A 57,671-nucleotide genomic window follows, 5' to 3' on the forward strand; every position below is an offset into this window, starting at 1 on the left:
GTACCGGTGGCGCACCCGTCGTCGCGTCGATCGCGCGCAAGCTCGGTGCGCTCACGGTCGGCGTCGTGACGCGGCCGTTCTCGTTCGAGGGCAAGCGGCGCAGCAATCAGGCCGAGAACGGCATCCAGACGTTGCGGGAGAGCTGCGACACCCTGATCGTCATTCCCAACGATCGGCTGCTGCAGATGGGCGATGCCGCCGTATCGCTGATGGACGCGTTCCGCAGTGCCGACGAGGTGCTGCTCAACGGTGTTCAGGGCATCACCGATCTGATCACCACGCCCGGCTTGATCAATGTCGACTTCGCCGACGTCAAGGGCGTGATGAGCGGGGCCGGTACGGCGCTGATGGGCATCGGCTCGGCACGCGGCGACGGCCGGGCGCTCAAGGCCGCCGAGATCGCGATCAACTCACCGCTGCTGGAAGCGTCGATGGAGGGCGCGCAGGGCGTGCTGCTGTCGGTGGCCGGCGGCAGTGACCTCGGTCTGTTCGAGATCAACGAGGCCGCCTCGCTGGTGCAGGACGCCGCCCACCCCGAGGCCAACATCATCTTCGGCACCGTGATCGACGACTCGCTCGGCGACGAGGTGCGCGTGACGGTCATCGCCGCCGGTTTCGACAGCGCAGGCCCCAGCCGCAAGCCGGTGGTGAGCCCCAGCGCGGCCCAGACCCAGCCGATCGCCTCGGCGCGGGCCGGCAAGGTGACCACATCGCTGTTCGAGCCGACGGATGCGGCGAGCGTCCCGGCGCATACCAACGGTGCCACGGTCAGCGTCGGTGGCGACGGCGACGGCGGGATCTCCGACGACGATGTCGACGTGCCGCCGTTCATGCGGCACTGAACCGGACCCCGCGGCGGGTTCGGATACTGGGATCGTGAGTGTGCGTATTCGGCGGGTGACCACCACCCGCGCCGGCGGGGTATCGGCACCGCCCTTCGATTCGTTCAACCTCGGCGATCACGTCGGCGACAATCCGGCGGCCGTGGCCCAGAACCGGCGGCGGTTGGCCGCCGCCGTCGGCGCCGATGCGCTGGTGTGGATGAATCAGGTGCACAGCGATCATGTCGTCACCGTGGACGGCCCGCGTGACAGCGCGGTCGATAATGCCGACGCATTGGTGACGACCACGCCGCGTTTGGCATTGGTCGTCGTGACCGCCGATTGTGTGCCGGTATTAATGGGGGACGCCCGGGCCGGCGTGGTCGCGGCCGTGCACGCCGGACGTGTCGGGGCCCAGAAGGGCATCGTGGCGCGGACCCTGGAGGCGATGCTGGCCGCGGGCGCGCACACCGGGGACATCTCGGTGCTGCTCGGCCCCGCGGTGAGCGGTGCCAATTACGAGGTGCCCGAACAGATGGCGGCGGAGGTCGAGGCGGTGCTGCCGGGCTCGCGCACCACCACCGGCCGGGGCACGCCTGGCTTGGACCTCAGAGCCGGAATAGCCCGGCAATTAACGTCTTTGGGTGTGTCCGCGATCGACGTTGACCCGCGCTGCACGGTCGCCGACCGGGCCCTGTTCAGTCATCGCCGGGACGCGCCGACCGGGCGGCTGGCCAGTGTGGTGTGGATGGAGCCGGCCCGGTGACCGAAACCTGCAACCCGTTCCGAACGAGCCTGGAGTGACCTGAGATNGGCATCGACGTGAATGACTCCGGCCTGATCGATGAGATCTGTGGGTCAGCGAACTCCGCCGAGGCGCTGGAGTTCGTCGGCTTGATGGGAATTCCGCCGCTGGAATCGGATCCGGACGACGCTTTCGCGCGGTTGGCCGCCGAGCGCGACCGGGTGCAACGCGACTACCAGCACCGGCTCGGACTGTCGGCCGGAATGTCGGGAGATCTCGAAAGTGCGGTCAAACACGGATCGACGTGTGTGCGTGTCGGTACCGCGCTCATGGGGCAACGCCCGCTAACGTCACCCGAAGTAGTCACTCCAGTCACATCTTCATCACAGACACCACCACCCCCACCGTCCGCAGAAGGGTCGCCGCGATGAGCACACTGCATAAGGTCAAGGCCTACTTCGGCATGGCGCCGATGGAGGACTACGACGACGAGTACTACGAGGACGACGACCGCGGTGCTGCTCGTAGCTACGCCCGTCGCCCGCGTGACGAGCGATTCGAAGAGGACAGCTACGGCTACGACGGCCCCGAGTACGACGAGGGCCCGGCCTACCGCGGTGGCTACCCGGGTGGTTTCGCCGACGAGCAGCGGTTCGACGCCCGGATGCGCGGGCCCCGCGAATTCGACCGTCCGGCACCACGTCTCGGTGCGCTGGCCGGGTCGACCCGGGGCTCGCTGGCAATGGACCCGCGCCGGATGGCCGAACTCTTCGAGGCGGGCAGCCCGCTGTCGAAGATCACCACGCTGCGGCCCAAGGACTACAGCGAGGCCCGCACCATCGGCGAGCGGTTCCGGGACGGCACCCCGGTGATCATGGACCTGGTCTCGATGGACAACGCCGACGCCAAGCGGCTGGTCGACTTCGCCGCCGGCCTGGCGTTCGCGCTGCGCGGTTCGTTCGACAAGGTGGCCACCAAGGTGTTCCTGCTGTCGCCGGCCGACGTCGACGTGAGCGCCGAGCAGCGGCGCCGGATCGCCGAGGCCGGCTTCTACTCGTACCAGTAGTCCCGCGCCGGCCGCGGGCCCGCGCCGCCGCCGTCCGTACCCGATCGGCCAGTTAGGGCCCGGGTAGGCTGGCGGCGTCGCACTATCGGTTGACCACGTCGTCTGTGTGAGATGTGGCCGGCCTACGGCGACCTGTATCCAATGTCACACATCCCCGTTGTAGTGAGGTCGGCTCAGTTGTCGCTGTTCTTCGAAATTCTTGGTTTCGCGCTGTTCATCTTCTGGCTGCTGCTCATCGCGCGAGTGGTCGTCGAGTTCATCCGGTCCTTCAGCCGGGACTGGCATCCCAAGGGACTGACCGTCGTGGTGCTCGAGCTCATCATGACCGTGACCGACCCGCCGGTGAAGCTGCTGCGGCGGCTCATTCCCCAGCTCACGATAGGCGCGGTCCGGTTCGACCTGTCGATCATGGTGCTGCTGCTCGCGGCGTTCATCGGCATGCAGTTGGCGTTCAACGCCGCGATGTAGCGGGGCCGGTCGAGCCGGTGCGGCGGGGGGGGTCTCGGCGTTTTTCGGGCGGGGCCCAAAAGCGGAAAAAGATTTAAATTTTTTTTTTTAAAAAAGCCTCCCCTGCACCCGCCCGGGCTGGTGGGGCAGGGGGGAGTCCNGACGCCATGGTCAGCGATGCCCGTAAGACCGCCGAGACCACGGTCTCGGAAGCCCGGCAGCGTGCCGACGCCATGCTGGCCGATGCGCAGACCCGTTCGGAGACCCAGCTGCGTCAGGCCCAGGAGAAGGCCGACGCCCTGCAGGCCGATGCCGAGCGCAAGCACTCCGAGATCATGGGCACGATCAACCAGCAGCGCACGGTCCTGGAGGGCCGCCTGGAGCAGCTGCGTACGTTCGAGCGTGAGTACCGGACCCGACTGAAGACCTACCTGGAATCTCAGCTGGAAGAACTGGGCCAGCGTGGCTCGGCCGCTCCGGTGGACTCCAGCGCCAACAACGACTCGGCGGGTGGGTTCAGCCAGTTCAACCGCGGCAACAACTAACCGGCCAAGTCGGAATTAGTCGTCAGTCGTGAATCGGCCCGGTTTCGGGGCCACCACACTTAGGGTTGAACGATGTTGATCATTGCGCTCGTGCTTGCCGTCATCGGCCTCGCCGCGCTGGTGACCGCCGTGGTGACCAGCAATGAGTTGATCGCGTGGGTCTGTATCGGAGCCAGTGTGATCGGCGTGCTGCTGCTGATCGTGGACGCCGTGCGTGAGCGGTCACGCGGTACCGCCACCGGTGACGAGGCCGACGAGGCCGCCACCGGGGACGAGGCCCCCACCGAGGCGACCGAGGCGATCGATCAGCCCGTGGACTACCCGGAAGAGTTGGTCGCCGAGCCGGAGTCGGATGTCACCGTCGAGCCCGACGCGGCCGACCACGACGTCGAGCTCGACGATTCGACCGAGAAGTACAAGAACTAACCCTCGTCCGGTTCGGTGGTGGGCTGCACCAGCAGGCGGCGCACCTCGTCGTCACTGACCTGGTGGAAGTCCGCGAAGGCCTGTCCCACCGCCTCGAATTGAGGGGGAGTGCTGGCGCACACCACCTCGTCGGCCTCGTCGCTGAGTTCGTTGCCCAGGGTCGGCGGCCCGACCGGTACCGCCACCACGACCCGCCGGGCCGCCCGCACGGCCCGGACCGCGGCCAGCATGCTGGCCCCGGTGGCGATGCCGTCGTCGACCAGGATCACCGTCTTGCCCGCGAGTTCGGGAGCCGGACGATCTCCGCGATAGGCCTGCTCCCGGCGCGCGACCTCGGCGGTCTCACGCTTGATCGTCTCGGCGATCGTGTCGTCGTCGATGCCCAACTGCTTGACCAGGCCGTCGTTGATCACCAGTCCACCGCCTGAGGCGACCGCACCCATGGCGAGTTCCTGCCACTGCGGCACGCCCAGTTTCCGGACCACGAAGACGTCCAGCGGTGCGTGCAGCGCGGATGCCACTTCCCAGGCGATCGGTACCCCGCCGCGGGCCAGGCCCAGGACGAGCAGATCGGGTTGGCCTCGGTAGGACATCAGCTGCCGGGCCAGGACCTGGCCCGCCTCGCGGCGGTCCTGATAGATGCGTTCTGAGCTGGCTCGCAGACTCCAGGCATTCATGGCCGCTGTGACCGGCGCTGCAGGGAAACCGCCGGTTGATGTCAGCCTACGTCGATGGCACGGCCCGGACCACCCCGCGCAGGAACCCGTCGACCAGCGTGCGGAGTCGGGCCGCGGCGTCGTCGGCGAGTTCCGTTGTTTGCCTGCGCAATTCGTCGTGGCTGCGGCCGATCTCGGCAACCGAACCGTCGCGGTCCTGAGCCAACCAGATCTCCAGCAGGTCGGCGTCGAGTTCGGGGTGCAGCTGCAGGGCCAGGGCCGTACCCAGGACGAACGCCTGAGAGGCGTTCGCGGTACGGGCGATCTCGGTGGCACCGGGTGGCAGCGTCCACCGGTCGTAATGCCACTGGAACCACGGGCCGCCGGGAACCAACCGCTCGTCGTGTGTCGTCACCTCGTACCAGCCGATCTCGGGTGCGGGCGACCGGCTGACCGACCCGCCGAAGGCCTGCGCGATGAGCTGGCCGCCGAAGCACACACCCAACACGCCGACCCCGGCCTCGACGGCCCGGCGCACCATGTCCATCTCGGCTCCCACCCAGCTGTCGCGCAGGGTTTCGTCGTAGACCGGCCAGCGGGCGCCCAGCGGCACGATCACGTCGTAGTCGGTCGGATCGGGGAAGTCCACCACCGCGCCGGCCGGATCGTCCTCCCGCTCGGGCGGGACGACGTCGAGCGTGTCGATGTCGAAGCCGCATTCGGCGAACACGTCGCCAAGCATGGCCTCGGTGGCCGTGTGGTCATTACGCAGGAACAGCACCCTCGAACTCATGACGACATTATTTCGGCGCCGGATCACGGCCCGCATTTCAGGTCCAGTTTCTAGACCTTCATCTCGCCCGGTAGCGTCGTTCCGGTCGGCCGGTGCCGTACTGCAGCCGCAATTCCAGGGTTCCGGTGCTCAGATAGTGCTCCAGATAGCGCCGTGCGCTGACCCGCGAAATCCCTACCACCTTGGCGCACTCGGTCGCGGACACCTCGCCGGCGGCGCGCACCGCCTCCATGACCAGGCGACCGGTTTCGGCGCCGAGTCCCTTGGGCAGGACCGTGGCCGTGCCGCGGAACAACGCGTCGATCGTCGATTGGTCCGCGCCTCCGGCGGCCGCCAGGGCGTCGGCACGGGCGGCGAAGGCCACCAGTTTGGCCTGGAGTTGCTCGAAGTCGAACGGCTTGACCAGATAGTCGGCCGCGCCGCCGGCCAGTGCGCCCCGGACCGTGTCGAGTTCACGGGCCGCGGTGACCATGATGACGCCGACGTTGTCACCTGCGGAGCGCAGCCTCCGGAGCACTTCCAGCCCGGTCATGTCCGGCAGGTAGACATCCAGCAGGATCAGGTCCGGCCGTAGCTCGGCAGCGGCCGCCAGCGCATCGGTTCCGTTGCGCGCCACCGAAACCGGGCGAAAGCCGGCGACACGCTCGACGAATCGGCGATGAATCTCGGCCACCATGAAGTCGTCGTCGACCACCAGGACGTCACGCATGGGCAGGCAGCCTCACCACGAACAGGGCCCCGCCGCCGGGAGCGTCGGTGACCTCGACTTCGCCCCCGTGCTGGGCGGTCACCAGGCGCACCAGGGCCAGCCCGATGCCTCGGCCGCCGGGCACCGTGGCCTTGGAGGTGACACCGCGGGAGAAGATGGTCTCCCGCAGTTGCACCGGCACTCCGGGGCCGGAGTCCGATACCGCCAGCAGTAATCCGGCCGAATCGTCGATCCGCACCCGTACCCGGGCGCCTGCCGAGCCGACCGAGACGTCGACGGCGTTGTCGATCAGATTGCCCAGCAACGTGATCACGTCGGTGGCCAGCGCCGCATCCAGGGCGCCGAGATGGCTGTCGTCGGTCAGTTCGAGGGTGACGCCGCTCTCGGCGGCCAGTGAGGTCTTCGCGATCAGCAGGGCAGCCACCGCCGGATCGGAAACACGTTGGGTGACAGCCTCATTGATCTCGGCGCGACGTCGGGTCAGGGTCCCCACCAGGTCGCGTACCGCATCGAACTCGCCCAGCTGCGCCAGCCCGGAGATGGTGTGCAACTGGTTGGCGAACTCGTGGGTCTGGGCCCGCAGGGTGTCGGTGACACTGCGGTGTGAGGACAGTTGGGCCTGCAGTGCGGCGAGCTCGGTGCTGTCGCGCATGGTGGTCACCGTACCGATGCGCCGGCCCTGGCTGCGGGCGGCGCGTCGATTGAGCGCGAGCACGCGGGTCCTGGTGGTGATCACCACGTCGGACTCGTCGGCCTGAATTCCCCCTCCCGACAACAGGAATCTCTCGACGGCGGGCTCCAGACCGACCTCGTCGGCGCGATGTCCCACGGCCTCGGCGCTGATGCCGAGGAGATCGGAGGCGCTGTCGTTGATCACGGTGATGATGCCGTCGTTGTTGACCGCCACCACGCCCTCACGGATGCTGTGCAACAACGCTTCCCGGTGATCGGCCAGGCTGGCGATCTCGGCGAGGTCGAGGCCGCGGGTGTGGCGGTTGATCCGCCGCGACAGCAGCCACGATGCGAGCATGCCGAGTGTGGCGCCCAACCCGAGGTAGATCAGCAGCCGCTCGCCGGCGCCGCCCACCAACTCCCATACCGACGGATAGCGCTCGCTGACTGAGACGACGGCCAGCACCGTGCCGTCGGTGGCCAGGATGGGAACCTGCCCGACCAGGTGATGTGTGCCGTCGATGTCGGTGTCGCCGGACCAGGCGCGCCCGTCGTCGGCGCGGCTGGCGCCCAGGTCCAGCCGTTGTCCGATGCGGGCGGGATCCGACGACACCCGCACCATGCCCGCCGGATCGGTGATGTCGGCCAGGTCCGCGCCCGACAGTGCCACGGCGCGATCGACCTCTGGTGCGAGCACCTGTGCGGCGAACGGGTCGGCGTAGCGGTCGCGGACGATCGGGGTGGAGGCCACGTTCTCGGCGACGGCGATCATCCGCTGCCCGCGCACATCGCGGAACTCCCTGGTGGACTGCGCCACCGACACCGCGGCCACCGCGATCAGCACGACCGCGACCACCAGCAGTTGGAACACCAGGAAGCGCCCGGCCAGGCTGCCGTTGCGCAACAGTCGCGTTCGTGTCCGCGGCGAACGCGCCACGAGTGAACTCCCGGCCGATGAACTCAACGAACAAAACTTCCTTTGCGTCCGAATTGGTGACCTGCGTCACGTCTTGGGTCCAGTATTGCTGACCATGAGGTTTCGACGATTGTGCGCCGGGCTGATGGTGGCCGTGGTCGCACTGATGATGGTGACCGCGTGCGGGGTGACCCGGGGCGATGAGTCCCGCGGTCTGCACCGGCTGCGCATGATGGTGCCGAACAGCCCGGGCGGCGGCTACGACCTGACGGCGCGCACGGCGGTGAAGATCATGGAAGACACCGACATCACCGGGCGCGTCGAGGTGTTCAACGTCATCGGCGCCGGTGGCACCGTGGCGATGGCGCGGTTGATGAACGAAAAAGGCAACGACGACCTCATGATGATGATGGGGCTCGGCGTGGTGGGTGCGGTGTACACCAACGGCTCAACGGCCCGGGCATCCGATGCCACCGCCCTGGCCAAGATGGTGGAGGAGCAGGAAGGCATTCTGGTACCGGGGGATTCGCCGTACCGCACCATCGGCGATCTGGTGACGGCGTGGAAGGCCGATCCGGCGAAGGTCACCATCGGGGGCGGATCCTCACCCGGCGGGCCGGATCACCTCTTCCCGATGGAGACCGCGCGCGCCGTCGGGCTGGACCCGCGCAAGGTCAACTACATCACCTACGACGGCGGCGGCGATCTGCTGACGGCCCTGCTGGGCAAGAAGATCGCGGCAGGCACCACCGGACTCGGTGAGTTCGTCGACCAGATCGAGGCCGGGCAGGTCCGGGTGCTCGCGGTGTCGGGCAAGGAGCGGGTCGAGGGGATCGACGCGCCGACGCTGACCGAGGCCGGTATCGACCTGACCTTCACCAACTGGCGCGGAATTCTTGCGCCTCCGGGTATTTCGGGCGAGGCGAAGGACGCGATGGTGAAGGCCCTGACCGAGTTGCACGGCACCCAGCAGTGGCGCGACGCGCTGGTCAAGAACGGCTGGAGTGACGCGTTCAGCACCGGGGCGGAGTTCGAGCAGTTCCTGCGTGACCAGGACAACCGCGTCTCGGAGACGCTGAACGAATTGGGGTTGTTGTGAAGGTCGACAAGGCTCAGTATCTGGTCTGCGTGGTGCTGGTGGCCGTCGGTGGCTTCCTGATCTTCGACGCGCTCACCCTGACCGGGACGTTCGCCAAGGTGGATCCGGTGGGGCCCCGTGCCTTTCCGCTGTGGATCGGGATCATCCTGGTCGCACTCGCGGTCATCCTGGCGGTCGCGATCCCGCGCGGTTCGGTCGGGGAGGCCGATGCGGGTGAGGACGTCGATCCGAACTCGCCGGGGGACTGGCGCACGGTCGGACTGCTGGTCGGCCTGTTCGTGTTGGTGATCCTTCTGGTCAAGCCGCTGGGCTGGGCCATCACCGGGGCACTGCTGTTCGCCGGGGCGGCAACGATTCTCGGCAACCGGCACTACATCCGAAATGTCGCGATCGGGGCGGTGCTCTCGGTCGCCAGCTTCTATGCGTTCTACTCCGGGCTCGGAATCCCGCTGCCCGCAGGCATTCTGGACGGGATTCTGTAGATGGAAAACTTCGACTGGCTGCTTCAGGGATTCGCCGAGGCGGCGACCCCGATGAATCTGCTGTATGCCGTGATCGGTGTACTGCTCGGCACCGCGGTGGGCGTGCTGCCGGGCATCGGACCGGCGATGACGGTGGCGCTGCTGCTACCGGTGACCTACAACGTCAGCCCGAGTGCGGCCTTCATCATGTTCGCCGGGATCTTCTACGGCGGGATGTACGGCGGTTCGACCACCTCGATTCTGCTGAACACCCCGGGCGAATCCTCGTCGGTGATCACCGCGATCGAGGGCAACAAGATGGCCAAGGCCGGCCGGGCGGCCCAGGCGCTGGCCACGGCGGCCATCGGCTCGTTCGTCGCGGGGGCGATCGGCACCGCACTACTGGCCGCCTTCGCGCCGGCGATCTCGCGGTTCGCGGTGACCCTCGGTGCACCGTCCTACCTGGCCATCATGCTGTTCGCCCTGGTGGCGGTCACCGCGGTGCTCGGCTCGTCGAAGCTGCGGGGTGCGATCTCGCTGTTCCTCGGGCTGGCCATCGGCGTGGTCGGCATCGACTTCATGACCGGCCAGCCGCGTGCCACCTTTGGGCTGCCTCAGCTGTCCGACGGTATCGACATCGTGGTGATCGCGGTGGCGATCTTCGCGCTCGGCGAGGCGCTCTGGGTGGCCGCACATCTGCGGCGGCGGCCCGCCGATGTGATCCCGGTGGGCCGGCCGTGGATGAGCCGTCAGGATTTCTCCCGGTCCTGGAAGCCGTGGCTACGCGGTACCGCCTACGGATTCCCGTTCGGCGCACTACCGGCCGGCGGCGCCGAACTGCCGACGTTCCTGTCGTACATCACCGAGAAGCGGCTCTCCAAACATCCCGAGGAGTTCGGCAAGGGTGCGATCGAAGGTGTCGCGGGGCCGGAGGCGGCCAACAACGCATCGGCGGCGGGCACCCTGGTGCCGATGCTGTCGCTCGGCCTGCCCACCAACGCCACCGCGGCGGTGATGCTGACAGCGTTCGTGTCCTACGGAATTCAGCCCGGCCCAACTCTTTTCGAGAAAGAGCCGCTGCTGATCTGGACGCTGATCGCCAGCCTGTTCATCGGCAACTTCCTGCTGCTGGTGCTCAACCTGCCGCTGGCGCCGCTGTGGGCCAAGCTGCTGCGCACGCCGAGGCCCTACCTCTACGCCGGCATCCTGTTCTTCGCCACCCTCGGGGCGCTCGCCGTCAACGTCCAGCCGCTGGATCTGGCGCTGCTGCTGGTGTTCGGGTTGCTCGGTTTGATGATGCGCCGCTTCGGATTACCGGTGCTGCCGTTGATCATCGGGGTGATCCTCGGGCCGCGCATCGAACGCCAACTTCGCCAGAGCCTGCAACTCGGCGGCGGTGACTGGACGAGCCTGTTCACCGAGCCCGTCGCGATCGTCACGTACGTGCTCATGGCGATCCTGTTGTTGATGCCGTTGATCCTCAAACTGATGCACCGTAGCGAGGAGACCTTGCTGATCGTCGAGGACGATGCGGACCAGCGGGAGAAGGCGGCCCAATCGTGACCCACCAGCGCCTGCGCGAGGAGAATCGATGATTGTCATCGGATACACCGCGGACGCCTTCGGCGCCGCCGCCATCGAACACGGCATCGCCGAGGCCAAGCTTCGCGGCACCGGCCTGCTGGTGATCAACTCGACGTCGGGTGAGGCCTACGTCGATGCCCGCTTCGCCCGTGCCGGGCAGATCCACGATGTCGAGGAACGGCTGCGGGAGTGCGGGGTCCCGTTCGAATTGCGCCAGCCGGTCGGCGTCGACGCGGCCACCGAACTGCTCGACGCGATGGACGGCGCCGACGCCGAGTTGCTGGTGATCGGTATCCGGCACCGCAGCCCGGTGGGCAAGCTGTTGCTGGGCAGCGTGTCGCAGCAACTACTGCTGGAATGCCCCAAACCGGTGCTGGCGGTCAAGCCAGAGCATCCCTGAACAGGTTCTGAACAGGGGTTATCGTCCTCACTGCGGTGTCCGCGCCCCTGTGAGGACGAGTTTTCGTGGCGATAACGCGGCCGGAAAGATCCGACAACACCCTCACCACACGATGTGGGCATGGCGGATGGCGCGACCGCGGGCGTAGGCCCGGGCACGACACAGCGGACGGCGTGTTCGTACTGTGGCGTCGGCTGCGGCATCGAGGTCACCACCAGCGACGATGACGGTCGCACGGTCATCGCCCGGGTCAGTGGCGACAAGCTGCATCCCACCAATTTCGGCCGGCTGTGCACCAAGGGCGCCATGCATGCGGAGATGATGGCCGCCGACGACGATCGGCTCAGGTCGGCTTTGCTGCGGCCGACCCGGGACGACGAGCTGCTGCCGATCCCGGTCGACGACGCGGTGGCCGAGGCGGGGCGCCGGTTGCGAGCCATCATCGACGAGCACGGGCCGGATGCCGTCGCCCTCTACGTGTCCGGCCAGATGACGCTGGAGGCCCAGTACCTGGCCACCAAGCTGGCCAAGGGCTTCCTGCGCACCGTGCACATCGAATCGAACTCACGGTTGTGCATGGCCAGCGCCGGTACCGGGTTCAAGCAGTCACTCGGCGCCGACGGTCCGCCCGGTTCCTACACCGACTTCGATCGGGCCGACCTGTTCTTCGTCACCGGCGCGAACATGGCCGACTGTCATCCGATCCTGTTCCTGCGGATGGCCGACCGGCTCAAGGCGGGCGCCAAACTGATCGTGGTGGATCCGCGGCGTACCGCAACCGCCGAACGCGCCGACCTGTTCTTGCAGATCAGACCGGGGACAGATCTGGCGCTGCTCAACGGCCTGCTGCACCTGCTCGTGCTGACGGGCGACATCGATCAGCAGTTCATCGCCGAACACACCACGGGGTGGGAGGCGATGCCGGAATTTCTGGCCGATTACCCGCCGGACCGCGTCGCCGAGATCACGGGTATCGCCGAAGCCGACATCCGGACCGCGGCCGCGATGATTGCCGAGGCCGGGGAATGGATGAGCTGCTGGACGATGGGGCTCAACCAGAGCACGCACGGGACGTGGAACACCAACGCGATCTGCAATCTCCATCTGGCCACCGGCGCGATCTGCCGTCCGGGTAGTGGTCCGATGTCGTTGACCGGTCAGCCCAATGCCATGGGCGGGCGCGAAATGGGTTACATGGGGCCGGGTCTGCCCGGCCAGCGGACCGTGCTCGCCGCCGAGGAGCGGGCCTTCGTGGAGACCCAGTGGGGCCTGGCTCCGGGCACCATCCGCTCCGAGGTGGGCCCGGGGACCATCGGCATGTTCGAGCAGATGGCCGCGGGCGATATCAAAGCCTGCTGGATCATCTGCACCAATCCGGTTGCGAGCGTGGCCAACCGCAAGACGGTGATCAACGGACTGGAAGCCGCCGAGCTGGTGATCGTGCAGGACGCGTACCGCGAAACGGCCACCAATCACTATGCCGACATCCTGCTCCCTGCCGCGCTGTGGGCGGAATCCGAAGGCGTCATGGTCAATTCGGAGCGCAACCTGACGCTGCTGTCGCCCTCGGTCGCTCCGCTGGGCCAGGCCAGGCCGGACTGGCAACTGATCTGCGATGTCGCCGCCCAGCTCGGTTACGCCGAGCATTTCGGCTACTCATCGGCGGAGGAGATCTTCGCCGAGATCCGCCGCTTCGCCAACCCGAAGACCGGCTACGACCTGCGCGGCGCGAGTTACCCGCGGCTGCGGCAGACACCGTTGCAGTGGCCGGTTCCGCCGGCCGATGCGCCCGGCGGTGAGGACGACCGTCATCCCATCCGGTATCTCAACGACGGCGTGAGCCAGGAGGAGTTCGTCGACGCCGACGGACACCGCCCTCGGCTGGCCTTCCCGACACCGTCGCGGCGCGCGGCGTTCCACCCCCGGCCGCACATGGATGCTGCCGAACTACCGGATGACGACTATCCCATGGTGCTCAATACCGGTCGGCTGCAACATCAATGGCACACCCTGACCAAGACCGGCAAGGTAGACCGGCTCAACAAGCTCAACCCGGCCCCGTTCGTCGAGATTCATCCGGTGGACGCGCTGGAGCTCGACATCGTCGAAGGCCAGCCGGTCGAGCTCACGTCGCGGCGCGGTCGCGCGGTGCTGCCCGCCGCGCTGTCGGATCGGGTGCGGCCCGGCACCTGTTTCGCACCGTTTCACTGGAACGACGAACACGGCGAGTACCTCACCGTCAACGCGGTGACCAACGATGCCGTCGACCCGGATTCGCTGCAGCCGGAGTTCAAGGTGTGCGCGGTGAGTCTGCGCCCCGCGCGTTCGGTCGACGGTGCGCCCGCGGTGCGTCCGCTGGCGGCTGACATCGGCCTGGCCGCGGTACGCAAGCCGACCATGAACCAGGACGAGAAAACCTATCTGGCCGGCTTTTTCACCGGCCTGCCGGAGTATCCCGTCGGGGTACCGGTGTTGCCGGACACGGCGCCGGTCAGCGCCACGGTGCGGCTGTGGGTCAACGGCGTGCTGGCCGGGCAGTACTCGCGAACCGGTGATCTCGACCGGTCGGCGCCCGGCGGCCCACTGGTCCTGTGGGCCTCCCAGACCGGCACGGCCGAGGAATTCGCGGCCGGGGTGGCCGGCCGCATCGCCGGGGCCTCACTGGTCAACATGGACGACGTCGCACCCGACGATCTCGCGGCCGCGCGGGACGTCCTGCTGGTCACCAGCACGTTCGGCGATGGTGGCCCACCGGACAACGGCACCGAGTTCTGGAACCGGCTGCAGGCATCCGATGCCCCGCAGCTGCACGGGATTCGGTATGCGGTGCTGGGTATCGGCGACCGGTCCTACGACAACTTCTGCGGGCACGCCAAATCCCTCGACCGCCGGCTGACGGATCTGGGGGCCACCAAGCTGCTCGACCGGGCCGAGTGTGAGGCCCATGACGATGAGCCGTTGCGGCGCTGGGCCGATGCGGTCGCCGAGGCCCTCACCGGCGCCGTGGCCACCCCCGCCGTCATCGGTGGCGGCATTCGCACCGTTCTGCCCACCGAGCCCGACGAATTCACCAGGGCCAAACCGATTCTGGCCACGTTGACCCGCAACGACGTGCTGACCAACCCGGGTTCGGTCAAGGAGGTGCGCCGCTTCGGATTCGACGTCTCCGATTACGACGTCAGCTACGGCGTCGGTGACTCGCTCGGCGTCTACGCCAGCAACGACCCGGCGGTGGTGGACGTCTGGCTGGCGGCCACCGCGCTGGACCCGGACCATGTGATCGAGGTCGACGGCGTCGAACAGTCGCTGCGTGACGCGCTCATCTCGTCCTACGACATCTGCCGCGTGACCCCGGATCTGTTGCGGTTCGTCGCGGAGTCGTGCCCGGACCGCTCGGCGGCCAAGATCCTGCGCAGTTCCGGTGAGCGGCGTAGCAATTGGCTGCGTCACCGTAACGGCCTCGACATCGTGACGGAGTTCGCGGTGCGCGCCGAACCCGAGCAGTGGCAGGAGGTCCTGGTCCGGCTCACCCCACGCCAGTACTCGATCTCGTCGAGCCCGCTGGTCAGTCCGCACGAGATCGAGCTGACGGTGTCGGTGGTGCGCTACCGCGGGGCCGGCGGGGCGGCGCGGGCCGGTGTGTGCTCGACATTCCTCGCCGACCGGGCGGCCGCCGCACCGGTCTTCCTGCAGCGCTCACCGCACTTCCGCCCGCCCGAGGAAGCGGACGTCCCGATGATCATGGTCGGCCCGGGCACCGGCGTCGCCCCGTTCCGGGGATTTCTCCAGGAGCGCCGGGCGCTCGGCCACGGCGGCCGGAACTGGCTGTTCTTCGGCGATCAGCACCGGAACCAGAACTTCTACTATCGCGACGAGTTTGAGCAGATGGCTGCCGATGGGTTCTTGAGCCGGCTGGACCTGGCGTTCTCGCGCGATCAGGCCGAGCGGGTGTACGTGCAGCACAAGATGATCGATCACGGCGCAGACATGTGGCGCTGGCTGCAGGACGGCGCACATTTCTACGTCTGTGGCGACGCCGCCCGGATGGCCAAGGACGTCGACGCCGCGCTGAGCACGATCCTGCGCACCCACGGCCGCATGTCCGACGACGAGGCGCACGATTACAAGCGGGAACTGGTGGCCGCGAAGCGGTACGTGCGTGACGTCTACTGAGTCAGATCGCTCCAGACGATCTTGGCGAGCTCGTCACGGTCGGCCACGCCGAGCTTGATGCAGGCCCGGTAGATGTGGCCCTCGACGGTGCGGACGGAGACCGTCAGGCGTTCGGCGATCTCCCGGTTGGACAACCCCTGGGCGACCAATCCGGCCACCTCGCGCTCGCGCGCGGTCACCGGCAGCGGGCGGGCCGCCGATCGGATCGCNCGGCCGGGTTGCCCACCCCGGCATACGCGCGGGCCAGCAGTAACCGGCCGGGCAACTGCCAGGGCAGCGAGCTCTCGGCGTTGAGAGCGGCCAGCGCCTGCTCGATCGCGGCGATGGCATCGCGGAACCGGCCGGTGTGGGTGGCGGCAACGCCCTCCATGATCTTGGCGATGGCCCAGCCGGCGAACTGGCCGGCCGAGGAGAACTCGGCGTACTCGGTGGCCCGCTGCTGGGCCAGCTCGAACCGGCCCGTGTAGGCCAGCGCCAGCACCTCGCCGTAGAACACCATGATCCGGACCATGCCGTCGGTGGTCTTGCGCTGGGCACGGCACCGCGAGGCGATCGGCAGGAAATCGTCGCCCCGGCCCACCAGCGGCATCGACAGGCCCGCGGCGAACGCGGCGAAGTCCACGGCCTGCCGCGGGGCCTCGGGGGCGGCCAGGACCCGCTCGGCGATCTCGAGCCCCTCGGGAATCTTGTTCTGGTGCACGGCCATTCCCCCACCGGTCGCGTCGACGATCAGCTTGAGGGNTGGCGGCGGTGATCAGCAGTTCGATATCGGTGCCCTGGTCGCTCTCGATCGCCAACTCGGCCAACTTGATTCGGCTGGCCGGCGAGTCGAGGTTGCGTTCGTGCAGGATCTTGGCGATGCGGCCCCGCAGCTTGCGGGCCGAGGCGGTGCCGACGCGGCGGCGCACCACCTCGCCGAACAACGGATGGCTGAAGCGGGCGTTGATCTGGCCGTCGTCGGCGACGACCCGGATCAGGCCGCGCATCTCGGCGGCGTCGACGGCGTCCTCCCCGGCCAGTTCGGCGAGCGCGTCGATGTCCAGCGGCTCGCACAGCGCGAGCAGTTTCAGCGCGTGCAGTACCTCCTCGCCGGCATGCGCCAGGCGTTCGTCGAGCAGTTCGACCAGCCCGGACGGGATGACGGTGGGCCCGCGGAACTGCCACACCCCGTTCACCTCGGTCAAGGTCCCGGCGTCCACGGCGCCTTCGACCATGTTGCGCAGGAACAGCGGGTTGCCGCCGGAGGTCTCCCACATCACATCGGCGCTGAGGCCTTCCAGCGTTCCGCCCAGCACGGACTCGATGAGCGTGATGCTCTGCTGTTTGGTGAACGGGCTGAGCTCGAAGCGCTGGAGGTAACCGTCCTTCCACAGCGACGTCACGGCGTCGGGGACCGGTTCACCGCTGCGCACGGTGGCCACCACGTGGCCGGAACGCTCGACGGCGATCTGGTGCAGCAGGGTCGCCGACAACTGGTCCAGCAGGTGCGCGTCGTCGATGCCGACGATGGTGTCGCCGTCGGCCACAAGCGATTCCCGTGCCGAACCGATGAGGGCGATCGGGTCACGCGACCCTGACGAGGACACCCAGTGCGCGAAGGCACCCAGTGGGATACTGCGCGACGATTCGGTGCACGCCGTCCAGTGCACCTTGCGGCTCAACGACGCGGTGACGGTGCGGGCCAGGGTGGTCTTGCCGACGCCCGCGGCCCCGACGAGGACCACGCCGCAGCTTTCCGTCCCGCTGAGGGCGGACCGAATGGCCTCGTGCTCGGCGGGCCGGTCCAGAAGCTGCCAGTGACCAGGCATGAATCCTGAGTCTAGGGCGCGCGGCCCCGGTACGCTGCCGAACAAGGGGTCCACGGCGCGATCGGTGTCGGCGGTAGCGGCGAATGTTCTTCCCATTGCAAGCATTTCCCGTTCGCTGGTCAGTCCGGAAGCTCGGAGATGTCCGACGGCTCATGCCGGTCGATGTTGTTCTTCTCGTGCCGGAAGTCGCTCGATGCCTCGTATACCTTGAGTTTCATCCGGTTGATGGACCCCAGCGGCCGGTGTGCTTCCAGGCCGCGCCACGAGTTGAAGGACAGCACGTCGTCGCCGTACGCGCGGCGCAGTGCGCTGTACGGATTCTGCTTGGGGTAGACCACCTTGGCCACCGGCAGGTACGGGGACGGCTTCCACGGTTTCGTGGCGTCCTCGATCGGCATCTTCTCCTCGTCGAGGCACAGTTGAACGCTGAATGTGTATTCTGCGGAATGTTTTTCGAAGAACGCCATGATCAGGTCGCGGTGCTCGTCCTGTCCTGGATTGCGCGGGAGCGTCTGATCGGCAAGCGCTTTCACCTCCGGCGAGGTGGGCTCGTATTTGAACCGGGCCACGTAGTCGCCGTAGCGGATCGGGGCGGAGGAGAAGAACGTCTCGCCCAGGATCGGGCGGTTGGGGGCGACGAACACCGCCAGATTCTCCGGTAACCGCAGGCCGATCTTCGTGAGCGCGCCGAGCAGTTCGCTGCCTGCCCACAGCGCGCCGTCGGACAGCCGGGCCAGCAGGGTGGCGCTCAACATCCCCAGCCTGCGGTATGCGTGAGCGTCGGCGAACAGGAACTCCTCATGGGTCACCAGGACGAAGTCCTGCGTCACGTTCGGGGCGTCGTCCATGGCCCGCTCACCGTGCACACCGATGGCCTTGATCCCGAGTCCGCGCACGCCACGGTTCTTGTCGCTGCGCAGCAACCCCGAGGTGGTGGAGATGCGGGCGATCACCGGGTAGCTGCGGGCTTCGGCGAACATCCCCTGGGCGAGCACCTTCGGCAGATCCGGGTTGACGATCAGCTCGCCACGCAGGACGGCATGGCTCTTGGCGTGGGCGTCACGCAGCCCGTGCTTGAACTTCTTGTAGGCCCGCTCGTTGTTCTTGCGCAGCGCCTTGACGATCTTCTCGATGTCTTCGGCCTCACCGGGTTTGGGCCGCTCAAGATCGTCACGGTAGGGCACCGGGGTGAGGTGCTCGACGACGCGACGTACCTCGGCTTCGGTGATTGTCTCGGTCATGCGGGGCCGGCCTTTCTGATTCAGCGGGATGCTGCGACGTTCCAGGGGGCGAACGGGTTGGCCACGCCGGCCAGGGCGGGGGCGAGGCCGGGGAAGTGACGCAACAGCACCGAGCGCATGTCGTTGTCCCGGACCCAGCGCATCCCGGCGCCGGTGTAGGTCTCGGCACGGAAGTCCGCGGTGAAGAAGCGGTCGCTTTCCAGCCGCCGGGTCGCCATCAGGATGAACACCCGGAATGCGGTGTCACTGAAGCCGAATCCGGGCGGTTTGGGTTCGGCGTACAGGCCGATCATCAGATCGACCAGGTCCACGTCGTCGTAGATCTCGCGCAGTTCTGCCGCCAGGGTGGTCTCACCGGTCAGTTCTTCGAATGTCCTGGCCGGCTTGAGCCGGAACAACGTCCGGAATTCGTTGTAGCGCGGCACACCGCGCTCCCTCGACCGGATCAGGTCGACGGTGGCGAGGTCCACCGGGGTGCCGTCGACCCGCTGCATGTGCTGCAGGTGCCGGGGGAAGTTGTGCAGCGACAACGCTCCGGGGTGGGCCCGCCCGAAGGAGTAGAACAGGTCGGCCATCGGGTTCTCGGCCAGCCGGGCACGTACGTTGCGCACCGACAGGTCGGGTAGCTCGTGCCGGGCGGTGACGCGGTCGTCGTCGAGCGAGCGGAAGGTGAACTCGTCCGGAATCAGCGGGTGCATCCGGTACACCGCGACGAACTCCTCGGTCAGCGAGTACGGCACTCCGTGGTGGGTGGTCGGCGATCCGGGAATGCCGTGCAGCAGCGGACTGCTGCTGAACCGGCCGAACCGGCGCCCGAGCCGCTCGCCGAGGAGCCCGAACCAGTTCGCCCGCATGGCTGCCACCGTCGTCGGGTGCGCGATGATGGCCGGGGTCCAGTCCACGGTGTGGATCTTGGCCATCAAGGCCGAGTTGACCAGGCGTGCCTTGTCGTAGAGCTGCTGGTCCGTGAGGTGCGGGTAAACCTGTGCCAGGTGGTCGCAGATCGCGTTGTGCTCACGCATGAACAGCGAGTGCAGCAGGGCCAGGCCGACCCAGAAGTTCCCCGCCGTGCCGGTCAGATCCACGGTCGCCTCGACGTCCGAGGGTGGCAGCCCGGACTCGTCGATGCGCAACTTGCCCCGGTCGGGTGCCCGCAGGGCGCAGGCGAATTCCGGTGTGGTCCCGTAGATCTGGGAGGCGTCCCACCAGTGCGACTCCTGCGTGGTGAAGGTGGGCGGCCCCGCCGTGCCCGGATTCGGATCCGGTGGGGTGCGCTCGACTCGCATCGGACGCTGCGGCCACGGGTCATCGTCGAGCAACGGCACCACCCACGGCTGGGTGGCGACCGTGCCGTGGGCGAACCAGTCGTGCACCTCGAACTGGATCCACGCCGCGGCCAGGAGATTCAGTGTGGTGGCGGGCTGGAAGACGTCGCGGGTCAGCAGCGAGCGGCTGATCAGCCGGGGGTTCGGATCGAGCAGACGTTGCGCGGATTCCGGGTACGAGTACTCGGGCGGGACGTTTCGGCCGAACCGGCATCCCACGGCGCCCATTCGTGGATCCGAGAGGTCGTTGTAGGACCCGTCGCGAGTGCGCGCGACCAGATACTCGCCCACGGCGGCGGTGCCGCCCATCGATGTGGCGGCGGTGCCGCCTATCGATGTGCCGACGGGCCCGCTGAGCGGGGCCGGGGCCGGTTCGGCGGCATACAGATTCGACGTCCGCAGCTGATGGCGCAGACCGATCAGGACGGCCAGACCGATGGTCTTCGGCAGCCGTGTCCAGCCCACCGACTGGTCGATCCACTGGGCGAGCCGGGCCGCGGCGGCGGCGACTGCGGACCGCAGCGCCGACCAGGCCGCGGTGACGGTCGCCGGAGCCTGCCGCGCCATGGTCACCGTCCTGGATCGGGTGTGCATTTGACACACATGACGATTGTTGGGCACGCCGGGGGAAAAGGCATGAGTAGTGCGCTACTCGATCCCGCACCGCCGGCCGGGCGCCCCGCGTGGAACGCGCCGCGCCGCGCCGGGTACCGCGGTGCGCGATACGTCCCGAACACAGGTAGCCCGCCACTCGTGTGCCCGGACGGCCGTGCGCCCTACGTTCGCCGGTAACACCGAACACGTCCGAAACCGAAGGAGGGCGACGATGTCATTCATCCCGTGCACGATCAAAGGGCTGCCTGCCGAGAAGGTCGTCGCCTCTGCGGAGGCGGCTGTCGAGGTGAATCCGGCGAATGCGCCGAACCTCACCGGGCTGGCGGCCGACGACATGCCGTCCCGTGAGCACCTGGCGGTCATGACCAACAAGCGCTGGAACGCCGGTGGGGTCCGGCTCACCGTCGGCTTCCTGGACAGCCCACCGGCCGACCTGCGGCGGCGCATCTTGGCGCACATGAACGCCTGGGGCGCGTGGGCGAATATCAGGTTCACCGCCTCCAACGTCGATCCCCAGGTACGGATCGCGCGAGTCGCCGGCGACGGCTACTGGTCGTACCTCGGAACCGACATCCTGCTGGCTGCCGCCGATGAGCAGACCATGAACCTCGAGGGCTTCACGATGAACACCTCCGAGGCGGAGTTCCGGCGCGTGGTCAGGCACGAGACGGGGCACACCCTCGGGTTCCCGCATGAGCACCGGCGCAAGGCGATCGTCGACCGGATCGACCGGGAGAAGGCCATCACGTTGTTCATGGCCACCCAGGGCTGGACACGTGAGGAGGTGATCGAACAGGTCCTCACGCCGTTCGACGTCTCCGCTCTCACCGCGAGCAACGAGACCGACGAGAACTCGATCATGTGTTACGACCTGCCCGGATCGATCATGACCGACGGAATCGCGGTGCCGGGCGGATCCGACATCGACAATCTGGACGCCCAGTTCGCGGCCAGTCTGTATCCCGGACCGGTGTCCCCGAGTTCGGTGTGGCCGAACGGCAAGCTGTACTTCTTCAAGGGGTCCCAGTACGCGCGGTTCGACGACGCGGCGGGCAAGACGGACCCGGGCTATCCGTTGCCGATCGCCGGGTTCTGGGCGGGCTTCCCGCCGGACTTCGCCGACGGCATCGATGCGGATCTGCTGTGGACCAACGGCAAGGCCTACTTTTTCAAGGGCAGCCAGTACGTGCGGTTCGACCTGCCGAAAGACACGGTCGATCCCGGCTATCCGATGGAGATCTCGGCGAGTTGGCCGGGAGTGTGGCCGGACGGCTTCGATGCGGCCGTGGTGTGGCCGAACAGCAAGGCCTATTTCTTCAAGGGATCGGAGTATCTGCGGTACGACATCGCCACCGATCAGGTCGATGCCGGCTATCCCAAGCCGATCAAGGACAACTGGGCGCCCAACCTGCCGACCGAATATGAAAGCGGCATAGACCATGTCGCGATCAGGAACAACGGTAAGGCCTATTTCTTCAAGGGCGCGCAGTACATCCGCTATGACATCGCCACCTCGCGGGTGGACGCCGGATATCCGAAACGGGTGTCGGGCAACTGGCCCGGGCTGTGGGCCGACGGCGTCGGCCGGCCCGACTGAGAGTGCTACCCCGATGACGTCGGCGCCGGATGCTGCCGCGGTGCGACCGCGGTACACCACCAGGGATCTGCTGCTCGATCCGGTCGGGCTCAACCGCAGGTTGCGTGAGCTCGACTGCATTGCCGAGTTGGTCCGGCGCCAACCGAAAACCCTTGCCGCCGTGTCTGACCGGTCCCGAGGCGGTATCCACAACCACTATGTCGACGGGATGCCACGGCTCGTGCCGATGGTGGTGGCGTGGGCGCGAGGAGCGCACCTGGCCGATGTCGACGGAAACGAGTACATCGATCTCGACAACGGACGTGGAGCGAACTTTCTCGGGCATGCCCCCGCGGTGGTGACCGACGCACTGCGGACCGCACTCGACGACGGCCTGTCGTTCGCCGCCGGCCACGAGACCGAAACCGCGTTGATGAGCGTGCTGCTCAGCGCGGTGCCATGGGCCGGCGGCGGTTTCTTCGGCAACTCCGGCACCGAAGCGACGATGCACGCGCTGAAGCTGGCCCGCGCCTACACCGGACGCCCCCTGGTCGCCGTGTTCGAGCAGTCGTATCACGGCCACCACAACGATGTTCTGGTGTCGATGCCGGGGGTCCCGCCGTCGTCGACGATCGTGCTGCCGTATGACCGCGGTGCCTTCGAGGTGATCGCGGCACGGGCCGGCGAACTCGCCTGCGTCATCGTCGAGCCGATCCGGTCGAGCTGGCCATTGCTGGACCGTGACTTCCTGTCCGGCTTACGGGACGTGACGGCACAACACGGTGTGCTGTTGGTGTTCGACGAGGTACTGACCGGCTTTCGGTTCCGGTTCGGCGGCACGGTCGACTCCGATGGTCCCACACCCGATCTGGCCACCTTCGGCAAGATCATCGGTGGCGGCCTGCCCATCGGGGCCACGGTGGGCCGCTCCGAGGTCATCGAAATGGGTGTCACCACAGGAGAACACCTTCGGGATATGCAAACCCGGACCCGGATCCTCGGGACCTTCTGCGGCCACGTCCTGTCCTGCACGGCCGGCCTCGCGCAGTTGACCTACCTGCGGGATCACCAGGACTCGGTGTATGCGACCACCCGGGCGGCGGCCGATCGTTTCGCGGACCACCTCCGGCGTCTGCGCGATGAGGCGGGGTTCCCGATCGCGGTCCGCCGCTACGAAACACTGGTGCGCCCGATATTCGGCACGATGGGCACCGAGCAGTTCGCCGACCTCGTGCATCCGCAGCGGTACCCGGTGGCCGAATACCTGTGGACGTACTACCTGCGTGCGGCCGGTGTGCATCTGCCCGAGTTCCTGTACCCGCTCTTCACCGCCGCGCACGACGGCGAGGTGATGGATGCTGTCTGCGACGCGGTTACCCGATCCGTGGAGGGGTTGCGGCGGGACGGATTGCTCTGACCTGACCGGTCACAGGAGACCGTGCCCGCGCAACGCCGCGAGGTGACCGCGTACCAGGTCCGGTGTCACATGCGGGATTTCCCGCGCATCTCCGGCGGCCTGCAGGGCCGCATGGAAGCACTGTGACGGAAACGCCGAGCCGGCAACCGCTTCGGCGGGCTCGGCGAAGGCAGCCATGAGCGGTAGCAGGCAATGCTGACGCTGCCGGGCCGGCAGATTCCGCATGGCGGTCTCGAACCGCGCGGCCCAGTCCGGGTGCGAGGCGATCCGCGACATCGAATAGCCCTCGCCGGCCAGCCAGTCCACCACCGTGTCGAGCGAGATGGCGTCGTCGTGGTCGTTGACGACATTGTAGGAGGCGAATCCGTCACCCGATTCGGCACCCGCGGCCAGTGTCGTGATGGTCGCGGCCACGAAATCGACCGGCAGCGCGTCATAGTGCGGACGGCCGGTCGGCTTCCGGTAGAACGACTGCGGGGCGATGCCGGTGACCACCAGGCTGAACAGCATCCGCGTGAACACATCGCCCACGTTGGCATGGTCACTGAATCGAGTGGGCGACAATATCATTCCCGGACGGTATACCTGGACCGGCAACCCGCACAGGTCGTACGCCTGGCGCAGCAGCACCTCGCCGGCCCACTTGCTGATCGCGTAACCGTTGCCGGGGTTGGTTCCGGGGATGCGGGCCGGGCAGCCCGTGCGGACATCGGTGTCCTCGGGAAGTGGCCGGCCGTCGTCGGTGGTGCCGGCCGCCGCGGTGGACACGAAGGCGAATCGCTTCAGCGTGCCGGTGATCGCCAGCCGGATCAGTTCCGCGGTGCCTGCGACATTGGGGCCGAACAACTCTGGGTAGCGAGCCAGGTGGTTGACCTGGGCACCCGCGTGCACGATCAGGTCCACGCTGCCGGCCAGGCCCGACCAGGTGTCAGCATCCAGACCCAGGTGTTCCTCGGCGAGGTCGCCTGCGAGCACCGTCAAGGCGGAGGCCGCCGGCCCGCCGAGTTCGATTCCGACCCGGCGCCGCGCCTCGGTGTCGTCGGCGCCGCGGACCAGGCAGATCAGTCTTCCTCCGGTGGGCGCCAGGCGTCGCAGCCACTCGCCGCAGAGCGCCTGTCCGAGAAAGCCATTGGCTCCGGTCAGCAGAACGGTTGCCGGTGCGCCGCGGTGACGGGACGGCGCGGCGGCGCGGGCGAGGTCGTCGTGGGGGATGAACCGGTCGAGCGTCAGGTCGTGGGCGAACACCTGGCCGGTGCGGTGGCCGTGGACGGTCGCGGCGCACGGCCGCCGATGGGCGCGACGGCTCGTCTCGATGTGGTGGGCAACGCCGGCCAGGTTGCGGGCGGGGTCGAGCACGACGGCGGTGGACACCATGACACCGAAGAGGTCGGACAGCAGCGTGGTGAGGGTCAGGGCGGTCAGGGAGTCGACTCCGATAGCGCTCAACACGGTGTCACCGTCGAGTCCGGGGACACCGAGCGTTGCGGTTGCCGCGCGGCACACGGTATCCCGCGCCGAAGCGGTCGCCGCCTCCCGCCGGAGTGCGGCGAGCTCGAAGACCCGGCGGTCGGCGATATCGACGTACATGCGTTCGAGTTCGTCACGGTAATGGGCGGTCAGCGCCGCCCGGGCCAACTTGGCGGTCGTCGTGAGCAGACCGTTGCCGACACTGAACGGCCGGCTGTCGATCACGATGTCACGTGGCACCTCGTAGGGGCGTAACCCGTTGGCGCGGGCAATCTGTCGCAGCGATTCGAGGATCACCGCCTTGGTGGGTTGGGGGTGGGCGGTCGTCGGCTCGGGGATCACCACCGCCAGGACGAAATCACGCTCACCGCTGCCGTACACGAAGATCTGCCGGACACACGGGCTGGCGACGAACATCGACTCGAGGTGTGAGAGGGCGACGAATTCCCCTTGGGACAGCTTGATCACGTTGTTGCGACGGTCCACGTACCGGAGGTGATCCGGTGCGACCTCGGCCATGATGTCGCCGGTGTGGTAGTAGCCCTCGTCATCGAATGCCGCATCGGTGGCGTCGGGGCGGCCGAAGTAACCGGGGCTGAGAATCTCGGATTTCACCAGCAGTTCGCCGCGGGGGTGCGGCCGGTCGGTGCCGAAGTATCCCAGTTCGGGCACGTCGACGAGCTTGTAGTCGATCACCGGCGGCCGGACCACCCGGCCGTCGTTGAGTACATTGCCGGTTTCGGTGGTGCCGTAGCCGATGGCGACGTGGATGCCCAGACACGATTCGATGAACGCGGCCAGTTCCGGTGCCAGCGGGGCGCTACCGGAGGCCGCCAGCAGCAGCCGCCCGCCGAGCACCTCCTCCCGCAGCTCGGTCATCACCCGGCCGCGTACCGCTTCCGGATCAGCACCGGGTGTCAGCCGCCGGTGGTATTCGCGTTGGTACCACCCGAACAGTAGCTCGGACACCCGGGGGATCAGCGGGAGCACCGTGGGGCGCACCGACGCGAGATCGTCGAACAGGGTCGCCAGGTCCGGTGCGGTGGCGAAGTAGGCGGTGCCGCCACTGGCGAGCGTGGTCAACACCAGCGACTTGCCGCCGTAGTGGCTCATCGGCATGTAGTTGTACGAGATCATCGGTACGCCAACGGGGTTGCGCCAGGTGTTGGCCACCATGCGTTCGGTGTACATTGCCGCCCGGGGGTGTCCGGTGCTGCCGGACGTATACGACAGGCCGACGAGTCGGTCCGGCGCGGGGGCGCCCCGGAGTGCGAGCGGCAGCCGGTGGCCGCGCCGCACGNGTGCCGACAGGGTGAAGGGCGCGGGATCGGCCGGATCGGGGCCGAACAGTCCGAACCGTGAGAACCGGGCGATCTTGGTGACGCCCTCGTCGTCGAACTTCTGGTCCGGGCCCGGCGTCGTCCGCAACTGGTGCAGGTTGCGCCGGTCCACCACCCCCTGCACGGGAAGAAAGGGCCGGTTCGGTGGTCGCTGCACGTAGTGGATCACCCGGGGCGGCAACTGCTCGGTGGCCGGCTTGATCAGGGCGGTGGGGGCGTCCCGGACGATCGGTGCTTGCTGCATGCTGAGCGAGACTTCACGGATTCTGGCAGATTCGGTCATGGTGACTCCGTCGGTCGGAGGTGGTCAACGGGAGTGCGGCGCATCGGCGAATGCGTCCGCCGATGCGCCGCAACAGGTTCAGAGCAGCCCGCCCAGGATTCCGATTCCGGTGGTGGCGACTTGCTCCCACGGGAAGTCGAATGAGGCTCCGACGCCCGCCTGGTTGGTGAATGCCGCGGCCCCGGCCGGTGTGCGATCGATCGGCGAAGCCTGGGGCGGCAACATTTCATTTGCTGTACTCATGGATCTCTCCTTGTGTGTTGGTGTGTACTGACTGAAAGCTGATCTGATGTGTTGATCCTCGATTCGCTCCTTTCAGGGCAGAATGCGTTCAGTACTTGATTCCCTTCGATGCGTAACACATCGAACGGGCCAGTCCGGGAAGGTCTCCGCAACTGACGGAGGCCTGAACCGAACCTGTTCCGATGCCGCCACGGGCGTCGTCGTCCAGGCGTGCGATACCGGGGGTCTGTGGCGGCAGCGTCGCTGCCGAGACCTGGCGCTGATTGCTTGTCATGTTTGCTAGCCTCCTGAGATCAGGTACTGATGGATGGGTGCCAGCTGGACCGGCCACGGGTCGCTGACATCGACGGTGGCCTGATAGACCACCCGGGCGCGGCGCTCGTTCTCCGGTGAGAAGAACGTGATCTTGACATCCCAGCAGTCGCAGTCGAGGCGCCCGAACGGGCTCTTGACCGCGGTGATGTTCTCCAGCGAGTAAAGGCTGGTGACGTCGCCGTCCACCAACTCGCCGGCCAGCAGGCCCTTGGCCATGAGGTCGGAGAAGATGAACGCGTTGGTGGCCGTGTAGTTGATCGCCCGATCGGCCGATGACTGGCCGAGGTTGCGCAGCTCGTAGTAGACCTTGTCCAGCATCTGCCGCAGTTTCAGCTCGGTGCGCGATTCGGCCTTGGCGCGTTCGATCCCGAGCTGGTTGGTCAGCTTGTCGAAGTCGATGGCCCCCAACACGGCCCGGACGAGGTTGTTCTCGTTCCAGGTGTAGAGGCCACGGCGTTGCACGACGATCACCGGGAGGCGTTGCCCGGCGAACGTCGTCACGGTGCGGTTGGTGAGGACACCGGGCAGTGACACCCGGGATACGAACTCGTCGTCCTCGGCAGGCAGTACCTGACACCGCAACGCGTACCGCAGCATCTTGTAGACGGCCTCGTGGTAGGTGACCTCCGCCTCGATGGCATAGATCGGGGTGAGGTTCAGGTTCATCGTCCAGATGAGTTTGGTGGATTCCCAGGGGTGTTCGTCGAGGTAATTGGCGAGCTGGACCGCGTCGTACGGATTGGGTTCGGACACGATCGGCGTCTCGTCGTTGCTCTCGGCCATCGGCATGAGCTGCCGGAAACCGTCCCGGCGGGCTTCGGTGCCGAAGTCGAATCCGATGTTGCCGAGGGCGAACACGTTTGAGACCGGCAGTGGATGGGCCGCCTGCGGCGGAGTCGGCGCCTCGTGCACCGCGGCCGCGGTGTCCTGTGAGGCCACGGTGCCGCACGAACACGGCGCGCCACCGCATGACGGCGCCACCCCGGTCGATACGGGAACGATGTCGGGTGGCGCCGGCGGGGGTGCGGTGTTGGTCGATAATGTGTCGCTGCCGGAACTGGCGACGTGGGGAATCGGTGTTGCAGCCATCTCGGTCACTTTGTCTCCTTGGGTGATCAGCGCATGTGCGCCACGAACGTTGAGAATTCCCGCCAGGCAGCGGGGGTCCGAATCCTGAGGGCAGGCCAGCGCGCTGGCGATCACCGCCCGTCGCACCTCGGCGATGTCGATGCCCGCGCCACTACGGCGCTGCGCGGTGATGAGCAGCGCCGCCAGGGCGCTGACGATGGGGGTGGCGAAGCTCGAGCCGGTCAGGTCGGCCATCGCGGCACCGGGTAGGGCACCCGGAATCGCCTCGCCGGGAGCCAGGACGCCGTTGAGCGCGTACCGGCCGCCGAAGTTGCTCGACGGCAAGGCAACTCCGTTGCGCCCCAGGGCGCCGACGGCCAGCACGGTGGGCAGTGCCGCCGGCACGTGGAGGCAGTCGCACCCGTCATTGCCCGCCGCGGCGACGATCAGCACGCCGTTGCGCTCGCAGGTCTCCACGGTGCGGGCCAACAGCGGGTCCGGTTGTCCGAGTTCTACGAGCTCGCCTCCGCTGATGTTGATCACATTCGCGCCACCGAGCATGGCGCGTTCGATCGCTCGGGCCAGGTCGAGTTGGGACAGGTGTCCGCTGCTGTCCTCGAAGATCGGGACCACCAGGCCTCGGCACCCGGCGGCCAGGCCGAGCGCGCCGGAGGCCGGCTGTCCGAACACGATGCTGGCCACGTGGGTGCCGTGGCCGGACATGGCACCGGTGCCCGCCTCGTCGAGGATGAGGGAATCCGTTCGGGTGAGGCGGGCGTCGGCGAAGCAGGGGTGGCCGAGATCGACCGGGCCGTCGAGGATAGCCACGCATACGTCTGGATCTGGAATCACGGTGTCTCTCAACGACTTCAATTCATCGAGAATGAAGTCGGTGTCGGCCGCCCGCATGGTCTGCGGTGGCCGGAGATCCTGCACCTGATTCATACCGCAATGGTGCGGCGGAAGTGGGGGACCGCACCATTGGCCGCCAGATCGATTTTCGCGGTGCCCCTTTCGGGGGTGTCTGTTGTACCGGCCGGGCAACCCGGCCTATATCCATCGGCCGATTTCTGCTCGCCGGCATTGACACGGCGATGGCGCCGACGTAGCACGAATGGCATGGCAGCTAAGAAGAGCAAGCGAAGCATCGAGCAGATGCGTCAGGATCTGTTCGCCGTCAAGCAGCGTCAGGACGGTCTGCGGGCCGAGCACCGCAGGCTCATCGGAGAGCTCGATCTCACCTCGGGCGGCGAATCGGACGTACTTCTGCGGCAGCGCCGGTGGAACACCAGCCCGCCTCCGTTGCGCCCGTATGTCCGGCCTGGGGCGGCAGACACTCCCTGAGCGGTGCCCCGCCCGGATTTCCCAACTTGCGGGCCACGTAGGCCCGGCGTTGCACCCCGAGCTTGCAGATCACGTTGTGGACATGGCTTTTCACCGTGCCCGCCGAGATGTGCAGGTGGTCGGCGATCTCCTTGTTGGTGAGCCCGTGGGTCATCAGCCAGGCCACTTCCTGCTCCCGCTCGGTCAGGCAGTGGCCCTGCCCGCCGGTGCGGCGGCCACCGTTGGCGCCGACGCCGCGCAACAGGGCGCCGGATATCTCGTCGCAGCAGTGCGCCGCACCGCGGGACACGTTGACCAGCGCGTGACAGAGCTGGTCGACGGAGGCGTTGCGTCCCAGCAGTCCGGCCGCCCCGGCGCCGGCCCAGGCCATTGCCTGACCGGGATCGTCGTCCAGTGCCAACGCGATCAGCTTCCGGGGTGGGTCAGCCCGGCGTAGCGCCGAGGCCGATTCCAGCGCCAGCCGGGTGCCGACGTCGATCACCACGATGTCGACGGGCAGCTCGATCCGCGCAAGATCGCCCAGGGCTGTGGTGGCGTCGGATGCGGTACCCACCAACTCGAATCCCGGGATACCCCGAATCCACTGCGAAAGCAGTTCGGTCCAGGCCCTGACGGCGACGATGGCGAAGACGTTGTGTCGCATGATGGACTCCGCTGCGTCATACCTGGCCGTTCGGCAGGAAGGTATGGGCCACTGGAAGTTTGAATCCGAGGGCGGTCATGGCTCTGTCCCTACTGCCGCGAGCAACTGATGTGTCACCCGATGCTAGGGAGCGCGCCGGTCACCGGTATCGAGTAATCGACTACGCGAGTTTGCGATCACGCGGCGGCGGACGGGCTCGTTCGGATACACCGGGGATGCGGGCCCACTGAGCGCTCGGCATGGGGCCCGGGCGGGGTGCACGATTCGGGTAGTGGGCTACTCGTGCCGTCCCGGTGGGCTCGAGTCAGGATCGTCTGCATGCCGATTCGGCGGACGACCGCCTTCCCGATGCCGCATGCTGTGTGGGATGCCACCTGCAGGGTCGAGCAGAGTTCCGAGGTGTTGCGGTGAGTCCTTCCGACAGTGACGGTGCCAGGGCAACCTGGAGCGATCGGGTGCAGTGCGCTCTGACGGACCTGGCAGGCAAGAAGATCGACGCCAGTCCGCAGAAGCTTCTCGAGGCGGTGGCGGCCCGGTTCGCGTCACGGTTCGAGCCCGATGACCGCCCCTGTATCGACGGCAGGCCCCGCTGGCACCGCAGTGTCGATGACGCGGTCGGACAGCTGGTCCGCGAGAAACTGGTGACCCGGCGCACCCCGGCGAAGAAGGACGGAGTGATCGCCCCGCAGCCGACCCTACGGTTGACGCCGGCCGGTCGCGCCGCTGCCGAGCAGGCGTGCGAACGCGCGATGGCCCCCGAGGAGCGCCCCCGCGCCGTGGCGACGATCGAGGCCGGACAGCCACCGCACCGCGACCTGCTGGTGGCCGGGGTGATCACGCCGCCGTTGCGGGAGAAGTTCGTGGTGGCCCCCGGTGAGGATCCGGAGCGGGCGCGGGAAACGTTGTGGCCGATCATGATCGAACTGAACCTGCGCTACGAGGCGGGGATCGGCGCGGCGATCGCGCGGGTGCGTGACCTGTGGCGCCTGGTGGACGGACCGGATGAACCGCTGCCGGTGGCCGACCAGTTCATGGCCGGTGAGTTGACCACCAGACAGATCGAGGGTCTGGTGTCGGCGGACGCGGTGCCACAGCAGTGGCCCGAGCGCGCGGTCTACCGGATCTGGCCGGACTTCGAGGCCCACCCACAGATCGACGTGTCGGCAGGCACCGTCAAGGTACTCCCGGCGCGGCGGACCTTCGCCTGCCTCGGATCGGGAATCGTCTGGGCCGTCGTCGATTCCGGTATCGACGAGACCCATCCACATTTCGTCGACCGGGCCACCGTGAGTGATCCGGCGGTGCACGACCTGCACCGGGATTTCACCGTCGGCGGCGGCGACCAGGCGTTCACGCCGAGCGCCCTGCAGGATGCGGACGGGCATGGCTCACACGTGGCGGGCATCATCGCCGGCGGGCTCGTCGACCGATCCGCCGACGACGTCTATGTGGCCGAGAAGCGGTTCAATGTCGGTGCCCCCGAAGGGGAGATACCCATCCTGCAGAAGCGCGTGGTCAGTGACCCCGGCCGGCTCTCGGGGATGGCGCCCGACGCGAAGCTGGTCAGCCTCAAGGTGCTGGGGCCGGGGGAGAAGGCCGCGCGGGTGAACCGGGTGATGCGGGCGCTGGCCTACGTCCGTGAGGTCAACGCGGCGAGCCCGCGGATGCCCCGGATTCACGGGGTGAACCTGAGCCTTGGTTACGAATTCGCCGCGGAATGGTTCGCCTGCGGTCAGAGCCCGCTGTGCATCGAGGTCGACAAGACCGTGCGCTCGGGGGTGATCGTCGTCGCCGCGGCGGGCAACAGCGGCTACGTCTCGCTCAATCCGTTGTTCACCACGGACGTCACGAAATTCAGCGCCGGCATGACGATCAACGATCCCGGCAACGCCGAGCGGGCGATCACCGTGGGTTCGACGCACCGGGACGCGCCCCACACCTCCGGGGTGTCCTACTTCTCGTCCAAGGGGCCGACCGGCGACGGCCGGTGCAAGCCGGATCTGCTGGCGCCCGGCGAACGCATCACCTCCGTGGCGGCAGGGGAGTTCCGCAGGAACGTGTTGCGGCAGACCGACGCCCCGCCGGAGAGCGCGGCGATGTACATCGAGGCCACCGGCACCAGCATGGCCGCACCACATGTGTCCGGGGCCATCGCTGCCTTTCTGTCCGTGCAGCGCGAGCTGATCGGGCAACCCGACAAGATCAAACACATCTTCACCGAATCGGCGACCTCACTCGGCCGCGACCGGGCCTTCCAGGGCAGCGGTCTGCTGGACCTGATGCGAGCGTTGCAGTCCGTCTGAGGAGTTCCGAGAGTGCCGAGGAGTCACCATGAACGAAATCATCAAGGGCAGGCCGTTGTGGCGGTTGGTATTCGACGCCGAGGGAGATGTCGACCAGGCGACGCTGACCGAGTTGCGAGAAGGTGTGGGTGCCGAGGCGCTCACCGATCTGGTGCTGTTCTCGCACGGCTGGAACAACGACGAGGCGGCGGCGCAATCGTTGTACGCCCGCTGGTTCGGCCTGTTGGCCGATCAGATCGATCCGGACCGCAAGGTCGGGTTCGTCGGGATCCGCTGGCCTTCGCAGTTGTGGCGCGACGAACCGATCCCGAACTTCGACGATGCACCGGCCGGCAATGGTGGCGGTGCGGCCGGGCTGGACGGGCGGGCGGTGACGGTGGCCGGGCCGTCCACCATCGATCCGGTCGAACTGGCCGACCTCAAGGACATGTTCCCCGACGGCAGCGCGCATCTCGATGCCATCGCGGCCCTGCTGGACATGCCGCCCACCGCAGGGCGGGCGCAGGAGATGTTCGACGAGTTGCGCGAGTTCAACGCCGCCACCAGGACCGGGTTCGACGACGGTGAGAAGGACCAGCCGGTAGAGGTGCCGGGCATGCTCGACGATCGGCGCGAACCCGTCGATGTGTTCAACCGGTTCGCCGACCGGTTGGCCGACGCCGGAGTGCAGTTCGGTGACGGCGGGGGTGGTGAGGCCGGGCTGGGGGACCTGGGCCGCAAGCTCTGGCACGGCGCCAAGGAAGTCCTGCGCCAGCTCAGCTACTGGAAGATGAAGAACCGCGCCGGTGTCGTCGGCCGCAATGGGCTGGGCCCGGCGATCGACAACCTGGTCGATGCCCACCCGGGGCTACGGATCCATCTGGTGGGGCACAGCTTCGGTGCCCGGCTGGTGTCGTTCGCGCTCGACGGCATCGCCGAGCGCAATCCGTCACCGGTGAAGTCGGTGACTCTGCTGCAGGGTGCGTTCTCCCGCTTCACCTTCACCACCGGACTGCCGTTCCGCGACGGGAACGGTGCCCTGGCCGGTCGGCTGGCCCGTATCGACGGGCCCATGGCCGTCTGCTTCTCCAGCCACGACCGGGCATTGTCGACGTTCTATCCGCTGGCCTCGCTGTCGGCCGGGGACGATGCCGCCGGTGTGGACGATCCCATGGCCCGGTGGCGGGCGATGGGGTCCCTCGGCGCGTTCGGCAGTGACTTCCAGGTGCTCGACGACGCCGGGTTCGAATATCCGTTCCAGCCCGGTCGGATCCTCAGCCTCGATTCGTCGGCCGTGGTGGCCGCGGGTGACAGCCCGTCGGGCGCGCACAGCGACATCTTCCACAGTGAACTGAGTTGGGTTGCCGCAGCTGCCGGGAGATTACATCCGGCACCAGCGGATGGCGCAGTTGAGTAGAGGACGGGCGACGTGAGCGATCGCCTAACTGGTCTGGATGGGTGGGTGGGCGCTGCGCGCTCGAGTGGATGACGTGAACCCCGGTACGGCCGCACACAGTGTCCATACGTCGCGGCCCGAGCACATGACCGTGCGATCTGGCCGGATTACGGCGGCGGTGGCATGCCCGTCGCGTAGCCACCGTTCCAGCTCGCCCCCGGGTTCGGCAATGTGCACGACGATGCCGTGTTCTCGGAGCATGGCGAGTTGAAAGGCCAAGAGGCGCGACGTGGTGACGAGCGCGAAGCCGTTGCCCAACAACGCGTCCAGGCGCTGCCCATCGGCCAGCGCCGGGTTGGGGCACAGGGTCCCGGCAAGGTGGCGGGGTCTCCGGCTCTTGAGAACCAATGCCGACTCGTGCAGGCGGGGGGTGGTGCCGTTGGTGAGCTTGTCGCGAAGGCCGGGTATCAACCGCAGCCGGGGTGTGACGGTGCGTCGCACCATGTTTCCGACATGGCCACCGGCTGTCATCGCCCACCCCATGGCCAAGGCCAGGCCGATCATGCTGCGCGCGTGTGGTTTCCGTTCCTGGTGGTAGGTGTCCAGCAGCGACTCGGGTAGATCTCCGTTGACCACACCGGCGAGCTTCCACGCCAGGTTCATCGCGTCACGCAGGCCCGCCCCCATGCCCTGCCCGATGAACGGCGGAGTGAGGTGGGCGGCGTCGCCGAGGAGGAACACATTGCGGTCCCGCCAGCGGTCGGCGATCTGTGCGCGAAAGGTGTACTCGGTGACCCGCACGAGCTCGAAGTCGTCGTCGGGGAGATCGCCGAGCCATGGGCCGATCAGGGGGCGAAGGGTCGCCAGGGTGCTGAAGTCGGCTGCGGTCTCCGAAGGGAACAGCCGAAATTCCCAGCGGTAGCGGTTGAGCCCTATCCGCATGTACGTCGCAGCCCGGACGGGATCGCATACCTGGTGCACACCATCCCACTGATCGAGCTCGGCCTCGGTGACCACGTCGGCCACCAGCCAGCGCTGCTCGAAACGCAGGTCGGCCATGGCTGCACCGATGGAGGCGCGCACGATGCTGTTGGCTCCGTCGCAGCCCAGCACATAGCTGGTTTCGACGACGTGCACCGTTCCGGTCGCACGGTCGGCGTAGGTCACCAGCACGCGGCCCGGTTCGTGCTGGGTGATGCCGGTGACCTCGGAATTGCCGCGCAGCTCCACAAGTGGGCGCTTGGCCATGTTGGCGCGCAGCAGCCTTTCCAGCTCGGGTTGGTCGAACATGTTGGCCTGGGGGAAGCCATGCCTGCTGCGGGCGGGGTCGCGGTCGAATTGTGCCAGGGTGCGGTGGTTCTGGTCGAGCAGGCGCAACCCGAGCGCTGGCCGGGATATCGCGGCGAATTCGTCGGCTACCCCGAGGCGGGCGAGAATGCGATGAATCTCGTCATCGAGGTGGACCGCGCGTGGCTGGGGATATACCGATTCCCAGCGGTCGAGAACCAGCGTCGGCACGCCGTAGTCCGCGAGCAATGTCGCCGCGGTGATGCCGGTCGGCCCCGCCCCGACGACGACAACGGGCCCGGATTTCGCTACGATGCCGGGCATTTCGGTCCTCGGCACGGCCACAACAGATCCTCGTTCACGCGTACCGCACCGAGGTGCGCTGGGTGCCGAGGTCGATGGCGCCATCGTCGGTGGCCACCGACAGTTCCACGACGTCCCCGTGCCGCAGATACTTGGGATTGCCGGCTTGACGCGCGAAGAACGCCTTCCATTTCATGGCCGGTGGCAGCAGCGATCCGATGATCTCGACAGGCTTCGGCGGCGCGCTCAAGGCCGTACCCGCGGGCGTGCCGGTCAAGACGAGGTCACCGGGACTGAGGTGTTGGAACCGGGCCAGAGACTGTAGTGCCTGCAGGGGCTTGTAGATCATGTCGCCATCGACCAGCATGTTTTGGCGAACCTCACCGCTCACCCGCAGTGCCAGGCGCAGGTCGCCGAACCGCTTGAGCTCGTCAGCCGTCAGCAAGACCAGGGCCGGGCCGACCGGCGTGAATGTCGGGTACGACTTGGCTTCATAGAACTGCGTTTGCGGAAGCTGAATGTCCCGGGCGGAGACATCGTTGGTGACGACCAGGCCGGCGACATAGTCGGCGAGGTTCGACTCGGTCACTTCGGTGCCGACGGGCAGTTCGCGCCCGATGACCAGACCGATCTCCACCTCGTAGTCGAGAAACTTGACGTGCTGCGGCTTGACGATGTCATCGAACGGCCCACTGATGGAACCCGACGTCTTGCGAAAAAAGGTGAGCGGGATGGTCTTTGGGTCCATGCCGGCGTCTTTGACGTGCGAGGCGAAGTTGGTCATCTGGGCGACCACCCGACAGGGAGCGGTCACGGGGGAGCGCAGATCGAGGCTGTCGACAGGCACCGCCTCCGCGCCACGCGCCGCGGCGTCTATGGCGGCCCGGTCGGCGAGCAGCTCGCCGGTGGTCGCGGCCGCGGTGTCGATTCGCACGGCCCCGGCGGCGGTCTGGACCCACCAGGCGTCGGCGGTGCGCAGGATTGAGATGGTCATGAGTTCGCTACTTTCAGCAGGCCGATGAGGCGGTTGATATCGAATTCGTTGTCGCCTCGCAGGGCTGCGAAGATCGACTGCGCTTCGTGCGGTAGGGATTTCGGGTTGGTGCCGAGAAAGTCCTTGCTCGCAGGTGGTCCCCACTGCGCCAGGCCCGAGGCGGTGAACGGGGCCCAACCCGGTTCAAGGGTCGAGTCGAACAAGTCGCCATCGGTGAAGTGCTCGACCATGAAGCCATCAGGATCACGCCAGTAGTCGAAGAGCTGACTGCCCTGGATGTGCCGCCCGATTCCCCAGGACCGGAAATAGCCTTGCTCCGTGAGGTATTCGCCGCCGGCGGCCAGCGCGTCCAGATCGCATACCTGATAGGCCGAGTGCACGTATCGGTTCTGCGGGCCCAGGGCCAGCGCCAGTGTGTGGTGATCAGCGGGCGTCGAACCACGGTCGCACCGAATGAAGCTCATGGTCGGTCCCCGGCTGCGCTGCCCCGGGAAGTAAAGGAAGTCACTGACGATCATGCCGAGGGTGTCGAGATACCAGTTCAGCGTCTCGAGGTATTTCGTCGACTGCATGACGAGGTGACCGAGCCGTTGCACCGTGGTCGGTTCCCGGCCCGGCCGTTGGGTGGCGTTGATGCGGTGAATCTCGTGCCCCATGTTGTAGCGATGCGGCGTCTGTGACGGCAACGGGTCGAGGGAGTGCATCCCCGACACGACGTGCACCGGCACCCCGCTCGGGTCGACCAGATCGACCGCCATGCCGCCAACGGCTGCGGGCAGCGGCCGGGTCCGTGCACCGGTCGCGGTGGCCAACCGCAGCAGGTCGGCTTCGTCGGTCGCCGCGAACGCGACTCCCAAAAACTTGCTCCGGCTGCCGCGGCGCACGATCACGCACGGTGCGGTCGAATCGCTGCCACGCAGATGCAGTTCCTCGTCGGTTCGTAGCGAGGTGGCGAAACCGAACGCGAGCGCGAACGCCTCGGCCCGCTGAAGGTCTGGTTTCTCGAATTCCAGCCAGGCGATGTCAGTCACCTTGATCACGGGGTTGCGGGAGCGCCCGCAATGCTCGCCTTTCAGGGCGCCCTGCTCGCTGTGGAGCTCGTTATGTGCGCCGACCAGGTCGTTCATCGCTGACTCCTTTTCGTCTGACGAAATCGTCACATACGACGTGACGCTCAGTCAATACGTTCTGACGAAATCCTCAAAACTGATAGCTACTGTTATTCTGAGTCGGTGAGCGCAGTGCAGGATGAGCCGGTCAACCGCCTGGAACGGCGGAAACAGCGCACCCGCGCAGCGCTGATCCAGGCGGCCCAGTCGCTGATCGCCGAGGGCAGACTCAACGTGCCGGTCCTGGAAATCACGCAGGCGGCAGACGTAGGAATGGGTTCGTTCTACAACCACTTCGACAGCAAGGAAGCGCTGTTCGAGGCAGCCGTGGCCGATGTGCTCGACAGCCACGGCGCGTTGCTCGATCGACTCACCGAGTCGATCGACGACCCTGCCGAAACATTTGCCTGCAGCTTTCGTCTTACCGGCCGGCTGTTTCGGCGCCGCCCGCAGGAGAGTCAGATCCTGCTGGCCAATGGCCTCAGCCTCATAGGCTCTGACCGCGGTCTGGGCCCACGCGCATTACGGGACATCGCGGCCGGCGTGGCCGCCGGCCGATTCACCGTTGACGATCCCAAATTGGCCCTGGCCGTCGCTGCCGGGGCACTTCTTGGGCTGGGCCAACTCCTGCAACTAGAGCCCGAACGCGACGACGCGGCGGCCGCAGATCGGGTTACCGAAGACGTATTGCGACTGTTCGGACTGCCAGCGGAGGAAGCACGTCGGATCTGTCAGCGGTCGCTTCCCGGCCTTGATATCAGTAATGAAACCCCGCACCGCGGCGGCCGGAGCGAGCTGTAATCGAACCGGGGAATGGTTACCTCGGTGGAATCTGTTGTGGCCGCTGAAGATTTGACGGCTGCATTGCGCCGTCGTACTGCCCGCGCGTGACGAGTTGGTCAGGAGACCGGCCCGATGCCATTCAAGTCGTGTCGCCGCAGTGGTGTTCGAACACACTCCAGCGGCTAGGAAGCGAATGCGAGCGTCCATTCCGCTCGCCTTGATTGTGTCCGAGGGGGGCTTGGCCACCTGCGACACGAGTTGAGTTTCTGCAATTGAGGCGGTGAACGCATCGCACCCTGGCGCCGGATACCTGTGACAGGTCGATCTTGAACGTCGACGGAACCCACTTCGGGCTCCGCCACCCTCGGCGAAGGGTGCGGCGTTAATGCCAGCTTCGTGCTTGGCCTGGCTGCTGGCGCGGCTGCCGGGTTAGTAGCGCGATGAGGCAACCGGCGGCGAGTACACCGACGGTGACGGCGAAGCCGATGCCGGCGCTGCGTAGTCCCCAACGGTCGGCGACCAGGCCTTCGCCGATGACGGGTAGGGAGATGGCGATGTAGGCGACCACGAACAGTGCTGAGCTGACTTCGGCGCGCCGATCGGCTGGCGTGGCCTCGGTGACGGCAGCCAGGCCGCGGCTGAAGCTGATGCCTTGTCCCGCACCGGAAATGATGGCGGCGACGACGAGTCCGACGAGTGAAGTGGCGACCAACGCCGCCGTCAAGGCGATCATGCCGATCACGAGAGTTGCGCAGCCCAATGCCATCGCGCGTTGGGGCTGCATCCGGTTGGCCGCTACCTGAGCCACCGCTGAGGCGAGGAAGCCACAGCTGGCGACGACCCCGGCCGCGGCGTGGTTGTCGATGCCGATCATGGTGGAAAGGAATGACGGTGCTAGCGCGGCGAACAGTCCCATGCACGCAAATCCCGCGAGGGTTCCGATCGCCGCAAAGGCGAACGTGATACGCACTTGGGCAGGAAGTCGTGGCCGCTGTATTCCGAGATCTCCGGTTTTGGATGATGTTTCGGGCACGCCGAAGACGGCAAGGCCTGCCGCCCCCACGAACACGATGTGCATCACGAATGCCACCTGCAGCGGTGCGGGGCAGTACTGCACGAGCACACCGGCCAGCAAAGGCCCGGCGCCCAGCCCACCCACGTTGGCGATGGTCGCGATCGCGGCGGCCCTGGTCCGCCATTTCGCCGGTGCGGCTTCGATGATCGCTGCGGTGGCAGTGCCGGTGAACAAACCTGCCGACACCCCGGACAGTACGCGTGCCGCCACCAGAGCCAGGACGGTGTCGGCAAGCAGGAACATCACGCCACTGGCTACCGCGGCGACGACGCCGCCCAGCAGCACTGGGCGGCGACCGATCGCGTCGGACCAGCGTCCGAAAACCACCAGCGCCCCCAACACTCCACCGGCATAGGCCGCGTAGATCATTGTGGTGGTGAGGACGGTGAAACCCATCGTGGTGGCGTAGAGGGCATACATCGGGGTGGGCAGCGTGGTGCCGGCCATGATGACAGCGAACGCGTACACGAGCATCACTGTGACCGCACCGCCGCGGCCCCTTGGCTTTTGTCCCTCCGACGTGAGCGCGTGTGCAATCATGGCTGCTTCGACGGCGCTCACGTCGCGATGACTGGCGCCATGGATTGCGCAGCGGCGCTGGTGGTTTCGGCGATGTTGTGAATGGCGATGTGGCCGATGTAGCCGTCCGGCCGAATCAGCAACAACGTGTCTCGGGACAACCCGTAGATCTCGGCGAGTTGTCCGGTCGGATCGGTGAACACATCGTCGGGTATGTCGCCCCTGCCATCGGTGTCGACGATGAGGCGCATGAGTTGCGCGCCGGCGGCGGGCCACTCGAGTCCGGCCAAGGCATCGGCGGCATGTGGACCGAAGGCCAGCGCGGTGAAATGCGGTCCGCGGTAAGCGTCGAACAGTCGCGCGCGGTGGCCGTCAGCGTCGACGACATCGGCATTCGGCGCGCGGTCGCCGACGCGCAGCGTCGCGGTGTGGTCCGCGGCCAGGGGTGCCAGTGGCCCGCCGTGGTAGGTCAGGGCGAGTTGTTTTTCGTCCTTGCCGCGCCGGATGCTCGACGGGTCGAACCTACCGATGCCTTCGTACTTCTTCGTAGACAGGCCGAGCACGCCTGCGGCGATCGGCCGGCGTTCGTGTTCATAGGTGTCGAGGAGTCGGTCGTCGGCTCCGGCCAGGACTTGGCCGAGTTTCCACCCCAAGTTGTAGGCATCACCGATACCGGTGTTGAGGCCCTGGGCGCCGGCTGGGGTATGCACGTGGGCGGCATCTCCGGCCAGCAGGACGCGGCCGCGACGGTAGTTCGCCGCGAGGCGGATGTTGGGGCGAAACACCGATTGCCACCGGATGTCATGCAACGTGAGCCGTTTGTTTCGGGTGTGCGCTTGAATACGCGCGTTGATCTGCGCGAGGTCTTGCGGCGGTTGTTCGTCGGGCGAAAGCCGGACCATCCACTGGAATGTGTCGCTGTGCGGCAGCGGACAAGCACCGATGAATCGGCCCCTGAGGCCGGGCCACACATGCCAGTACTTGCGCGACAGCCCACCCGAGACGGCGGCGTCGACGATGAGGATGCGGTCGGCCTCGTCGGTGGATCCGCCGAACTCGACACCGAGAATCTTGCGGACCCGGCTGGCCCCGCCGTCGGCTCCGACAAGGTACCGCGCGGTGATGTCTTCGCCACCATCGGCAGTCGAGACGTGTGCGGTGACATGGGTGCCGTGGTCGGTGAACTCCGTCAGCTCTGTGCTGAAATCGACGCGCCCGCCCAAGGATTCGAACCGGGTGTGCAATGCGCGGTCGGTGCGGTGCTGTGGAATGAGCCAGGTATCGGGGTAAGGGACATCGGGGCCGCGCTTTCCCTTGGCCATCATCCGGAATGGGATGGTGAACGGACCGAGATGGATGCCCATCGGCGGGTACAGGGCGCCGTGATTGATGACGTCGGGCAGGGCGCCCAGATCGTCGAGTATCTCTAGGGTGCGCGGCTGGATGCCTTTGGCGCGTGAACCGTCGAAGGCATGGGGTGCTTTGTCGATGAGGCGTACCGGCACGCCCCGGCGGGCGAGGTCGATTGCCAGGGTGGTGCCGGCAGGCCCGGCGCCGACGATCAAGACGTCGGTGGTGCTGTTTGTGGTCATGGGTCAAGCCGATCGGTCGAAGGTGTCGTAGAACGTCGCAAGTTTGTCGGCGACAACGACGGGACGTTCGAAAGGAGCCATGTGGCCGCAGTCGTCGATGACGTGGTGTTGGCTGGGCTGCAGCAGGGTACGGACCTGGTCCAAGCTGTTGATGGGAGTGACGTGGTCGTCGCGGCCCCAGATCAATTGGATGGGCAACGCAAGCGTGCCGGTTTGCCCGTAGAGTTCGGCGCGGTCGAACAGCCCAAAGTTCCGTAGCGTCTGGAAGAAGGCGTAGATCGAGCCTTCGTACCGGTAGGCGTCACCGACCATGACCGACAGTTGCGCGGCGCGCTCGGGGTCGGCGACGTTGTGTCCCAGATGCTGCTCGAGGATGCGACGGCCCACGCGCCTGGCGATGACGCCGGCGGTGATGTCATTGCCCAACAGTAATTTCTGGATCATCGGTTGGCGGCTGAGCCCGGCTGGGCCCACCAGGGTCAGGGTGGCGGTGCTGGCGACGTGTTGGCTGACGTATGCCATGGCGATCAGCGCGCCCATCGACGTGCCTACGACGTGGCATGGCGCAGGCACCTGGAGGTGCTCGATGAGCTCGCGCAGTTGGCGGACAAATAGCGCCTCGTCGTAGCGGGCGACTACACGGTCGGAATAGCCGCGCCCGTAGCCGCTGTAGGCCAGGGTCCGGAGCCCGCGAGCGTGCAACTCGACGGCCAGCTCGTCCCAGTAGAACAACGGGATGGTCAGCCCGCCGGCCAGGACGACGACGTCGCCACCGTCAGGCCCGGCCAGTTCGTAATGCGTTACGCCATCGGACAGACGGATGTAGTCACCACGCAAGGTGCGCCGCGTGGCTTCATCGAGTCGGCAGTCTTCTCCGGCTGAGACGAAGTACTTCATTTGGCGTTCCTCGGCTGGAGGGATTGCAGAAAATCGTTGATTGCGTCGGCCACCCATGCGGGGTCTTCCTCGGGGAGCAGATGCCCGCCATCGGGATGGACTTTCTCGGTGCTGCCGGCGATGTCGCGGATGAAGTGCTGGCCGTCCATGTCTACGCTGCGCAGCACCAGGGTGGGCACGGTGATGCCGGGAATCTCGGCGCTGCGGTCAGGTTGGTCGGTGGTGAGGAAGTCGACGAACGCCGAGCGGTTGCCCGGCCGGTTCCACAGCCGGTGCGCGCGCTCCACCATGGCGGCGTCGACGATGTCGGAGTTCGGTCCGACGGCTTGGCGCAGGCTGCGCTCGACGGCGCGGCGCGGCATGAACCGTCGCAACAGTTGACCGACAATGGGGTTGCGCGCCAGTGCCATCGCGGCAGGCAGTTCCTTGTCCGGGTAGCCGGTCGCATTGATCAACACCAACCCGGTGAGCTGCAGGTGCTCGGGGCGATCGAGGGCGAGGTTCCAGGCGATGTTGCCGCCCAACGAGTTACCAGCCACCGCGCATCGCGCGACGCCGATGGTGTCCAAGAAGCGTGCGAGCGCCGCGGCGTAGGTGGCGACCCTGTAATCGCGGTCGGGGCGCGGCCCCGTCACGCCGAAACCTGGCAGATCCGGCCGAATCACGTCGAAGGTACCCCACAGTCGTTGCGCGACCGCCTCCACCCCGTGCAGCGACGAGGCGCTGCCGTGCAGTAGCACCACCGTCGGGCCCGATCCGGAGCGCTTGTAGTGGATCCGCATGCCGTCGACCGCGGCGAACAGCGAGTCGGACTGCACATCGATATCTCGAAAATTCATAATGGATACAGCGTTGCCGTTATTGCAGCGGTTGTCAAGAGTGGTCATACTGAGCCGCGTGAGCACGTCACCTTCAAGGCCCGAGCTGACGGAGGGGAGCCCGCGGCGTTCCCGGGGTCGTCCGCGGCTGCCGCTGGACCGGATCATCGCGACCGCCACAGCGCTCCTCGACGAAGAAGGCGCCGACGCGCTGTCGATGCGCAACCTGGCCCAGCGACTGGACTCGGGTACCGCGACGTTGTACCGGCACTTCACCGGACGGGCGGACCTGGTCGCCCAGGTGATCGACAGCGTGTTGGCCGAGGCGCACGTCGACGATGCGACGCTGGACGCCATGACATGGCAGCAAGCCTGTGAAGCATTGGCACACGGTCTGTTTGATGTGTTCCGACGCCACCCTCACGTCGCGCCGCTGCTGGTCGAGAAGATTCCGATCGGACCCAATGCGATGGCCCAGCGCGAGCAGACGATCGCACTGCTGCTCAAATCGGGCTTTGCGGCACCGTTGGCCGCGCAGGCGTGCGCCACGCTGGCGCGCTACGTGGTGGGATTCGCGACACAGCTGTCCCCGTCTGGCGCCAACGCTGCGGATCAGGGCGAGGTCTGGCAGACCCTCGACCCGCAGGTATTTCCCGCCACCGTCAGTGTGGCCGATCATCTACCCGTACCGCTCGAGCGAGAGTTCGCCTTCGGTCTCGAACTCCTCATCAACGGCTTGAGTCAACTCGCGCCGAAGCCGACTGCGCGCAAGAGGCGTTGACACCGCTCCCTGTTATCGGACACACTGTATCCGTTAATGGTTAGTGGGAGGCAAGCGGTGGCGCGAATATTGCTACGCGGTGCGCAGGTGATCACCATGGCGCCGCATCGTCCCGACACTGAACGCATCGACGTCCTCGTCGAGGACGATCGCATCGCGGCGATGGGCGACCACCTCGATCCGACGGGCGCAGACGTTGTCGACCTCGAGGGCCGCATCGTCGTTCCCGGACTCGTCAACGCCCACCTGCACACCTGGCAGACGGCGCTACGGTTCGCCGGCGGAGACTGGTCGCTGCTCGAATACCTGGCCCACACTCACGGCCACGTCGCGCGCAGATACGACCCCGACGACATGCACATCGGGACAATGGCCGGTGCGCTGAACCAAATCGGCTGCGGCACAACTACTGTGGGCGACTGGTGTCACAACTGCCTGACCCCAGCCCATGCCGACGCCGCTATCGACGCATTGAACACTGTCGGCATCCGTGCAGTCTTCTTTCACGGCACACCTCACGGCGGTCCCACCAAACCCCATGACGTGTCCGAGATCGACCGCCTCCTTGGCGGTCCCATCGCGAGAAACCCTCTACTCACGCTGGGGATGGCAATCAAAGGCCCGCAACTCTCCACACCTGACGTGGCGATCGCGGATCTGCGGGCCGCCGTCGACCGCGGCCTGATCGCATCGATGCATCAGAGCGCCGGAACGTCAGGACGCGGTTGGAATGCCGTCGGCGCTGCTGGCCTGTGGGGCCCACACGCCAACATCGTGCACGGCACCGGTCTGGCCGACCAATGGGTCAAGAAACTCGCCGGCGTCGGAGTCACCTTCACGACCACACCGGAAAACGAACTGGGTCAAGGCCATTGCACGGCAATCACCGAAAGACTGTTGCATGCCGGCGGGGCGCCGTCACTCGGCACCGACACCGAAACGGCCGTATCTGGTGAAGTTCTCACCGCTGCCCGCATCACCTTGGCCCACCAACGAGGACTGGCCCACGAGCAGGAGTTCCACCGCACCGGGCTGAGCGCGCCCACCGCAGGGCTCAGCAGCAAGCAGGCGTTGTCGTGGGCAACCGTCCACGGTGCGCGCGCGCTCGGCCTGTCTGACAAGGTCGGCCACCTCGCACCCGGCATGCAAGCCGATCTCGTCGTCATCGACGCCCGCGCACTGAACCTGTGGCCGGCCCACGACCCGATCGCCGCGGCGTTGCAGGCGAGCATCGCCAACATCGAAGCGGTCATGATCGGCGGGCACTGGCGCAAACGCCACCACACACTGGTCGACACGGATATCGACGAAGTCAAAGACCGTCTGCAGCAGTCCGGCGAACGCTTCGCCCACAAGATCCGCGCAACCGGTCCGCTGGCCCGCATACGACGCCGCGTCGTACGCACGGTCGTGCGCCGGCACCTTCGTCGCCAAATCCGCTCCGGTGACTAGCGGCATCGACTGACATCTCCAGCGAGTGACGGCGACTGCCGACTCAATTCGTGTCGCCTCAAGTGTGTGCCCGAGGGGTTGGTTCGTACAGTCGGGTCAAAGGCTTGTCGTCAGATGGTCGAGGTCGGCGGTGCGGATTCCGTTGTAGATGGGCATGCATGGCTCGGGAAAGTCCTGGACGATGTCGGCGCCTCGCTCGGTGAGTTCGTCGAGAAAATTCGGCAGGTGCTGCATGGCTCCGGTGGGCAGGTCGTGAATGACTACGACGCTCCAGTCCTGGTGGGCAATGTCATCGAGGCATCGCTGCACCCACTGGTCGGGCTGGTCCCAGTCGTGCGGCACGCTCGTCCACAGCACACAGGTGTAGTCGTGCCGTTGCAGGTAGTCGATCGCGGCAGGATTAAAGACGCGTCGGCCCAGCACGCCACCGCCGGCGTAAGGCCGGAACAACTTCACCGGTCGGGCCAAAGTGCCGATGATCTCTTCTGCATCCCGAATTTCTCGGGTGACTAAGGCTAGATCTGTTGGGGCATCGCCGAACTGGATGCTGTGAGTCAAGGTGTGGTTGCCGATCCAGTGACCTTCGGAGGCTGCTCGTTCCGACAGGGCACGCGCACTCGGTTCGGTGAGTTGGCCGGCGATCACGAAGAACGTGGATTTGATGTCCCGCTGACCGAGAATGTCGAGAACCTCGGCGGTCGTTTCGGTAGGGCCGTTATCGAAGGTGATGGTGACTCTCACGGCGTCCCCTTTGTCGCAACCCGCGCCCGCAGGCCCGCGATGAGCATGTCGGCGACAAACTCGGCGTGGTGTTCGATGGCGGCAGGCTCGGTCGGGTCGTGAGGTTCCAGCATGAGGGCAAACGGCACCAGGCTGAACGGCGCGGTGCCCCCGTGGGCGACCAGGAAGTGCAGGCTGCGCACATCGGCAGCGTTCAATGCGCCACAGTCGACGAGCACCTTCAGGGGCTCGGTAAGGCGAGCGTAGAGCGGCTGAACATGAACCTCGTGGAGGTAGGTGAGGCGCGCACTGGGGGTCGCGCCTTCGACGGTGACCAACCGCAGAAGCTCCGGATGGTGGGCGTGGCTCACCAGGAACCGCACGATGGTCTGACGTGCCGCCTCCATCAGGTCCCGCTCGGCCAACTCTGTGTCGACGCTGATCTGCTCGTGTACCTCGCCGAACGCGAAGTCCACCGCGGCGTACCACAGACCCTCCTTGGATCCGAACCTCTGATGAATCAGGTTGTGACTGACCCCTAGTTCACGGTTCAGCGCAGCGACCGACGTCCCGTCAAAACCATTCTCGGCGAACATCTTCAGCGCCTTGGACAAGATATCGGGCAATGCCGCCGGGGCCTCGGCGGCCGGAGGCCGGCCCTGTCGCTTGGCGGTCGTCATGTCACCCAGCATAACCGTCGATGTTGACGAACATCAACATCTGGCGATAGCCTCGGACCCATCATGTTGATGATCATCAACAATTTGCGGGAGGATGCAATGGCGCGGAAACCAAGGACACGTTCGTCGGTCCAGGTCTTCAATATCCTGGCCACGCTGGGCGGCGCAGGCCACAATTGGTTCGAGCGGTGGGCGGGTCTCGGTGTTTTCCTGGAGCCTTGGCTGGGCCGGCGGGTGACCAACGTCTTGTGGGCGGCCGCACCTCCGCTGCTGTTGCGCAGCGCCGCGCGGGGCCGTTGGCGCGGGGAGGACGCGGCGCTGGCATTCAACGCCGGCATCTCGCTGGCATCGGTGGTCGTGCACTTCATCGATTGGCCCTGGACACGGCGGCTCGGGCTGTTCCCGTGGCTCGACGAGGCCGAAGGCCTACCGCCGGAGTTGGTAGGCCCCTATAACGCGGTGTTGTGGGTCTGGGGCGTGGGGGGTGCCGGCAGCATCCTCTTCGAGACTCGCCGCGCCGACCTGAAATACGCCGTGGTCGGACTCGTCGCCGGTCCGTTGCTGTTGGCATCGGCCCGGCACCATTTCACGTGGGCGCGCGAGCAGGCTGCTGAGGACACCAGCGGCCGGTGGAGTCCGGTGTTTTCCGCCGGTGACTCGGCAGCGACGTCGCGCCGAGAGAGCTTATGCGCCACTCAGAAGGCTGAAACACGTTGACCCACGGATGAATCCGCTGACAGACACGCGACGAGGAGCTGCGAAATGCAACGCGAAGAACACATGATCGGCGACACCTTCGCCTACCGGTATGCCGGGCCCGGGGCTGACCACGTCCTGTTGGTACAGCATGGGATCGGAGGTCATGGGGGGATCTACGACAAGTTCGGGGCACACTATGCCGAACGAGGCGCCGAGATGTGGTGCATGGACGCTCCCGGCCATGGCCGATCGTGTGTCGATCGTCGTGCCGGCCAATTCACCTTGCAGGAGTGGGTGGACGCCGCGCTGAACGTGACCGAGCACATCGCCACCCACACCGGCTTGCCGGTGTTCATCAAAGGTTCGTCGTTGGGTGCAGCCGCCGCCTACTGTGCCTACGCGGCGTCAGACTCGCACGCCGGCGCAATTTTGATGGGATTCGCCATACCGTCTTCGCCACTGATTCCCGCCGACAACCCCTTTCGCTCCGAGGCGTTCAAGCAGATGACCGCCTTCTTCGGCACGGCTTTGCGGTTCGACATCGACCAATACATAAACTTCGACGAGGACTACGGGTTCCGTGGAGCGGGCGTGCAGAAACACAATGACCCGCTCAACACATGGAGTTATGACCTCGCCGCCTGGGGGTCGATCCTTCGTTATGACCCGGCCGTCGCGCTGGCCGACAACACCAAACCGATCCTGTTCGCCGTCGGGGAGAAGGATCCCATCTTCACCCCCGAGATCGCCAAGATGGTCGCCGATGCCACCGGCGGACCGGTCCAGCTACACATCCACCCTGACGCCGTCCATCAGCTGATGCTTTTCCACACCCGCGACTACGCCGATGTGGTGCACGGCTGGTGCACCAAGCAGCTCAGCTCATTGCACTAGAACCGGACCCCTCTGTCGTCTGCAAAGGAAAGCCATGAAACTCGCCAACCTGGCCGGCCGCGCCGTGTTGATCACCCCGGACGGGATTGTCGATCTCGCCAAAGCGTCCGGAGGGTCACTGCCCAGTCAACCCGACGCGGCGATCGCCAATCTCGATGACATCCGTACGTTCTATGCGACCGCGCAGCCGGAACCGAACGTCACCCTCACCGAAGCCGACCTGCTCGAAGATCTCAGCCTGCTCGGCCCACCCGCGACCGCTCCCCGGCAGATCTTCGCCGTCGGCCTCAACTACGCCGACCACAGCACCGAGACCGGCCTTGCCGTTCCCGACCAACCACTGATCTTCACGAAGTTCGCCTCTTCACTGGCCGGTCCTGGCTCAACCATTCCGCTGCCCGCACCTACTTGCGATTGGGAGATCGAGCTGGTCACGGTCATCGGCCGCGGTGGCCGCAACATCACGCCAGAGGCCGCGATGAGTCATGTGGCCGGATACTGTGTCGGCCAGGACATCTCGGAGCGGGCTACCCAGATGGAAGGAACGCCACCCCAATTCAGTCTCGCCAAAAGTCATCGAGGGTTCAGTCCAATCGGCCCGTGGATCACCACCATCGATGAACTCTCCGACCCGAGCGACCTGGCCATCATGACCACGCTCGATGACGAGATCGTCCAGCAGGCCCGCACCAGCGAGATGATCTTCCCCGTCGAAGACCTCGTGAGTCACCTGTCCGGTGTCTGTGAACTGATGCCCGGTGACCTCATCTTCACCGGCACCCCGTCCGGCGTCGGATACTCACGCACCCCACCGCGTTACCTCACTCCCGGCAGCATCTTGCATTCGGCCATCGAAGGCCTGGGCCGACTCCGCAACCCCTGCACCGCCGCCGGCTGAGGACGCACACATGCATTTAGTGACGACCATCCTGATGGGGTTACTGGCACTGCTGCTCATCGCCACCGGCACGATGAAACTGCTCAACAACGCCACCGCGCGCGGCAACGCCGATCACCTTGGGATCAGTGCCAATCTGAGCCGCGCGATCGGCATCGCCGAAATCGCAGGGGCCGCAGGGCTTATCCTCGGCATCTTCTTCGTTCCACTCGCCATAATCACCGCGACCGCGGTCCTCATCCTCATGATCGGCGCCATCGTCTACCACGCCCGCGCGCACGACAGCTTCACGGCCATTCTGCCGGCAGTACTGACCGCCGCGGCGGCCCTGGCGATCATCGTGCTGAGCACACTCAAGTTCTGACAAACAACGCACCCGTTGGTGCGCCGCGTTACAACACCTGCCGAGCCTGACTGTTTACCGGTGCATCCGTCCACGGTTCGGGGCAGCCCTACCATGTGTTCGTCACCAACCTTGAACACAAGATGGGTCTGAGGCTCTCAGCGACGTGTTAGCTGACCTCTACGGTGGCACGAGAGTGCGCCGACGCCGACCCCGATGTGGCCGCGCGGCTCACCGATCTGTTGCCCCATCGTCAAGGGTGCAGGTACTGGGCGCGCAAGGCGCAACCCCGCCCGGGCCGACACCACCCGGCCTGCGTATGGTAGCCACCTTCACCACCTCGGCATCGGAGGCCGCCACGTCGGCGCCCGGGTCCTGATCCTGGTACCACCACCGTGTCGGTCATCAGCAACACCGGCTACCACCTCATCGCCGGCCACCACATCAACCCAGACGGCAACTCCTGGCCCGAAAAACAAAAACCCCGACCAAGGCCGGGGTGATCTGTAACCAATGACTCGACTCATCACAATTGTGTCCGAGGGGGGACTTGAACCCCCACGCCCGTTAATAGGGCACTAGCACCTCAAGCTAGCGCGTCTGCCATTCCGCCACTCGGACATGCCAACCCTGCGGGGTTGGGCGCCTAAGGCTATCGGATTGTGTGCCCCAGACCCAAACCGGTGCCCCAGTGGTACGAATGTGACTGTGACTGTCCCCGCCTCCAGCGCGGACGAGGTGGTCGATCTCGTCAGCGCGCTCATCCGTTTCGACACCTCCAACACCGGTGATCCGGCCACCACCAAGGGCGAGGCCGAGTGTGCCCACTGGGTGGCCCAACAGCTGCAGGAGGTCGGCTACGAGACCGAATACGTCGAGGCCGGGGCGCCCGGACGGGGCAATGTGTTCGCCCGGCTGCCAGGTGCCGATCCGTCCCGCGGTGCGCTGATGATCCACGGGCACCTCGACGTCGTCCCGGCCGAACCCGCAGATTGGAGCGTGCACCCGTTCTCCGGGGCGGTCAAGGACGGCTATGTGTGGGGCCGCGGCGCGGTCGACATGAAGGACATGGTCGGGATGGCCATCGCGGTGGCCCGGCACTTCAAACGCTCGGGCATCGTCCCGCCCCGTGAGCTGGTGTTCGCGTTCGTCTCCGACGAGGAGCACGGCGGTACCTACGGCGCCAACTGGCTGGTGGACAACCGGCCCGACCTGTTCGACGGGGTCACCGAGGCGATCGGCGAGGTGGGCGGATTCTCCCTGACCGTGCCCCGCAAGGACGGCGGCGAGCGGCGGCTCTACCTGATCGAGACCGCCGAGAAGGGCCTGTCGTGGATGCGGCTGACCGCGCGGGGCCGGGCGGGCCACGGCTCGATGGTGCACGACGACAACGCGGTGACGGCCATCGCCGGTGCTGTGGACCGGCTGGGCCGCCACCAGTTCCCGCTGGTGCTCAACCCGGCCGTCGAGCAGTTCCTCACCGCGGTGGCCGAGGAGACCGGCTACGACTTCGACGTGAACTCGCCGGACCTGGACGGCACGATCGCCAAACTCGGCGGGGTGGCCCGGATCGTGTCGGCCACGCTGCGCGACACCGCCAATCCGACCATGCTCAAGGCCGGCTACAAGGCCAACGTGATCCCGGCGTCGGCGGAGGCCGTGATCGACTGCCGGGTGCTGCCCGGCCGCAAGGAGGCCTTCGAGCGTGAGGTCGACGCGCTGATCGGTCCCGATGTCACCCGCAGCTGGGAGCGCGATCTGCCGTCGTACGAGACCACGTTCGACGGTGATCTGGTGGATGCCATGAACGCGGCGATCCTGGCGCTGGACCCCGAGGCCCGCACCGTGCCCTACATGCTGTCGGGCGGAACGGACGCGAAGTCGTTCCAGCGGTTGGGGATTCGCTGCTTCGGGTTCGCGCCGCTGCGCCTGCCGCCGGACCTGGATTTCGCGGCCCTGTTCCACGGTGTCGACGAGCGGGTACCCGTGGACGCACTGCAGTTCGGGGCGGGCGTTCTGGAACACTTTCTGCGGAACTGCTGACTGCACGAGTCACGACGCACATGAGTCACGACGAGAGGGAACCATGAGCACATCTCCGTACGACAACCTGCCGAAGCTGCCGACGTTCACCCTGACCTCCGAATCGGTCAGTGACGGGCAGCCGTTGGCCAACGATCAGGTCAGCGGGATCATGGGCGCCGGCGGTTCGGACACCTCGCCGCAGCTGAGCTGGTCCGGCTTCCCGGACGAGACCAAGAGCTTCGCCGTCACCGTGTACGACCCGGATGCCCCGACCGCCTCGGGTTTCTGGCACTGGGCCGTGGCCGATCTGCCTGCCTCGGTGACCGAGTTGCCCGCAGGCGCGGGTGACGGCGGCGACCTGCCCGGTGGTGCGGTCACGCTGGCCAACGATGCCAGCCTCAAGCGCTACATCGGCGCGGCTCCGCCGGCCGGTCACGGCCCGCACCGCTACTACATCGCCGTGCATGCCCTGCCGGTGGAGTCCCTGGGGCTGCCGGATGGCGCCACCCCGGCGTACCTGGGCTTCAACCTGTTCGGCCAGGCCATCGCCCGTGCCGTGATCCACGGCACCTATGAACAGCACTGAGCAGAAGTAACCGCAGGGCGGGCGCGGCGGGGGCAGCGGGCAGCTGATCCCACCGCGTCGGTCAGCGACGCGAACCCGCCGGCGTGCAACCGCTCGGCGATGCCGTCGTGAATCTGCTTGGCCCACAGGCCGCCGCCGTAGATGAACCCGGTGTAGCCCTGCAGCAGGGTGGCCCCCGAGACGATCCGTTCCCACGCGTCGTCGGCCGTCTCGATGCCGCCCACGCTGATCAGCACGAGCTTGCTGCCCACGCGGCGATACAGCCGGCGCAGCACCTCCAGTGACCGGCGTGCGACCGGGCGCCCGGAGACCCCGCCCGCGCCGAGCTCGGCGACGCCGGGGGTGGCCAACCCGTCACGCGACACGGTGGTGTTGGTGGCGACGATGCCGGCCAAGCCCAATTCGACTGCCAGGTCCGCGATCTCGTCGATGTCGGCATCCGAGAGGTCGGGGGCGATCTTGACCAGCACCGGCTTGTTCGTCTCCGCCTTGACCGCGGCCAGGATCGGCCGCAACGATTCCACGGCCTGCAGGTCCCGCAGCCCCGGCGTATTGGGGGAGCTGACGTTGACGACGACATAGGCGGCCAGCGCGCTCACCAGCCGGGTGCTCTCGGCGTAGTCGGCCACCGCGTCCTGTGCCGGGGTCAGCTTGGTCTTGCCGATGTTCACCCCGATCGGCACATCGGGGGTGTGCTGGGCCAGCCGGATTGCCAGTGCACCCGCGCCCTCGTTGTTGAAGCCCATCCGGTTGAGCAGCGCATGGTCCTCGGGCAATCGGAACAGCCGGGGTTCGGGGTTGCCCGGCTGCGGCTGGGCCGTCACGGTCCCGACCTCGGCGAAGCCGAAGCCGAGGGCGCCCCAGGTGCCCAGGCCGCGGCCATCCTTGTCGAATCCGGCGGCCAGACCCATGGGGCCGGGGAAGCGCACCCCGAACACCGTGCTGGCCAGCGCCGGATCGGTGGGGGCCAGCCGTCGCGCCAGCGCGCGGCGCAGGATCGCGGGGCCGGTGACGGTGCGCAGCAGCGCGAACACCCACAGGTGAATCCGTTCCGGGGGCACCAGGAACAGGGCCCGCCGCAGTGCCGCGTAGATCACAGCGCCGGCGCCTGCGGTGTACCCGGCATCGTTGACGCGGTTTTCTTGCGGCGCAACAGCACCCGTCGGCTCCCGTCTGTATAGGCCCGCACCCGGGTCAGTTCCCAGCCGCGGTACTCCGCCTCGATCGACAAGCGGATCGAGGCACTGATCCTGGTCACATCCGGCGGCAGCCGCAGCGGGATCCAGTCGTACTCCTCGGAGCGGTCTTCGGCGACCACCTTGTCCCACCCCGGGGGCATGCGGCCCTGCTGGATGGTGGTCATGGCCGGCCCGCTGCGTCGCGGATCACCTGCACACCGGCTCCCGAGCCGGACACCACGTAGAGGGTGCCGGTCTTGTCGTCGTAGGCCAGGGAGTTCGGTTGCTGCACGGTTCGATAACGCACCTTTTCCACGGGTATGCCGGTGGAGAGATCGTAACCAATCACGGTGTTGGCCGCGGTTTGCGACACCCAGGCCAGCCGGTCGGATCCGGTCAGGCCATAGGGGGCGGCGGGCACCGGGTAGCGCTGGCGCATGATCAGCGGGTCGGCGCCGAACACCAGCAGCTCGTCACCGCGGGTATCGGCGACCAGTACCCGGCCGCGGGAATCGGCCGCCATGGTGGTGGCGCCCTCGCCGGCCCGCAGGGCCTGCGGTGCCTTGGTCCCGCTGGGATCGACGGCGGTCACCGAGGTTTGTCCGCGATCCAGCACCACTGCGGTATTGCCTTGCGTGACAAGTGAATCCACCCTGGCAAAGATCTTGAGCCGGGCGGCGACAGTGTGATCGTCGCCCAGGGTGTAGACCGCGCCGTCGGCGCTGCCGAGCACCGGTTTGCCATCGGCGCGCACGGCGATCGCGGTGAACTCGACGTCCTGCTGGCCCTCCACGTCGACTTTGCCGGCCTTGGCGCCGGCAACGTCGACGCGGAAGTACCCACCGCGGGTGGCGGCCAGCAGATTGCCTTTGCCGTCGGCGCTCAGCGCGGTGGCCGCCGGGGTCAGGATCACGTCGCGCGATGGTGCGCTGCCCGTCATCAGGGTGAGGATCGACTGGCCCTCGGGGCCGGGGGACAGCACAGCCAGCGTGCCGGTTGCTGGGTCGAACACTGCGCTGTCGGTGCGTCCGCGGAGTTGCCGGATCTCGCCGTCCGGGGTGGCGGCGACCGGCGGTGAATCCGCAGCTTGAGCGGGCTCGATGGTGGGTGGCGGGGCGTCGGCGGGATTGGACGTGCAGCCCGCGGTGAGCAGCAGGGCCAGTGCGACGAGGCCGGCGCGAACTGGCTGACCTGCAAGGATTGGGCGCAACGGATGGCTCTCGATCGGATCTGGTTGGTCGGTGACGGGCAAGAATCCAGTTTAGGCATGACCGTTCGCCAGAATTGGTCGCGTCTGCAAGCATCGCGCCATAAGTGGAGGTATGGTTCGACCATGACCCTCGCCGCAGACCGGGAACTGTGTAGCCGTGAGTTTGCTATGGAGGATATTTCCACTGGTGTGCACGCCAGCGGCTTTGGCCAAGTCGGCGACGGCCGGAGCTTTTCGTTCCACATCGAGCGCCAGCAGCTCATGATCGAGGTTTACCGCCCACGGCTGTCCGGGCCGGTGCCCGTCGACGACGACGTGGTGGCCGTGGCCTCCCGCAAACTGACCGACATCGACCTCACCGACGAACGCAGCCTGTCGGCAACGGTCCGCGATGCGGTCGCCGAGGCGCAGCCGGTGTCGCGCGCCGCTCGCTGAACGCGTTCCGCTGAGGTCGTCACGGTACGGTCGTCGTCGTGACTGACGTCGGTGCCATGTCCTGGCTGCAAGTGGTCGTGTTGTCGATTGTCCAGGGGCTCACCGAGTTTCTCCCGGTATCGTCCTCGGGGCATCTGGCGATCACCTCGCAATTGTTCTTCGACGACGACGCCGGCGCCTCGTTCACCGCCGTCACGCAGTTGGGTACCGAACTCGCGGTGCTGGTGTATTTCGCCAAGGACATCGGCCGCATCGTCAGGGCCTGGTTCGGCGGGCTGCTGGACGCCACCCGCCGGTCGGCCGACTACTGGCTGGGCTGGTGGGTGATCATCGGCAGCATTCCGATCGGCGTTTTCGGGCTGCTGTTCAAGGACGAAATCCGTACCGGCGCACGCAATCTCTGGCTGGTCGCCTCGGCGCTGATCGTGTTCTCGGCGGTGATCGCCGCCGCCGAGTACTACGGCAGGCAGGTCCGCCGCGTCGAACAGCTGACCTGGCGCGACAGCATCATCGTCGGCCTGGCCCAGTGCCTGGCCCTGGTTCCCGGCGTGTCGCGCTCGGGTGCGACCATCAGTGCCGGGCTCTTTCTCGGCATGGAGCGCGAGCTCGCCGCCAGGTTCGGCTTCCTGCTGGCGATTCCGGCGGTGTTCGCCTCGGGTCTGTTCTCGCTGCCCGATGCGTTCCATCCGGTCGGGGAGGGAATGAGCGCGACGGGCCCTCAGTTGTTCGTTGCCACGGTGATCGCGTTCGTCATCGGCTTCGCGGCAGTCGCCTGGTTCCTGAAATTCCTGGTATCGCACAGCATGTACTGGTTCGTCGGATACCGGGTGGTGCTGGGTGTGGTGGTGCTGGCGCTGCTGGGTACCGGAGTGATCGCGGCGCAATGACGAGAGGGCACGCTATGAGGACTGAGAAATGACGGTGATCCTGCTGCGGCACGGCCGCTCGACGTCGAACACCGCGCATACCCTGGCCGGCCGCAGCGAGGGCGTCGATCTCGACGAGCGTGGCGCCGAGCAGGCGGCAGGCCTGGCGGCGCGGATCGGCGAACTCCCGGTGGCCGCGATCGTGCGTTCGCCGCTGCTGCGCTGTGAGCGCACGGTGGCACCGCTGGCCGAGGCGCTGGCAATGGAGCCGATCGTCGACGAGCGGCTGACCGAGGTGGACTACGGCAGCTGGACCGGCCGAGCCATCGGCGAACTGGTCAAGGAACCGCTGTGGTCGGTGGTGCAGCAGCAGCCCAGCGCGGCGGTGTTTCCCGACGGCGAGGGGCTGGCACAGGTGCAGGCCCGGGCGGTCGCCGCGGTGCGCGAACGTGACCGCGCACTGGCCGAGCAGCACGGCGCCGACGTGCTGTGGGTGGCCTGCACGCACGGCGACGTGATCAAGGCGGTGCTGGCCGATGCGCTCGGCGTGCACCTCGACGGGTTCCAGCGCATCACCGCCGACCCGGCATCGATGAGCGTGATCCGCTACACCGAGGTGCGCCCGTTCGTGATGCACATCAACCACACCGGTGCGCAGTTGAGCGCCGGGCTGGCCGCCAAACCCGCCACCGATGCCGTGGTGGGCGGGTCCACCAACTGACCCGCGGTACCAGTACCGGTATTTTGGAAGGTGCCATGGCCCGCGCAATTCATGTTTTCCGCACTCCCGACCGCTTCGTGGCCGGGACCGTCGGCCAACCCGGCAACCGGACTTTCTACCTGCAAGCGGTGCACGACAAGCGGGTGATCTCGGTGGTCCTGGAGAAGCAGCAGGTCGCCGTCCTGGCCGAGCGCATCGCCGCGTTGCTGACCGAGATCAACCGTCGCTTCGGCACGCCGATCCCGCCGGACACCGGCGAGGTGAGCGATCTACTGCCGCTGGTCACCCCGGTCGACGCCGAATTCAGGGTCGGGACGATGGGGCTGGGCTGGGACTCCGAGGCACAGACGGTCGTGGTCGAGCTGCTCGCGGTCTCCGAAGGCGAGTTCGACGCGTCCGTGGTGCTCGACGACGCCGAGGACGGGCCCGATGCCGTGCGGGTGTTCCTCACCCCGGAGTCGGCCCGTGAATTCGCCACCCGGTCCAATCGGGTGATCTCGGCCGGACGCCCGCCCTGCCCGCTGTGCGATGAGCCGCTGGACCCCGACGGCCACATCTGCGTGCGCACCAACGGCTACCGTCGCGGTGAGGTGGCCGGGTCCGAAGATGACGCAGTCGACTAGCGCCCATCCCGAGGATGGCGACGTACTGGCCGACGGCGAACTGACGGTGATCGGCCGGATCCGGTCGGCGAGTAATGCCACGTTCCTGTGCGAGGCCAATCTCGGTGACCGGCAGGTGCACTGCGTGTACAAGCCGATCCGCGGTGAGGCGCCGCTGTGGGACTTTCCGGACGGCACGTTGGCCGGCCGTGAGCTGGGCGCCTACCTGGTCTCGGCCGCGCTGGAGTGGAACATCGTGCCGCGCACCATTATTCGTGACGGACCGGCTGGCCCGGGCATGCTGCAGCTGTGGGTCGATCAACCCGGT

General features: G+C 66.9%; 52 protein-coding genes, 1 tRNA gene and 2 pseudogenes (1 of these 55 running past the window's edge). 29 read left to right on the forward strand and 26 right to left on the reverse strand.

The genetic code is table 11. From position 1 onward, the window contains the following. The 6 genes and pseudogenes from BN4332_RS07520 to BN4332_RS07550 all read left to right on the forward strand — a co-directional run. On the forward strand, positions 1-842 hold an 842-nt coding region (locus BN4332_RS07520; protein ID WP_066897881.1), incomplete at its 5' end, for a cell division protein FtsZ. Positions 843-876: 34 nt separating this feature from the next. Continuing rightward, on the forward strand, positions 877-1,587 hold the full coding sequence (gene pgeF, locus BN4332_RS07525; RefSeq protein WP_096866851.1) for a peptidoglycan editing factor PgeF: 711 nt from the start codon (positions 877-879) through the stop codon (positions 1,585-1,587). A gap of 406 nt (positions 1,588-1,993) precedes the next feature. Next, entirely contained in the window at positions 1,994-2,632 is a 639-nt protein-coding gene (locus tag BN4332_RS07535) for a cell division protein SepF (protein WP_066897883.1), read from the forward strand. Positions 2,633-2,809: 177 nt separating this feature from the next. Next, the gene (locus BN4332_RS07540) at positions 2,810-3,100 is read left to right on the forward strand and encodes a YggT family protein (RefSeq protein WP_036449468.1); all 291 of its coding nucleotides are present in this window, start codon (positions 2,810-2,812) and stop codon (positions 3,098-3,100) included. Between the two features lie 125 nt (positions 3,101-3,225). Next, positions 3,226-3,624: pseudogene (locus tag BN4332_RS07545) on the forward strand (cell wall synthesis protein); the annotation flags it as partial. Positions 3,625-3,696: 72 nt separating this feature from the next. Continuing rightward, positions 3,697-4,050, forward strand: a complete 354-nt coding sequence (locus BN4332_RS07550; protein ID WP_066897884.1) for a hypothetical protein — start codon at positions 3,697-3,699, stop codon at positions 4,048-4,050. On the opposite strand, the gene BN4332_RS07555 is transcribed toward BN4332_RS07550, so the two are convergent. The 4 genes from BN4332_RS07555 to BN4332_RS07570 are packed head-to-tail and all read right to left on the reverse strand — an operon-like array spanning position 4,047 to position 7,817. Beyond that, entirely contained in the window at positions 4,047-4,727 is a 681-nt protein-coding gene (locus BN4332_RS07555; protein ID WP_066897885.1) for a phosphoribosyltransferase, read from the reverse strand. The genes BN4332_RS07550 and BN4332_RS07555 overlap by 4 nt on opposite strands. A 46-nt stretch (positions 4,728-4,773) precedes the next feature. Continuing rightward, the gene (locus tag BN4332_RS07560) at positions 4,774-5,499 is read right to left on the reverse strand and encodes a type 1 glutamine amidotransferase (protein ID WP_066897886.1); all 726 of its coding nucleotides are present in this window, start codon (positions 5,497-5,499) and stop codon (positions 4,774-4,776) included. 58 nt (positions 5,500-5,557) lie between these two features. Beyond that, entirely contained in the window at positions 5,558-6,208 is a 651-nt protein-coding gene (locus BN4332_RS07565) for a response regulator (RefSeq protein ID WP_066897887.1), read from the reverse strand. After that, positions 6,201-7,817 (reverse strand): sensor histidine kinase, encoded by a 1,617-nt coding sequence (locus BN4332_RS07570; RefSeq protein WP_066897888.1) that lies wholly within the window; start codon positions 7,815-7,817, stop codon positions 6,201-6,203. Before BN4332_RS07570 ends, BN4332_RS07565 begins: the two co-directional genes overlap by 8 nt. A 94-nt stretch (positions 7,818-7,911) precedes the next feature. Between BN4332_RS07570 and BN4332_RS07575 the strand changes: the two genes are divergently transcribed. The 5 genes from BN4332_RS07575 (at position 7,912) to BN4332_RS07595 (ending at position 15,513) form a co-directional block, all read left to right on the forward strand. Then, entirely contained in the window at positions 7,912-8,895 is a 984-nt protein-coding gene (locus tag BN4332_RS07575) for a Bug family tripartite tricarboxylate transporter substrate binding protein (protein WP_066897976.1), read from the forward strand. Continuing rightward, positions 8,892-9,377 (forward strand): tripartite tricarboxylate transporter TctB family protein, encoded by a 486-nt coding sequence (locus BN4332_RS07580; protein WP_200820277.1) that lies wholly within the window; start codon positions 8,892-8,894, stop codon positions 9,375-9,377. The genes BN4332_RS07575 and BN4332_RS07580 overlap by 4 nt, the downstream gene beginning before the upstream one ends. After that, positions 9,378-10,919: a tripartite tricarboxylate transporter permease gene (locus BN4332_RS07585; RefSeq protein ID WP_066897890.1), complete on the forward strand. Its 1,542-nt coding sequence runs from the start codon at positions 9,378-9,380 to the stop codon at positions 10,917-10,919. It begins immediately after the preceding gene. Between the two features lie 28 nt (positions 10,920-10,947). Further along, entirely contained in the window at positions 10,948-11,340 is a 393-nt protein-coding gene (locus BN4332_RS07590) for a universal stress protein (protein WP_066897891.1), read from the forward strand. 120 nt (positions 11,341-11,460) lie between these two features. Further along, positions 11,461-15,513, forward strand: coding sequence for a bifunctional nitrate reductase/sulfite reductase flavoprotein subunit alpha (locus tag BN4332_RS07595; RefSeq protein ID WP_066897892.1), 4,053 nt, complete (start codon positions 11,461-11,463; stop codon positions 15,511-15,513). Here the strand turns inward: BN4332_RS07595 and BN4332_RS35395 are convergent. The 4 genes and pseudogenes from BN4332_RS35395 to BN4332_RS07610 all read right to left on the reverse strand — a co-directional run bounded on the left by BN4332_RS35395 (position 15,507) and on the right by BN4332_RS07610 (position 20,454). After that, entirely contained in the window at positions 15,507-15,692 is a 186-nt protein-coding gene (locus BN4332_RS35395; RefSeq protein WP_435405154.1) for a response regulator transcription factor, read from the reverse strand. The genes BN4332_RS07595 and BN4332_RS35395 overlap by 7 nt on opposite strands. A gap of 65 nt (positions 15,693-15,757) precedes the next feature. Next, a pseudogene (locus tag BN4332_RS07600) lies at positions 15,758-17,321 on the reverse strand (AAA family ATPase); the annotation flags it as partial. A 119-nt stretch (positions 17,322-17,440) separates the two neighbouring features. After that, positions 17,441-18,562, reverse strand: a complete 1,122-nt coding sequence (locus BN4332_RS07605) for a catalase family protein (protein ID WP_066897893.1) — start codon at positions 18,560-18,562, stop codon at positions 17,441-17,443. A 20-nt stretch (positions 18,563-18,582) separates the two neighbouring features. Beyond that, on the reverse strand, positions 18,583-20,454 hold the full coding sequence (locus tag BN4332_RS07610) for a peroxidase family protein (RefSeq protein WP_084459211.1): 1,872 nt from the start codon (positions 20,452-20,454) through the stop codon (positions 18,583-18,585). Positions 20,455-20,713: 259 nt separating this feature from the next. Here BN4332_RS07610 and BN4332_RS07615 point away from each other — a divergent pair, with 259 nt between their 5' ends. Next, a complete protein-coding gene (locus tag BN4332_RS07615; protein WP_066897894.1) occupies positions 20,714-22,099 on the forward strand; it encodes a hemopexin repeat-containing protein in 1,386 nt (461 codons plus the stop codon). Between the two features lie 13 nt (positions 22,100-22,112). Next, positions 22,113-23,495, forward strand: coding sequence for an aspartate aminotransferase family protein (locus BN4332_RS07620; protein WP_066897895.1), 1,383 nt, complete (start codon positions 22,113-22,115; stop codon positions 23,493-23,495). Positions 23,496-23,504: 9 nt separating this feature from the next. Here BN4332_RS07620 and BN4332_RS07625 read toward each other — a convergent pair whose 3' ends face one another. The 5 genes from BN4332_RS07625 to BN4332_RS33180 form a co-directional block, all read right to left on the reverse strand. After that, positions 23,505-26,585 carry a thioester reductase domain-containing protein gene (locus tag BN4332_RS07625; protein ID WP_066897896.1) on the reverse strand — a complete coding sequence of 1,027 codons (3,081 nt, stop codon included), beginning with the start codon at positions 26,583-26,585 and terminating at the stop codon, positions 23,505-23,507. Between the two features lie 78 nt (positions 26,586-26,663). Continuing rightward, positions 26,664-26,828, reverse strand: coding sequence for a hypothetical protein (locus BN4332_RS33175; RefSeq protein ID WP_157923398.1), 165 nt, complete (start codon positions 26,826-26,828; stop codon positions 26,664-26,666). An 88-nt stretch (positions 26,829-26,916) separates the two neighbouring features. Continuing rightward, the gene (locus tag BN4332_RS07630; protein WP_096866853.1) at positions 26,917-27,102 is read right to left on the reverse strand and encodes a hypothetical protein; all 186 of its coding nucleotides are present in this window, start codon (positions 27,100-27,102) and stop codon (positions 26,917-26,919) included. A gap of 5 nt (positions 27,103-27,107) precedes the next feature. After that, positions 27,108-29,156, reverse strand: a complete 2,049-nt coding sequence (locus BN4332_RS07635; RefSeq protein WP_066897897.1) for a PatA/PatG family cyanobactin maturation protease — start codon at positions 29,154-29,156, stop codon at positions 27,108-27,110. 292 nt (positions 29,157-29,448) lie between these two features. Next, positions 29,449-30,198 (reverse strand): response regulator transcription factor, encoded by a 750-nt coding sequence (locus BN4332_RS33180; protein WP_066897898.1) that lies wholly within the window; start codon positions 30,196-30,198, stop codon positions 29,449-29,451. 407 nt (positions 30,199-30,605) lie between these two features. On the opposite strand from BN4332_RS33180, the gene BN4332_RS07645 reads away from it, so the two are divergent. Both BN4332_RS07645 and BN4332_RS07650 read left to right on the forward strand, forming a co-directional pair. After that, on the forward strand, positions 30,606-32,501 hold the full coding sequence (locus BN4332_RS07645) for a S8 family peptidase (protein WP_066897899.1): 1,896 nt from the start codon (positions 30,606-30,608) through the stop codon (positions 32,499-32,501). Between the two features lie 28 nt (positions 32,502-32,529). Next, complete coding sequence (locus BN4332_RS07650) at positions 32,530-33,897, forward strand: alpha/beta hydrolase family protein (protein ID WP_066897900.1); 1,368 nt, start codon at positions 32,530-32,532, stop codon at positions 33,895-33,897. Positions 33,898-33,921: 24 nt separating this feature from the next. Here the strand turns inward: BN4332_RS07650 and mhpA are convergent, their stop codons facing one another. From mhpA to BN4332_RS07665, 3 genes are read right to left on the reverse strand one after another with little or no spacing between them, the layout of a single operon-like run. Then, entirely contained in the window at positions 33,922-35,487 is a 1,566-nt protein-coding gene (gene mhpA, locus BN4332_RS07655) for a bifunctional 3-(3-hydroxy-phenyl)propionate/3-hydroxycinnamic acid hydroxylase MhpA (RefSeq protein ID WP_066897901.1), read from the reverse strand. A 34-nt stretch (positions 35,488-35,521) separates the two neighbouring features. Beyond that, on the reverse strand, positions 35,522-36,460 hold the full coding sequence (locus BN4332_RS07660) for a fumarylacetoacetate hydrolase family protein (RefSeq protein WP_066897902.1): 939 nt from the start codon (positions 36,458-36,460) through the stop codon (positions 35,522-35,524). Continuing rightward, positions 36,457-37,587, reverse strand: coding sequence for a 2,4,5-trihydroxytoluene oxygenase (locus BN4332_RS07665; protein WP_066897903.1), 1,131 nt, complete (start codon positions 37,585-37,587; stop codon positions 36,457-36,459). The genes BN4332_RS07660 and BN4332_RS07665 overlap by 4 nt, the downstream gene beginning before the upstream one ends. A gap of 105 nt (positions 37,588-37,692) precedes the next feature. Here BN4332_RS07665 and BN4332_RS07670 point away from each other — a divergent pair, with 105 nt between their 5' ends. Then, positions 37,693-38,370 carry a TetR/AcrR family transcriptional regulator gene (locus BN4332_RS07670; RefSeq protein ID WP_066897904.1) on the forward strand — a complete coding sequence of 226 codons (678 nt, stop codon included), beginning with the start codon at positions 37,693-37,695 and terminating at the stop codon, positions 38,368-38,370. Between the two features lie 364 nt (positions 38,371-38,734). Here BN4332_RS07670 and BN4332_RS07675 read toward each other — a convergent pair whose 3' ends face one another. From BN4332_RS07675 to BN4332_RS07690, 4 genes are all read right to left on the reverse strand, one after another. Continuing rightward, positions 38,735-39,901: an MFS transporter gene (locus BN4332_RS07675; protein ID WP_066897905.1), complete on the reverse strand. Its 1,167-nt coding sequence runs from the start codon at positions 39,899-39,901 to the stop codon at positions 38,735-38,737. Between the two features lie 83 nt (positions 39,902-39,984). Beyond that, positions 39,985-41,538, reverse strand: a complete 1,554-nt coding sequence (locus BN4332_RS07680) for an FAD-dependent monooxygenase (RefSeq protein WP_066897906.1) — start codon at positions 41,536-41,538, stop codon at positions 39,985-39,987. A 3-nt stretch (positions 41,539-41,541) separates the two neighbouring features. Beyond that, positions 41,542-42,492, reverse strand: a complete 951-nt coding sequence (locus tag BN4332_RS07685) for an alpha/beta fold hydrolase (protein ID WP_235654043.1) — start codon at positions 42,490-42,492, stop codon at positions 41,542-41,544. Beyond that, on the reverse strand, positions 42,432-43,274 hold the full coding sequence (locus BN4332_RS07690) for an alpha/beta fold hydrolase (RefSeq protein WP_066897908.1): 843 nt from the start codon (positions 43,272-43,274) through the stop codon (positions 42,432-42,434). The genes BN4332_RS07685 and BN4332_RS07690 overlap by 61 nt, the downstream gene beginning before the upstream one ends. A gap of 58 nt (positions 43,275-43,332) precedes the next feature. Here BN4332_RS07690 and BN4332_RS07695 point away from each other — a divergent pair, with 58 nt between their 5' ends. Next, positions 43,333-44,034 (forward strand): TetR/AcrR family transcriptional regulator, encoded by a 702-nt coding sequence (locus tag BN4332_RS07695; protein ID WP_308208408.1) that lies wholly within the window; start codon positions 43,333-43,335, stop codon positions 44,032-44,034. A gap of 57 nt (positions 44,035-44,091) precedes the next feature. Next, positions 44,092-45,486 (forward strand): amidohydrolase family protein, encoded by a 1,395-nt coding sequence (locus BN4332_RS07700; RefSeq protein ID WP_066897909.1) that lies wholly within the window; start codon positions 44,092-44,094, stop codon positions 45,484-45,486. A 96-nt stretch (positions 45,487-45,582) separates the two neighbouring features. Here BN4332_RS07700 and BN4332_RS07705 read toward each other — a convergent pair whose 3' ends face one another. Both BN4332_RS07705 and BN4332_RS07710 read right to left on the reverse strand, forming a co-directional pair. Then, a complete protein-coding gene (locus BN4332_RS07705; RefSeq protein ID WP_066897910.1) occupies positions 45,583-46,227 on the reverse strand; it encodes a polysaccharide deacetylase family protein in 645 nt (214 codons plus the stop codon). Further along, positions 46,224-46,886 (reverse strand): TetR/AcrR family transcriptional regulator, encoded by a 663-nt coding sequence (locus tag BN4332_RS07710; RefSeq protein WP_066897979.1) that lies wholly within the window; start codon positions 46,884-46,886, stop codon positions 46,224-46,226. The genes BN4332_RS07705 and BN4332_RS07710 overlap by 4 nt, the downstream gene beginning before the upstream one ends. Before the next feature lie 63 nt (positions 46,887-46,949). Here BN4332_RS07710 and BN4332_RS07715 point away from each other — a divergent pair, with 63 nt between their 5' ends. The 4 genes from BN4332_RS07715 to BN4332_RS07730 are packed head-to-tail and all read left to right on the forward strand — an operon-like array spanning position 46,950 to position 49,741. After that, positions 46,950-47,603: a hypothetical protein gene (locus BN4332_RS07715; protein WP_066897911.1), complete on the forward strand. Its 654-nt coding sequence runs from the start codon at positions 46,950-46,952 to the stop codon at positions 47,601-47,603. Positions 47,604-47,648: 45 nt separating this feature from the next. Continuing rightward, the gene (locus BN4332_RS07720; RefSeq protein ID WP_066897912.1) at positions 47,649-48,479 is read left to right on the forward strand and encodes an alpha/beta hydrolase; all 831 of its coding nucleotides are present in this window, start codon (positions 47,649-47,651) and stop codon (positions 48,477-48,479) included. Between the two features lie 34 nt (positions 48,480-48,513). Further along, on the forward strand, positions 48,514-49,377 hold the full coding sequence (locus BN4332_RS07725; protein ID WP_066897913.1) for a fumarylacetoacetate hydrolase family protein: 864 nt from the start codon (positions 48,514-48,516) through the stop codon (positions 49,375-49,377). 10 nt (positions 49,378-49,387) lie between these two features. After that, positions 49,388-49,741 (forward strand): DoxX family protein, encoded by a 354-nt coding sequence (locus BN4332_RS07730; protein WP_074133008.1) that lies wholly within the window; start codon positions 49,388-49,390, stop codon positions 49,739-49,741. Positions 49,742-50,255: 514 nt separating this feature from the next. Here the strand turns inward: BN4332_RS07730 and BN4332_RS07735 are convergent. Then, positions 50,256-50,341 (reverse strand) — tRNA-Leu (locus BN4332_RS07735). A gap of 87 nt (positions 50,342-50,428) precedes the next feature. On the opposite strand from BN4332_RS07735, the gene BN4332_RS07740 reads away from it, so the two are divergent. After that, the gene (locus BN4332_RS07740) at positions 50,429-51,763 is read left to right on the forward strand and encodes a M20/M25/M40 family metallo-hydrolase (protein ID WP_066897915.1); all 1,335 of its coding nucleotides are present in this window, start codon (positions 50,429-50,431) and stop codon (positions 51,761-51,763) included. A 43-nt stretch (positions 51,764-51,806) separates the two neighbouring features. Next, positions 51,807-52,331: a YbhB/YbcL family Raf kinase inhibitor-like protein gene (locus BN4332_RS07745; protein WP_066897916.1), complete on the forward strand. Its 525-nt coding sequence runs from the start codon at positions 51,807-51,809 to the stop codon at positions 52,329-52,331. Here BN4332_RS07745 and BN4332_RS07750 read toward each other — a convergent pair. From BN4332_RS07750 to BN4332_RS07760, 3 genes are read right to left on the reverse strand one after another with little or no spacing between them, the layout of a single operon-like run. Then, positions 52,316-53,425: a quinone-dependent dihydroorotate dehydrogenase gene (locus BN4332_RS07750; RefSeq protein ID WP_066897980.1), complete on the reverse strand. Its 1,110-nt coding sequence runs from the start codon at positions 53,423-53,425 to the stop codon at positions 52,316-52,318. The two genes, BN4332_RS07745 and BN4332_RS07750, sit on opposite strands and share 16 nt — an antisense overlap. Further along, entirely contained in the window at positions 53,425-53,694 is a 270-nt protein-coding gene (locus tag BN4332_RS07755) for a DUF5703 family protein (RefSeq protein WP_066897917.1), read from the reverse strand. Before BN4332_RS07755 ends, BN4332_RS07750 begins: the two co-directional genes overlap by 1 nt. Further along, the gene (locus tag BN4332_RS07760) at positions 53,691-54,719 is read right to left on the reverse strand and encodes a YncE family protein (protein ID WP_066897981.1); all 1,029 of its coding nucleotides are present in this window, start codon (positions 54,717-54,719) and stop codon (positions 53,691-53,693) included. The genes BN4332_RS07755 and BN4332_RS07760 overlap by 4 nt, the downstream gene beginning before the upstream one ends. A 123-nt stretch (positions 54,720-54,842) precedes the next feature. On the opposite strand from BN4332_RS07760, the gene BN4332_RS07765 reads away from it, so the two are divergent. The 5 genes in view from BN4332_RS07765 to BN4332_RS07785 are tightly spaced (at most 56 nt apart) and all read left to right on the forward strand, a layout consistent with a single transcriptional unit that may run on beyond the window. Continuing rightward, positions 54,843-55,154, forward strand: a complete 312-nt coding sequence (locus tag BN4332_RS07765; protein WP_066897918.1) for a hypothetical protein — start codon at positions 54,843-54,845, stop codon at positions 55,152-55,154. A gap of 56 nt (positions 55,155-55,210) precedes the next feature. Beyond that, a complete protein-coding gene (locus BN4332_RS07770) occupies positions 55,211-56,041 on the forward strand; it encodes an undecaprenyl-diphosphate phosphatase (RefSeq protein WP_066897982.1) in 831 nt (276 codons plus the stop codon). A gap of 28 nt (positions 56,042-56,069) precedes the next feature. Continuing rightward, positions 56,070-56,741 carry a histidine phosphatase family protein gene (locus BN4332_RS07775; protein ID WP_066897919.1) on the forward strand — a complete coding sequence of 224 codons (672 nt, stop codon included), beginning with the start codon at positions 56,070-56,072 and terminating at the stop codon, positions 56,739-56,741. Positions 56,742-56,776: 35 nt separating this feature from the next. Beyond that, a complete protein-coding gene (locus BN4332_RS07780; protein WP_066897920.1) occupies positions 56,777-57,364 on the forward strand; it encodes an Rv2134c family protein in 588 nt (195 codons plus the stop codon). Continuing rightward, positions 57,348-57,671: the 5' end (the start) of an Rv2133c family protein gene (locus BN4332_RS07785; protein ID WP_066897921.1), read on the forward strand. Its footprint extends 501 nt past the window's final position; the window shows 324 of its 825 coding nt (coding positions 1-324); the start codon lies at positions 57,348-57,350; the stop codon falls past the right edge of the window. The genes BN4332_RS07780 and BN4332_RS07785 overlap by 17 nt, the downstream gene beginning before the upstream one ends.

The organism is Mycolicibacterium houstonense, from assembly GCF_900078665.2.
GTDB classification, from domain to species: Bacteria; Actinomycetota; Actinomycetes; order Mycobacteriales; family Mycobacteriaceae; genus Mycobacterium; species Mycobacterium houstonense.

Coding starts and splice junctions, on each gene's coding strand:
- BN4332_RS07685 (WP_235654043.1), bottom strand. CDS start 42,492: ATGGGTGGCCGACGCAATCAACGATTTTCTGCAATCCCTCCAGCCGAG.
- BN4332_RS07730 (WP_074133008.1), top strand. CDS start 49,388: ATGCATTTAGTGACGACCATCCTGATGGGGTTACTGGCACTGCTGCTC.
- BN4332_RS07630 (WP_096866853.1), bottom strand. CDS start 27,102: ATGACAAGCAATCAGCGCCAGGTCTCGGCAGCGACGCTGCCGCCACAG.
- BN4332_RS07555 (WP_066897885.1), bottom strand. CDS start 4,727: ATGAATGCCTGGAGTCTGCGAGCCAGCTCAGAACGCATCTATCAGGAC.
- BN4332_RS33180 (WP_066897898.1), bottom strand. CDS start 30,198: ATGCGACACAACGTCTTCGCCATCGTCGCCGTCAGGGCCTGGACCGAA.
- BN4332_RS07535 (WP_066897883.1), top strand. CDS start 1,994: ATGAGCACACTGCATAAGGTCAAGGCCTACTTCGGCATGGCGCCGATG.
- BN4332_RS07560 (WP_066897886.1), bottom strand. CDS start 5,499: ATGAGTTCGAGGGTGCTGTTCCTGCGTAATGACCACACGGCCACCGAG.
- BN4332_RS07660 (WP_066897902.1), bottom strand. CDS start 36,460: ATGACCATCTCAATCCTGCGCACCGCCGACGCCTGGTGGGTCCAGACC.
- BN4332_RS07585 (WP_066897890.1), top strand. CDS start 9,378: ATGGAAAACTTCGACTGGCTGCTTCAGGGATTCGCCGAGGCGGCGACC.
- BN4332_RS07770 (WP_066897982.1), top strand. CDS start 55,211: ATGTCCTGGCTGCAAGTGGTCGTGTTGTCGATTGTCCAGGGGCTCACC.
- BN4332_RS07575 (WP_066897976.1), top strand. CDS start 7,912: ATGAGGTTTCGACGATTGTGCGCCGGGCTGATGGTGGCCGTGGTCGCA.
- BN4332_RS07710 (WP_066897979.1), bottom strand. CDS start 46,886: ATGACGACCGCCAAGCGACAGGGCCGGCCTCCGGCCGCCGAGGCCCCG.
- BN4332_RS07765 (WP_066897918.1), top strand. CDS start 54,843: ATGACCCTCGCCGCAGACCGGGAACTGTGTAGCCGTGAGTTTGCTATG.
- BN4332_RS07590 (WP_066897891.1), top strand. CDS start 10,948: ATGATTGTCATCGGATACACCGCGGACGCCTTCGGCGCCGCCGCCATC.
- BN4332_RS07595 (WP_066897892.1), top strand. CDS start 11,461: ATGGCGGATGGCGCGACCGCGGGCGTAGGCCCGGGCACGACACAGCGG.
- BN4332_RS07755 (WP_066897917.1), bottom strand. CDS start 53,694: ATGACCACCATCCAGCAGGGCCGCATGCCCCCGGGGTGGGACAAGGTG.
- BN4332_RS07715 (WP_066897911.1), top strand. CDS start 46,950: ATGTTGATGATCATCAACAATTTGCGGGAGGATGCAATGGCGCGGAAA.
- BN4332_RS07550 (WP_066897884.1), top strand. CDS start 3,697: ATGTTGATCATTGCGCTCGTGCTTGCCGTCATCGGCCTCGCCGCGCTG.
- BN4332_RS07725 (WP_066897913.1), top strand. CDS start 48,514: ATGAAACTCGCCAACCTGGCCGGCCGCGCCGTGTTGATCACCCCGGAC.
- BN4332_RS07605 (WP_066897893.1), bottom strand. CDS start 18,562: ATGACCGAGACAATCACCGAAGCCGAGGTACGTCGCGTCGTCGAGCAC.
- BN4332_RS07780 (WP_066897920.1), top strand. CDS start 56,777: ATGGCCCGCGCAATTCATGTTTTCCGCACTCCCGACCGCTTCGTGGCC.
- BN4332_RS07680 (WP_066897906.1), bottom strand. CDS start 41,538: ATGACCACAAACAGCACCACCGACGTCTTGATCGTCGGCGCCGGGCCT.
- BN4332_RS07565 (WP_066897887.1), bottom strand. CDS start 6,208: ATGCGTGACGTCCTGGTGGTCGACGACGACTTCATGGTGGCCGAGATT.
- mhpA (WP_066897901.1), bottom strand. CDS start 35,487: ATGCCCGGCATCGTAGCGAAATCCGGGCCCGTTGTCGTCGTCGGGGCG.
- BN4332_RS07745 (WP_066897916.1), top strand. CDS start 51,807: ATGAGCACATCTCCGTACGACAACCTGCCGAAGCTGCCGACGTTCACC.
- BN4332_RS07635 (WP_066897897.1), bottom strand. CDS start 29,156: ATGAATCAGGTGCAGGATCTCCGGCCACCGCAGACCATGCGGGCGGCC.
- BN4332_RS07665 (WP_066897903.1), bottom strand. CDS start 37,587: ATGAACGACCTGGTCGGCGCACATAACGAGCTCCACAGCGAGCAGGGC.
- BN4332_RS07675 (WP_066897905.1), bottom strand. CDS start 39,901: ATGCTCGTGTACGCGTTCGCTGTCATCATGGCCGGCACCACGCTGCCC.
- BN4332_RS07615 (WP_066897894.1), top strand. CDS start 20,714: ATGTCATTCATCCCGTGCACGATCAAAGGGCTGCCTGCCGAGAAGGTC.
- BN4332_RS07690 (WP_066897908.1), bottom strand. CDS start 43,274: ATGAATTTTCGAGATATCGATGTGCAGTCCGACTCGCTGTTCGCCGCG.
- BN4332_RS07620 (WP_066897895.1), top strand. CDS start 22,113: ATGACGTCGGCGCCGGATGCTGCCGCGGTGCGACCGCGGTACACCACC.
- BN4332_RS07610 (WP_084459211.1), bottom strand. CDS start 20,454: ATGGCGCGGCAGGCTCCGGCGACCGTCACCGCGGCCTGGTCGGCGCTG.
- BN4332_RS07775 (WP_066897919.1), top strand. CDS start 56,070: ATGACGGTGATCCTGCTGCGGCACGGCCGCTCGACGTCGAACACCGCG.
- BN4332_RS07650 (WP_066897900.1), top strand. CDS start 32,530: ATGAACGAAATCATCAAGGGCAGGCCGTTGTGGCGGTTGGTATTCGAC.
- BN4332_RS33175 (WP_157923398.1), bottom strand. CDS start 26,828: ATGAGTACAGCAAATGAAATGTTGCCGCCCCAGGCTTCGCCGATCGAT.
- BN4332_RS07720 (WP_066897912.1), top strand. CDS start 47,649: ATGCAACGCGAAGAACACATGATCGGCGACACCTTCGCCTACCGGTAT.